Here is a 57,671-nt window from a genome sequence, read left to right on the forward strand (position 1 = left end):
GGTGCTGAGGGATCCCCATAAATCAGCGCTAATAAACCAACACCATATTTCGGTAGGTTTTGGCGAGGTGATTAAGAACGGTGCTCAGCACCGTTTGCTTTAAAATTAGCGGGGAGTGTCTTAAGACATTCTCCGCTAACGTCAGATACGAGATTACACGCCGTGATTTAATGCTGTTGGCCTGATATCTTAGATGTAATCCTTTTTTTTCAGCATGATAACCAATAAGCCACAGCACTATTGTGCTCAGCGTCGCCAGCAGGCTTAGAACCAGCATTCTTCCCACTGAACGGCTGTAACTGGCACGCAGACCGAACCCGAAGCGCTCGCTTTTTTCATCCCGGAAGTTCTGCTCGATCTGCATTCGACGGCTGTACAACTTCATGATTTCACGTGGTTTGAAGTCGGCTGTGCTGCTGAAGAGCAGCCACGGTTCTGCTGCTGCGGAACGGGCATCTTTTACTTGTGATGGTCTGGTTATGCCACAACGCGAACGCTTATTTTTTCTCCCTTTTAAGGCTTTTTTGTGAAGGTAAAAATGACCGTCACACTGGGCATATTCTGAGCGGGAAAGCGTTCCATGCCCCAGATATTCGGGTTTACTGCTGGCTTGCAATTCCTGACGTCTGAACCAGTGTTCCCCTTTTCTGGTTAGACACAGTTGTTTATTGCCCCGTATCCGGCCTATAAAATCCCAGCCGAGTAATTTGATGTGCCTGAACCAGGCATTCTGGAACCCCGCATCCGTAACGATGATGACTCTGGCTTTTTGATTCACCGCTTCGGCAAGAGCACCCAGGAAATCTTTCTGTATCTGCGCATTCTGCTGTTTTTCGGAAGGAACTATCCAGCTTAATAAGGGGATTGACCGCCCGTCGCACAATAGGCTGGCCCGGAGAACGTGATATTCCTGCGATGGATAGCCGCTCCAGTCAACGGCAATAACGCAGAGGGATAACTGATTCGTCAGCATTGAGATAATACTTTTAAAAATCAGAGGAATTTCCTGATGAAGAGAATCATTACCCAGCAAGCGATCAACGCGTTTTATTTTATTTTTGACCTGAGCTGCACCGGGTAAATAACGCCCGATACTGGTCAGCGTCAGGGATGCGCCATTGATAAGTGCAATGGTGGCATCCAACAAAGCATTTTGTCGGTATTTGTGAAATGGAGCTAACGTATCACGGAAGAAATTCTGACATACTTGGCGAGCAGGCATAGAGGTGATCCCATTGAATTGGTTGCACAAATCAGTAGATCACAAAACTCTATGCCTGTCTTTTTTTACCCGCTCATTACTGGGGATTCCTCAGCGCCGCAGCGGGTTTTGTTTTTTGCAGCAATTAGTGGCTGGTATCCAGCGGCGCGAAGTTCTTCACCAGATCGTCAATCGCTTTAATCTGGGTCAGGAAGGCTTCGAGCTTCGCCAGCGGCAGCGCGGAAGGACCGTCGCAGCGCGCGTTGTCCGGGTCCGGGTGCGCTTCAATAAACAGGCCGGCCAGGCCAGTCGCCATCCCGGCACGAGCCAGTTCGGTGACCTGAGCACGACGGCCGCTGGACGCCGCGCCAAACGGGTCACGGCACTGCAGGGCGTGAGTCACGTCGAAAATCACCGGCGCACCGTTAGAAACCTGCTTCATGACGCTAAAGCCCAGCATGTCGACCACCAGGTTGTCGTAGCCGAACTGCGTGCCGCGATCGCAAAGAATAATTTTGTCGTTGCCGCCTTCCGCGAACTTATCCACGATGTTGCCCATCTGGCCAGGGCTGACGAACTGTGGCTTCTTCACGTTGATCACCGCGCCGGTTTTTGCCATCGCTTCAACCAGATCGGTCTGACGCGCCAGGAATGCAGGCAGCTGAATAACGTCAACCACCTCGGCAACCGGCTGGGCCTGGCTGGCTTCGTGAACGTCGGTGATGACTTTCACGCCGAAGGTCTGCTTCAGCTCCTGGAAAATCTTCATCCCCTCTTCCAGGCCCGGGCCACGGTAAGAGTGAATAGATGAACGGTTGGCTTTATCAAAAGAGGCTTTGAACACGTACGGGATACCCAACTTCTGGGTCACGGTGACGTAATGCTCGCAGATACGCATCGCCAGATCGCGGGATTCCAGCACGTTCATGCCGCCAAAAAGCACAAACGGCAGATCGTTTGCGACGTTGATATCGCCAATGTTAACCACTTTTTGTTTCATATGTTCGCCTTATCAGGTGTGAACTTAATGCAGGGTAATCTGCTTATGCGCAATCGAGTTGATTTGCGCCTTAATCATTTCGCTAATCGGATCTTCCGGGCACTGCTCAACAAAGTAGCTTAAATCGTTGAGCGCCACGTGTTCACAGTCCAGCTGCGCATAAATCAGGCCGCGGTCGCGGATCTCATAGGGGTCTTCCGGATTAAACTGCAGCAGCACTTCGCTGGCGCGCAGCGCCATCTCCATCTGCCGCTCTTCCATCAGCGCAGACTTGAGCGTGTCGAGCAGCTTGCGGATTACTTCCGCATTGTCGGACTCATCGAGATCTTCGTCGAAAAGCTCAGCCGTAGGGTTAATATTGCCCTTGATCCACACTTCCAGCGTGTGCTCGTCAAGCGTGTCGCCGTTAAACGGATTGATGAGCCACATTTCGCCATCCATCCAGTCCGCACGCAGAATAAGCTGCGTCGGGAATATCACCGGCATCAGCGGAATATCAAGCTGCCCGGCAACCCACAGCAATATCGCCCCAAGAGAGACGGCGCTCCCCTGACGGCTTTTTAAAACATTATCCAGCCACAGGGCATCGGACAGACGGTAAACACCCCCTGAATCCTTAAATCCCCATTCGCCGTAAAAGAGTTCAAGCAGTTTTTCTAACTGCAAATCGGGATGCGTACCCTGGCAAATTTCTTCTTTTGCCAGGCTGACTAACTCCCCGAGCTGAGCTTCAACTTCAGCGGTCGGAAAATCATCCCGGATCAGTTGCGAGACTAAAATCATGCCTTCACAGAGCGGTGCCTGATTAAATTCGAAATCGGCTAACGACCTCATACTTACCCCAATATCGGTATTTTAGTGGTGGCGAGTTTAATGATGATGTAGAGCACCACCAGCCCCAGCAGAAAAGCAAACCAACGAACCTGCTGGCTGCGCGGGCGTTTACCCAGCGCGATAAAACCTAAAGCGATATAGATGATAACGCCAAACAGCTTTTCAGTCAGCCACGTTCCCTGCGGCGTAAACGGATAGAAATGCGTGATCATCACCAGCGCAAAACCGCTGACTAACAACAGCGTATCATTAACGTGGGGCAGGATGCGCACCCAACGCTTGCCGGACATCGCAGAACCGCGATATTGCCACCAGTACCGTAATACAAACAGGCTGATTGAGATTGCGACGGTAAAAATATGCAGATATTTAAGTGAGAAATAAGCCGCCAAAATGTCTTTTCCTTAATGATTCAAAGATAGCGTCCTGACGTCAGGCGATCGTTGCCGCCATAATCTTTGCTGGTTTCAATAGCGGAAAAACCCGCTTCGCGCAGAAGCTGTTGCACAGGTTCACCCTGGGTCCAGCCGTGTTCAAGCACCAGCCAGCCGCCGGGCTCGAGAAAGCGGCGCGAATCTCTGACCAGGGTTTCTAAATCTGCCAGACCATGATTGTCCGCCACCAGCGCGCTTTTTGGCTCAAAGCGTACATCGCCTTCGCTGAGGTGCGGGTCATCTCCGTCGATGTACGGCGGGTTGCTGACAATCAGCGTAAAACGTTGGTTATCAAGCGTATCAAACCAGTGGCTTTGCATCACTCTGACGTTGGTTATGCCAAGATTTTTGGCGTTTAATTGCGCCAGCACCACGGCCTCAGGAACCACATCCAGTGCCGTCACCCTGCAGTCCGGGCGTTCGCTTGCCAGCGCCAGGGCGATTGCGCCGGTACCGGTACCCAGATCCAGTATTTCGCATGGCGTGCCCGGCAGCTTTGTTAACGCATGCTCGACAAGGCATTCGGTATCGGGGCGAGGAATAAGTGTGACCGGAGAAACACGCAGCGGCAGAGACCAGAACTCCCGCTCACCAACGAGATGCGCCACCGGCTCGCCGCGCTCGCGACGAGCCAGCAAAGTCTCAAGCTCGGCTTGCTGAGCGGTTGTCAGCTTCGTTTCACCAAAGGCAAGAATGTAGGTACGGGCTTTACCGGTGACGAACCCGAGCAGAATTTCCGCATCCCGTTTTGGGCTTTCGCTCTGCGCCAGGCGCTGCACGGCCTGGCGAAGCCATAACTGAAACTCCATTAATCCTGCTCGGACAGCGCCGCGAGCTGGTCAGCCTGGAACTCCTGGACAATTGGCTCGATCAGCGCATCGATTTTGCCTTCCATCACTTCATCCAGACGGTAAAGCGTCAGGTTGATGCGGTGGTCGGTCACACGCCCCTGCGGGAAATTATAGGTACGGTTACGGTCAGAACGATCGCCTGAACCCAACAGGTTACGGCGGGTAGAGGCTTCTTCCAGCTGACGCTTTGCCACTTCCGCAGCGCGAATACGCGCGCCCAGTACAGAAAGCGCTTTCGCTTTGTTTTTATGCTGGGAACGTTCGTCCTGGCACTCCACCACAATGCCGGTAGGCAAGTGGGTAATACGGATTGCAGAGTCGGTGGTGTTAACGTGCTGACCGCCCGCGCCCGAGGAGCGGAAGGTATCGATACGCAGATCCGACGGGTTAATATCCGGCAGTTCCGCTTCAGGAATTTCAGGCATCACCGCCACGGTACAGGCGGAGGTGTGAATACGCCCCTGGGATTCCGTGGCCGGCACGCGCTGCACGCGATGACCGCCGGACTCAAACTTCAGGCGACCATAGACGCCGTCACCGCTGATTTTGGCGATAACCTCTTTATAGCCACCGTGTTCGCCCTCGTTAGCGCTAATAATCTCAACGCGCCAGCGGCGGGCTTCCGCGTAGCGGCTATACATACGGAACAAATCACCGGCAAACAACGCCGCCTCGTCCCCGCCGGTACCGGCGCGAACTTCGACAAACGCATTGCGCTCATCATCGGGATCTTTTGGCAGCAGCAGCACCTGAAGCTGCTGCTCAAGCTCTTCACTGCTGGCTTTGGCTTCCGCAAGTTCTTCCTGCGCCATTTCGCGCATTTCGGGGTCACTGAGCATGCTTTCTGCGGTTTCAATGTCTTCCTGTACCTGGCGCCATTGCAGGAAACAGCGCGATACATCGCTTAACTGGGCATATTCGCGGGACAGGGCGCGGAAGCGATCCTGATCGGCAATGGTCGCGGCATCGCCAAGCAGGGCCTGAACTTCTTCATGGCGCTCCTGCAAGGCTTCCAGTTTGGCAACAATAGAAGGCTTCATGGGCGGTGGTTCACCTTGTAATAAGAGTTGTGTGTGCTAATCCAGCCCGAGGCTGTTACGTAAGATTTGCAGGCGTTCATCGTCCCCGTCACGGGCGGCCTGCGTGAGCGATTTGGTTGGTGCATGGATCAGGCGATTAGTCAGTTTCCAGGCCAAGTCCTGCAGAACGGATTCCGCGTCGCCACCCTGTTGTAGGGCAGCCAGCGCTTTGGCAGCGAGGTCGTCTCTGACCTGCTCTGCCTGGCTACGGTATTCGCGAATGGTCTCAGAGGCGCTTTGCGCGCGCAGCCAGGCCATGAACTCGCTGCATTCTTGCGCCACGATGGTTTCAGCCTCAACCGCCGCCGCTTTACGCTGCGCGAGGTTGCTCTGAATAATGGCCTGAAGGTCATCCACGCTATAGAGATAAGCGTTCGCAAGTTTGCCGACTTCAGGCTCGACATCGCGCGGTACGGCGATATCCACCAGCAGCATCGGCTGGTTGCGGCGCGCTTTTAGCGCACGCTCCATCATCCCTTTGCCAATAATAGGCAGCGGGCTGGCGGTCGAACTGATGATGATATCGGCATCCGCCAGGCGTTCGTCAATGTCGCTCAGGCTAATGACTTCCGCACCGACCTCGTCGGCCAGTACCTGAGCGCGTTCACGGGTACGGTTAGCGATAATCATCTTCTCAACTTTATGCTCCCGCAGATGGCGAGCAACCAGTTCAATGGTCTCCCCGGCGCCGACCAGCAGCACGGTAACCGAAGAGAGGGATTCAAAGATTTGCCGTGCAAGGGTACAGGCTGCGAAGGCGACGGAAACAGCGCTGGCGCCGATGTCGGTTTCGGTACGCACTCGCTTAGCAACGGAGAAGGACTTCTGGAACATCCGTTCCAGCTCGCTGGAACGCGAATGCCCTTTTTGGGAATCGGCAAAGGCTTTTTTGACCTGACCGAGGATCTGTGGTTCGCCGAGGACCAGCGAGTCCAGACCGCTCGCCACGCGCATTAAATGGCTGACGGCGTCGTTATCATGGTGCCAGTAGAGACTTTTACGCACTTCCTCTTCGTTGAGGTTGTGGTATTCGCACAGCCAGCGCACCAGCCGTTCGTGCAGATTTTCCTGTTGCTCAACGCTCAGATACAGCTCGGTTCTGTTACAGGTTGACAGCACCACCCCGCCCTGAACCATTGGCTGCTCCAGCAAACTGCCCAGCGCCTGGTCGAGCGTGTCCGGCGCAAACGTAACACGTTCTCGCAGCGATATTGGGGCCGTTTTGTGGTTAATTCCTAGCGCTAACAGGGTCATGGAGCGGTCTGAGTAATACCGATGTTGATAAGGATTTCTGGTCGCATCATACAGGATGAGCCGAATCAATAAAAGAGAGCTTCCCCTTGCGGAGTATGCGGATGATTTATCAATTAAGATAACTTGACCGTAGACGCCCTGCCGACTGCCCGCTAGCATGAACGGTTGACCACAAAATGAATTTAAGGATTTGCTGCCGCTATGTTGATGCCAAAAGCCCGTCTGATGCGCCTTCTGCCCCTTGCCAGCCTGGTTCTGGCCGCCTGTTCAGTCCACCAGCCGAGCGGTCCGGGCAAGAGCCCTGACTCGCCGCAGTGGTTAGAACACCAGCAACAAGTGCAAAAAATTACCCAGTATCAGACCCGTGGTGCTTTTGCTTATCTTTCCGATAGCCAAAAGGTATATGCCCGCTTTAACTGGCAGCAAACCGCGCCCGATCGCTACCGTCTGCTGCTGACTAACCCACTCGGCAGTACCGAACTTGAGCTCAATGCACAGCCGGATCAGGTGCAGCTCACCGACCGCGACGGCAAGCGTTACATCGCAAAAGACGCAGAAGAAATGATAGGTAAACTGACCGGCATGCCTATTCCGCTTAACAGTCTGCGTCAGTGGATACTTGGCCTGCCGGGTGACTCCACCGATTACAAACTCGACGACCAGTATCGCCTGCGTGAAGTGAACTACACGCAAAACGGTAAAACCTGGAAAGTGGTGTACAGCGACTACGACAGCAAAACCCAGCCCTCCCTGCCTTCCAATATGGAACTGCGCGAAGGCGACCAGCGCATCAAGCTGAAAATGGACAGCTGGACGGTGAAATAATGATCTCTCGCTGGCCTTCCCCTGCAAAACTGAATCTGTTTCTTTACATCACCGGTCGTCGCCCGGACGGCTATCACAACCTGCAGACGCTGTTTCAGTTTCTGAACTACGGCGACACGATAACAATAGAACCTCGCGAAGACGGCATAGTTCGGCTGGTGACGCCCATTGACGGCGTACCTGATGAAGAGAACCTTATCGTTCGTGCCGCTCGCCTGTTGGTGGAGTATGCCTCAGGTAAAGGCACCCTGCCCATCGGTGCAGGCGCTGACCTGGGGGTTGAGAAAACGCTGCCGATGGGCGGTGGCCTGGGCGGTGGTTCCTCCAACGCGGCCACCATACTGGTTGCACTCAACCATCTCTGGGATACCCGCTGCAGCGAAGATGAACTGGCTGCGCTTGGCATTCGCCTTGGCGCCGACGTACCGGTGTTTGTCAGGGGTCATGCGGCCTTTGCTGAAGGGGTCGGTGAAATCCTCACGCCGGTTGAACCTGATGAAAAATGGTACCTGGTTGCTCATCCGGGCGTCAGTATTCCGACGCCGATCATTTTTGGCGATCCTGAGCTGCCGCGCGAAACCCCGGTCAGGTCAATTACGACGTTGCTAAAATGTGAATTTGGCAACGATTGTGAGGTTATCGCAAGAAAACGTTTTCGCGAGGTTGATGCGGCGCTTTCCTGGCTGTTAGAATACTCGCCGTCGCGCCTGACCGGCACCGGCGCTTGTGTGTTTGCTGAATTTAACACCGAGCAGGCCGCCCGGCAGGTGCTTGAGCAAGCCCCGGAATGGCTGCATGGGTTTGTTGCGCGAGGCGTTAATAGATCTCCGCTGCATCAGGCCATATCCGGGCAAGCTGGGCATTGGTGACAACGTCACCTCGTTTCAGACGTTGCATCGTGCTCTTTAATACACCGCCTGGATGGGGGCTACCCTGCCCGCACATATTGCGGTAGCAACCATCCGCCACTGGACGCATGCCTGAGGTTCTTCTCGTGCCTGATATGAAGCTTTTTGCTGGTAACGCCACCCCGGAACTAGCACAACGTATTGCCAACCGCCTGTACACCTCCCTTGGTGACGCCGCCGTCGGTCGCTTTAGCGACGGTGAAGTAAGCGTACAAATCAACGAAAATGTACGCGGTGGTGATATTTTCATCATCCAGTCCACCTGTGCCCCAACGAACGACAACCTGATGGAATTGGTTGTTATGGTCGATGCCCTGCGCCGCGCTTCTGCAGGCCGTATCACCGCTGTTATCCCTTACTTTGGTTACGCTCGTCAGGACCGCCGCGTGCGCTCCGCTCGTGTGCCAATCACTGCGAAAGTCGTTGCTGACTTCCTCTCAAGCGTAGGGGTTGACCGTGTTCTCACCGTGGACCTGCACGCTGAACAAATCCAGGGCTTCTTTGATGTCCCGGTAGATAACGTCTTCGGTAGCCCAATCCTGCTGGAAGATATGCTGCAAATCGGCCTGGAAAACCCAATCGTGGTTTCCCCGGACATCGGCGGCGTAGTACGTGCCCGTGCTATCGCTAAGCTGCTGAACGATACCGATATGGCTATTATCGACAAGCGTCGCCCGCGCGCTAACGTTTCCCAGGTTATGCATATCATCGGTGACGTGTCCGGCCGTGATTGCGTCCTGGTTGACGACATGATCGATACCGGCGGTACGCTGTGTAAAGCAGCAGAAGCGCTGAAAGAACGCGGCGCGAAACGCGTATTCGCCTACGCGACTCACCCAATCTTCTCCGGCAACGCGGTTCACAACCTGCGCAACTCGGTGATCGACGAAGTGATTGTTTGCGATACCATCCCGCTGTCCGACGAAATCAAAGCCCTGCCAAACGTCCGTACCCTGACCCTGTCCGGTATGCTGGCAGAAGCCATTCGTCGTATCAGCAATGAAGAATCTATCTCTGCAATGTTCGAGCACTGATCGACGTAGCTTTTAAAACCCGCTGCGGCGGGTTTTTTCGTTTTTGCACTACTCTTTTTCAATGCCTCCTTCACCTGCCTGAATGACAGATGATGCGCTCACGGATGGAATCAAAAGTGAAAACCGTATCCTCTACTCACGTAATGCCTTTCCGCGCCCTGATTGACGCCTGCTGGCGCGAAAAGTACACCCTGTCCCGTCTTAGCCGCGACGCTATCGCCGGCGTGACCGTCGGAATTATTGCCATTCCTCTGGCTATGGCGCTGGCCATCGGCAGCGGCGTTGCGCCGCAATATGGCCTGTATACGGCCGCCGTCGCCGGGATCGTTATTGCCCTTAGCGGCGGCTCGCGCTTCAGCGTGTCTGGCCCTACCGCCGCCTTCGTGGTGATCCTCTACCCTGTAGCGCAGCAGTTTGGGCTGGCGGGACTGCTGGTCGCCACCCTGATGTCCGGGGTCTTCCTGATCCTGTTTGGGCTGGCGCGCTTTGGGCGACTTATCGAGTACATTCCACTGTCGGTGACGCTGGGCTTTACCTCCGGGATAGGCATTACCATCGCAACGATGCAGGTGAAGGACTTCTTCGGCCTGACGCTCGAGCACGTGCCGGAACACTATCTGAATAAAGTTGCGGCGCTGGCGATGGCGATGCCCACGGTGAATATGGGGGATGCCGCTATCGGCATCGTGACCCTCGCAGTGCTGATTTTCTGGCCTCGCCTGGGGATCCGTCTGCCGGGCCATCTGCCTGCGCTGCTCGCGGGCTGCGCCGTGATGGCTATCGTTACTTCGCTGGACGGTGAAGTGGCCACCATTGGCTCACGCTTCCACTATATTCTCGCCGACGGTAGTCAGGGCAACGGTATTCCACAGCTGTTGCCTCAGCTAATGCTGCCGTGGAACATGCCAAATTCAGACTTTACGCTGAGCTGGGACTCGCTGAGCGCCCTGCTGCCAGCCGCATTCTCTATGGCCATGCTTGGCGCAATCGAGTCGTTGCTGTGCGCGGTGGTGCTCGACGGAATGACCGGAACAAAACACAACGCCAACAGCGAATTGGTGGGCCAGGGACTGGGAAATATTATTGCTCCGTTCTTTGGCGGTATTACCGCCACCGCGGCCATTGCGCGCTCCGCCGCTAACGTGCGTGCCGGTGCGACCTCACCGGTTGCCGCCATCATTCACTCCCTGCTGGTGATCCTGGCGCTGCTGGCGCTCGCCCCTCTGCTTTCCTGGCTTCCGCTTTCGGCGATGGCCGCCCTGCTGCTGATGGTGGCCTGGAACATGAGCGAGGCGCATAAAGTCGTCAACCTGCTGCGCCGCGCGCCGAAAGACGACATCATCGTGATGCTGATTTGTATGTCGCTTACCGTACTGTTTGACATGGTGATTGCCATCAGCGTGGGTATTGTGCTGGCGTCGCTGCTGTTTATGCGCCGCATTGCCCGAATGACCCGCCTCGCGCCGCTCAGTAATGTTAATGCGCCTGAGGATGTCCTTGCGCTGCGCGTGACGGGGCCGCTGTTCTTCGCCGCCGCCGAAGGGCTTTTCACTCAGCTAGCCCTGCAGGTGCCGGGCCATCGCGTGGTCATTTTGCAGTGGGATGCGGTGCCGGTACTCGACGCAGGTGGCCTTGATGCTTTCCAGCGCTTTGTGGCGAAAATGCCTGAAGGCTGTGAGCTGCGGGTGACGAACCTTGAATTCCAGCCGCTGCGCACCCTCGCCCGGGCTGGCGTGCAGCCGATCCCTGGCCGCCTCGCGTTCTTCCCGGACGTTCAGGCTGCGCTGGCCGCTAGCTAATTAGCGGCCAGTTTCACAATGACTGAGCGGCCTCGCGCCGCTACCTCTCTTTGCGGGTCAGGAGCCCGATTGGTTTCTTGGTCCGGCGGCCTGGAACATAGCGCCAATCGCCTGCTGCAGCCAGGCCAGAACCTCCGGCGTCATCCATGTTCCTCTGGAGAGTTCAGGCTCCTGAGCCATTGCGGTGCGGAATTTTTGCTGGGTCTGTGGCGAGGTGCCTGCAAACGACTGAAACAGTTCAAGCCAGCGGCGAGCAAGCTGCTGCGCCTGGTCTGAATCAGGCCTCACGCCCTGTGCGTTTGCTTTCCTTACCGCGGCCACCAGCGGCGGCCACTCCTGCATCCGATCAAAGTAGTGGGCGCGGGTGAAAGCAAACTCCTCATCGTTCAGGTAGCGGCGGTAGATATCCAGCTTGCCCTGGCCAAATGCGCGGGTCACATAGTCGATCATCTCCGGGGAGATCCCTGTCTGTCGGGCCATCTCCGGCTCGGCCTGATGCATTGTATTCAGACGCACCAGAAAATCAGCTTCACCCGCCGTATCGCGCTCCAGCATTTCCATCCATTGCGTTGCCAACTGCTGAGCCCGCACATCGTCAGGCGACACACCCTGCTCATGCAGCGCCGCAACCTCTTCTACAAGCTGTTTCCACGCCTCGTCACGGCGGTTATCGGGCTGCGCAAAAGGCAGGCGCTTTAACTCTTCTTTTGAAAAATAGCGATCGTACATCGTCATTAACTCCAGCGTAGTAAGCCATTCCTTGAGGTCAGGTTCTGCGCCGCTGCGCAAAGTTTCCCGCAGCGTGACCAGACGCTGGCGCAGCTCGGCGATTTCCGCGAGCTGGCCATCCAGCATTGAGATCTGTGAATCCAGGACCTCATTCAGCGACAGAGCCTGACGCTCAAGACAGTCGCGCACCTCGCTCAGACTCATGCCCATTCGGCTTAGCGCCTGAATATGATGCAGCCTGGTGATATCCTGCCGGTTATAAAGACGATAACCGGCGGCGGTGCGGGCAGAAGGCAGCAGCAGGCCCATCGCTTCGTAGTGGTGCAGCGTGCGTACCGTAATACCGGCACGTTTTGCCAGTTCGCCTACTTTAAACAACATGTCCTGCTCCTTTTGGCTTCTGCTGATGCGGAGTTTGCAGCCTCACGTTACGTAAGGGTCAACCCGGTAAGCATAAAAAAAACGGCCCCTGAACAGGAGCCGTTTTTTTAAATATGCTAAAGATTAGCTGTGGCGATGATGCTCATCCCGACGGCAGCGCTTGTCATAGTGGCGCACCCACCAGTAACGATCGCAAACCTGCTCGCGCCCGCCGATACGCGCCCCGGCAAGCCACAGTACGGCCCCGACGAAGATGCTCAGCACGGCACCGTGCGCGAAAAACTGCGGCAGGTTTAGCTGCGGGAGCTGGTTCAGAATCGAATAGCCCACGCCGACCACCATCACAACCAGTCCCAATCCCATGAGGACATTACCGAGTAACGAAGCGTTTCTGCGTTTCATATTTCACCTCCGCAAAATTACGGGTCGGTGGGGAACATCCCCTTTCCTTGTGACTAAAGTATAGACAATGCCCTTAAAGAACATGTGCGTGAGCGATCACAATTACGAACGAAAGCTCTACAAAAGTTTACAAATAAGCGTCTGAGTTGCTTGAAATTCTAATGGTTCACTTCTTCAACTATTCGATAATGCGCCCACGCCGGGATTGCGCTTTGTCAACGCCGCCCCGGCACAGTAAACTACGCGGCTGTGAACGGTTTTCAGGAATTTAAACGTGAGCATTAAACTAATTGTCGGCCTGGCAAACCCAGGCGCTGAATATGCCGCGACCCGCCATAACGCCGGCGCCTGGTACGTGGATCTGCTGGCCGAGCGCCATAATCAGTCGCTGAAAGAAGAAGCGAAGTTTTTTGGCTACACCGCCCGCATCAACCTGGGTGGCGAAGACGTCCGGCTACTGGTCCCGACCACGTTTATGAATCTTAGCGGCAAAGCGGTCGCGGCGATGGCCACCTTCTTCCGCATCGCACCGGATGAAATTCTGGTTGCGCACGACGAGCTGGACCTGCCTCCCGGCGTGGCTAAGTTTAAGCTTGGCGGCGGACACGGCGGACACAACGGCCTGAAAGATATCATCAGCAAGCTGGGCAATAATCCGAACTTTCACCGGTTACGCGTCGGGATTGGTCATCCAGGCGATAAAAACAAAGTTGTCGGCTTCGTGCTGGGCAAACCGCCGGTCAGCGAACAGAAGCTGATTGACGACGCCGTTGACGAAGCGGCGCGCTGCACCGAGATTTGGCTGAAAGAAGGCCTGACCAAAGCCACGAATCGTCTGCACGCCTTTAAAGCACAATAATCCGTTCTTCCGCCCGACAGGAAAGGATTTCCGCGCCCGCTGACGGCGGTTTAAGTGTATAATGGGCAAAGTTATCTACATTTTTTCAATGAAAACGTAAAAAATCATTGATTATCAAGCAATTAAGGTGATTTAAACCATGGGATTCAAATGCGGTATCGTCGGCTTGCCGAACGTTGGTAAATCCACTCTGTTCAACGCGCTGACCAAAGCGGGTATTGAAGCGGCTAACTTCCCGTTCTGTACCATCGAGCCAAACACTGGCGTTGTGCCGATGCCAGACCCGCGCCTGGACAAACTGGCTGAAATCGTTAAACCGCAGCGTATTCTGCCGACCACCATGGAGTTCGTAGACATCGCCGGCCTGGTGAAAGGCGCGTCTAAAGGTGAAGGCCTGGGTAACCAGTTCCTGACCAACATCCGTGAAACCGAAGCTATCGGCCACGTGGTTCGCTGCTTTGAAAACGACAACATCATCCACGTGAACAACAAAGTGGATCCGGCTGACGATATCGACGTTATCAATACCGAGCTGGCGCTGTCTGACCTTGATACCTGTGAGCGCGCCATTCACCGCGTGCAGAAGAAAGCCAAGGGTGGCGATAAAGACGCTAAAGCTGAACTGGCCGCTCTGGAAAAATGCCTGCCGCAGCTAGAAAACGCCGGTATGCTGCGCGCGCTGAAAAACCTGACCGAAGAAGATAAAGCGGCAATCAAATACCTGAGCTTCCTGACCCTGAAGCCAACCATGTACATCGCCAACGTTAACGAAGACGGTTTTGAAAATAACCCGTACCTCGATAAAGTTCGTGAAATCGCGGCAGCTGAAGGTTCCGTCGTGGTTGCCGTGTGTGCCGCGGTAGAATCCGACATCGCCGAGCTGGACGACGCAGACCGTGACGAGTTCATGGCCGAGCTGGGTCTGGAAGAGCCAGGCCTGAACCGCGTAATTCGCGCAGGCTACGAGCTGCTGAACCTGCAAACCTACTTCACCGCTGGCGTGAAAGAAGTGCGTGCGTGGACCATTCCTGTCGGCGCTACCGCGCCTCAGGCTGCGGGCAAAATCCACACCGACTTCGAGAAAGGCTTCATCCGTGCGCAGACCATCGCCTATGAAGACTTCATCACCTACAAAGGCGAGCAAGGCGCGAAAGAAGCCGGCAAAATGCGCGCAGAAGGTAAAGACTACGTCGTGAAAGACGGCGACGTGATGAACTTCCTGTTCAACGTCTAATCCCTTTTCCTGGCATAAAAAAATCCACGCTTCGGCGTGGATTTTTTATTATCGGAATCAGATTACCTTGCTGCACTGTTCGGAAAAACCGTCGCCGCAGGCAACGCGCGTTTATCCAGCCGGCGCAGGCAGTAATAGAGAATGGCGGTACCGAACCAGCCGATGATCCACGACACGTCGTTCCCGTCGAAGAGCCAGGTCAGCGAGCCATGGAAAAGCGGGTTTTCAATAAACGGCAGCTGAATAAGCACGCCAACGATATAGACGCCAATACCAAACAGGTTCCAGCGGCCATAGCGCTTGTCAGCATCAAACAGCGCGGGAATATCGACGGCACCTGAGGAAATAAGGTAGTAGTCGGTCAGGCCAATGGCGCTCCAGGGTACAAAGAAGGCCAGTAAGAACAGCAGGAAATGGGTGAAGTGCTTCAGGAATGCGGGTTCACTAAGCAGCGCAATGACGCAGGAAGCCGCGACCATCAGCACCACAAACAGAACGCGATTTTTTGGGCTGAGGGTGAGCTGTTTGCGGAAACCGGAAACAATGGTCGTCAGCGACATAAAACTGCCGTAGGCGTTGAGCGTAGTAAAGGTGATTTTGCCGAAGCAGATGGCGAAATAGATCAGCATCGCCATGGTTTCGGTTTTGCCCAACCCTACAATATAGCCAACCTCGTGGCCGGAAAAGGCGCTCCCCGCAATTGCCGCAGTAATGACGCCCAGCGTCATAGAAGCCTGAGTCCCCAGCACGGTGCCGCTAAATACCGAGAAAAACACTTTCGGGCCTGAGACGTCTCGCGGCAAATAGCGCGAGTAGTCCGAAACATAGGGGCAAAAGGCGATTTGCCAGGAGGACGACAGCGACACCGCCAGCAAAAACATCGGCATAGAGAAATGGTTGTTTTGCAAGATGGTCGCAAGATCGGTTGTGAACAACAGCGATCCAAACAGCCAGGCAAAAGCCAGCACGCCAACGATACTTGCCACCTTTCCGAGCTTATGAATCACGCGATAGCCGAGTACGGCAATCACGATAATAATCGCGCTGAACAGAACCATTCCGCTGACGTCACTTATCGACAGAAGGCGTGCCATCGCCTGCCCCGCGAGCACCGTCCCGCTTGCGGAAAAACCGATGTACATAATGCACACCAGCACCAGCGGTATCACCGCGCCGTAAACGCCAAACTGTGCGCGGGTGATAATCATCTGCGGTAAGCCAAGCCGAGGCCCCTGCAAAGCGTGGAAAGACATGACTGACGCGCCCAGGATCTGCCCGACGAACAGCCCTATCAGCGACCAGACAACATCGCCGCCCAGAACAACGGCCAACGCCCCGGTGACGATAGCGGTGATCTGCAAATTACCGCCGAACCAGAGGGTAAACTGGCTAAAAGGATGCCCGTGACGCTCACCGTCAGGGATGTAATCGATAGAACGGGACTCGGTGAGACGCGAGCCCTTCTTTGACTGTTCTTCTGCGGATGAAAAGGAAGACATAACGACCTCGCTAAACCTGATTAAACCCCCGAATAACCACCAGACATCAAATGATCACTCATGTATATACAAGCAAAAAGGCCAATCCACACCCTGCTGATAATGAATTTGCGAACTAAGCCATAGATTTTATGTAACCAAATTGATGTGGAGGAGTGCCAATATGAAATAATGATGGCTGGAACGAGACGGATTAGCCTGTCGTGGTTTGCTGATTATAAGGCGGGGCTGCTCCCCTTCGGGTTTCTCCCTGGAGAAACGGGACGAACATAAGAGATCCACGCTGACGGTGGATGTCTTATGTCGTAGATCTTTCACTTATCTTTGGCTCGAACTTAAAGAGCCTTGCTTGTTTACAGTCCGGCTGGCCGAGGCACCTCTATATAATTGCCGTCAATATCCTTCTGATAATAGCTTCCGTTGCGTACGTAATAGCGCTTACCGTTGTAATCCAGAACATTAACGCCTGTGCCTGATGGCGTTTCAACCCGAATATATTCCGCTCCCTGACGCTGATAGTATATGCCGTTGACCACATAATAGGTCAGCCCGCCGACGATAATAGCCGTTGCCAGCCCAGGCAGCACGGTCAGGCGCGGCCCCGGATAGAAGTAATGCGGCCCGGGATAATAACGTGGCCCGGGATAGAAGCCAGGACCATGGAACCAGGGGCCGGGGCGTGCCATCGCCAGGGATGGCATAACAATCAGCGTAGACACGGCCAAAACATAAAGGTGCTTTTTCATTTAAAACTCTCCTGACCTGCGGCTGAACACACGCTTAAGCCTGCTTGATGTCGATTATAATCCCGCACCCACAGGCTTTACCGTAGGGGAAAAGTAAATCCCTGAAATCTCCACAATCTCGCTTTGGCCACCTTTATTTATCCTTAAATGTAAAAAACCCACGCTAACTCGTGGGTTTTTTAAGCAATTTCTTGCGGCGATGTTATTCGAAACAGACGTCCGGGTTGTCCGCCAGAGAAATAAAGGTCTTGCTGTTTTTATCCAGCGTGCGAATTTCACCGCTTTCGATGTCATACACCCAGCCGTGCAGGCGTAGGCCGTTGTTACGCAGACCTACCGCAACGGAAGGGTGCGTTTTAATGTTGTTCAGCTGCGCAATAACGTTCTCTTCCACCATGGCGTTGACCTTGTCGGTCTCGTTATCCCAGGTTTTCTTTTCAACAACCGCTTTTGCAGCGTCGGAATAGTGCAGCCAGTGGGCTACGGCAGGCATTGGATCCAGGCACTGGCAGGAGGCAATGGCTTTCATCGCGCCGCAGTTAGAGTGCCCGCAAATCACAATATCCGTCACGCCAAGTGCCACAACCGCGTACTCGATGGTCGCGGATACCCCGCCCGGCTCCGGGCCAAAGGAAGGAACGATGTTACCGGCATTACGAATGACAAAGAGCTGCCCCGGCTCCTGCTGGGTCACCAGCTCCGGCACCAGGCGGCTGTCGGAACAGGAAATAAAAAGCGCTTTAGGATTTTGGCTGGAGGCCAGGCTGCGAAAGAGCTCTTTGCGCTGCGGAAAAATCTCTTTCTGGAAGTTAAGGAAACCTTCGATGATATGTTGCATAGCACATTCTCTTGTTCTGTAGTGACCACGATATGATAGAGATCACATTGAGTTAGTCCAGTCCCAACCATCCAAAAGACCGTTTTTCTCTCCTTGCAGCACATTCTCAGCCGCAGCAGGTTTTAATCGCCGTGACGTTTCTTTCGAGGTTCACGGGATCGTACTCTGCCAGTTGGAAATGGAAGCCATGGTTCTTGCGTAAATCAAGGCGCTCCGGACGTACCATTCGGGTTGAAGGTTTATTCACGCTGCGTGACCGACGTTCTTGCGATGCGACTCTGCTGGCTATTTTGCGCCTGCAGACGCGGATCTGACTGTGTGGGACGGAAGCTATTAAGGATGTTCCTCATCTGAGAGTATTCCACTCGTTGGCTGTTGAGGCTGAGTGGTAACGACGAGATGCAGGTTCCCGGTGGTGGCAAAAACCCACGCCGAAGCGTGGGCTGGAGGGATTATTTCAGGCTAAGGGGCCCAGGCGATTTCAGGCGAATATTGTCCGCCAGCAGATCGACTTTCTTTGTCTCTTCCTGGTCGTACGGCGTGCGTTTCTCATTCATTAAACGCGCCGCAAGGTAGGTCTGAACATACTCGGAGCTATGGATCGCGCTGCTGGTTTCCACGCTCGCCAGTCGGCCCTTTTTGAAGTCCAGGGATGTCTGGGTCGAACTTTCCTCACTGATCATATGATAAGTGTAGTTCTGCGAAGATTTTAGCCCCGTCAGTTCCAGCTTCGCGCCGGGGATCAGCGACTCGTGATAGCTGGCCTTGAGGCTCGCCCTGCTGTTTTGAACCAGCTTGCTCAGGTCACCTTTGCTGTCGTTGCTTGCCCGGGTACTCTGGCTGAAATCGTAGGCAAAGGTATCATTTTCCTCTGGCATGTAAGGGTTAGAAGAGACGTCAGCCTGCCTGAAGGAGGCGGTGAAATCAGCCAGGCCGCTCAGGTGCGAACGCGCTTTATCCATCTCCGTCACGGAGATGGCCTGTTTTGTCGCGTTGGCTTTGGTCTCATTAGCACCATAATCGCTGTTTAGCGCATGGAAGGCGCTTTTGAACAGCGCCACCTGCGCCTTGTTCGCATGGCCGCGTGAGCTGGCGCTATCCAGCTGCTTTTCATAGGCGGAAAGCGCCTGTGCCTGCTGGCTTTTACTTCCCAGTGCGCCCGGACGGCTAAGGTCGGTGCTCAGGTCGAAGGACGCGTTGCTGTCTTTATAGCTTAACGTGCGCTGGGTGCTGTCGCTCTGGAAGCGCAGGGACTGAACAGAGCTACCCGCCTCGCTGACATCGGTGCTCAAATCCACGGACTTAAGCACCTTGCTGTCAACGTTAAGTAATCCGTTGATTTTTATGGCAGACTGCTGCTGCGACAGGCCGTCAAGGGCTGACTGGAAGCCGTCTGCAAGCCCTGAGATCGCCGTAATTTCATCGTCAGTCAGGTCGCCACCGCTGGTCTGGACTTCCGCCACCAGCCCTTCAGCCTGGCGGGATAGTGAGACGCTAACCTTAACGCCGCTTTGTGTCTCAATGTTCAGCGCCACCGCGCTGTTTTTGTCCTGAACGGCGTTGCCTTCCGCCGTGGTAGGCGCTGCCACCGCCAGCGAGAAGCCTTTCGGGTTGTCCTTGAGGGCTGCCAGCAGCGCTTTACCTAACCCCTGGAACGACACGGATGTCGGCTGAGTCAGGCTTGCCCCCATCAACATCGACAGCTGGCTACTTGCGCCCACGGCGTTGGCCCGCAGTTTTTGGGCGCTCATGGAATAGATAGCGCTGATGCTATCATTCGCGCCGCTGAGGGTAACGCGCGTTGAGGCCTGGATAACCGCAGCAGATGCTACCGTCGGTTTGACTCTTGCTGGATTGTTCGTCACCACAGAGGGAACAGAAAAACCAATGCTTCCTATCTGACCTGTCATTTAATTCATCCCATTTTGTTGGTCTGTCATTAAATATCGGCCACGCCCAGGCTAACTTGAGTAAAAAAGCACCTACCAATAAAGGCGTTAGCCCGAACGTATAAAGACGGTCAAAACATTGGCTGCCGGGGGTTATGCCGTTAACTGCTTCAGCACCCTGGCAAAATCGCCCTTAATTTCTTCATCCCTGGCATGGCGTCCGTCGCGTATGACCCATTTCCCGCCGGTCATCACTTCTTTTATTGGGTTAGAAGAGCAGGCAAAAATCCAGCGGTTCAACAGTTCATTGTCTTTCGCCGTCGCCAGGAACGGATCGTTGCCGTCCAGCACCAGCCAGTCAGCTCTTGCCCCCACGGCCAGCTCGCCAATGTTTTGCCCCAGCGCCATTCGCCCGCCGTGCAGCGCCCCCTGATAAAGCACGTTGCCGACATAAGGCTCGGCCTCGAGATGAAGCAAGTTGCGGCGGCGGTTATTGAGGCGCTGGCCATATTCAAACCAGCGCAAATCCTCGCTCACGCTAACGCTAATATGGCTGTCGGAACCGATCCCCCAGTTACCGCCCTGCTGCAGGAATGCCTGCCCTGGGAAAATGCCGTCACCCAGGTTCGCCTCGGTGGTCAGGCACAGCCCGGCTACTGCGCCAGACTCAGCAATAAGGCGGGTTTCTTGTTCGGTGATATGGGTGGCATGTATCAGGCACCAGCGCTCATCAACCCGCATATTTTGATACAGCCATTCGACAGGCCGCAGGCCGGACCAGGCCATACAGTCCTCCACCTCCTTGCGCTGCTCGGAGATATGAATATGCACCGGCTGAGGCTGCGGCTGGCTTTCCAGCACGATGCGCATTTGCTCCGGCGTGACGGCGCGCAGCGAATGGAAGCACAGCCCGGCACGCTGCATCGGTTCTGCGGCCAGCGTAGAAGCGATGTTATCGTACAATTTCAGGTAGCTATCGGTATCGTTTATAAAGCGGCGCTGCCCTGTCGAAGCGGGTTGCCCGCCGAACCCGGAGTGCGTATACAGCACCGGGAGCAGCGTCAGGCCAATGCCGACACTTTTTGCTGCCTGAGCGACGCGCAGCGCCAGCTCGGCAGGCTGCACGTAAGCCTTACCGTCAACATCGTGGTGCAAATAGTGAAACTCGGCGACCGAGGTATAGCCGGCTTTTAACATTTCGATATACAGATAGCTGGCGATAGTCTCCAGCTGTTCCGGGGTGATTTTGCCCACCAGGCGGTACATCAGGTCACGCCACGTCCAGAAGCTGTCCGCCGGGTCGCCAACCACTTCCGTCAGCCCCGCCATCGCCCGCTGAAAAGCATGTGAATGCAGGTTTGGCATGCCCGGCACGACAATCCCGTCGAGCCGGATATCGTCGGCCCCCGGCACGCTGTTGCATTCCAGGGAACAGATCACTCCCTGCGACGAAACGCCCAGTTTGACATTTTCCGCCCAGCCCTGCGGCAGAAGCGCTTTTGCCGCGAAATATACCGCCATATCAGCACCCCGGTTTGATGTTAATCAATTGTATATACATGCATGTATATATACATCCAAATAGGGGTAGAGTAAACTTTAAAGGATACCCGGGCGAGGAATGATGAATGGCACAAAACGACGTATATAAAGCAGCGGCAGAGACCGAAAATCTGGACCAGCCGGCCCCTTTTTATGAAAGAGTCAAAATCATTATTAAGACCAACATTCATAGCGGGCAGTGGCCGGTGAATTACCGCGTGCCATCGGAAAGCGAACTGGTGAATCAGTTCGGCTATAGCCGCATGACCATCAACCGCGCCCTGCGCGAGCTGACCGCCGAAGGCCTGCTGGTTCGCATGCAGGGTATCGGCACCTTCGTTGCCGAGGTTCGCGGGCAATCCGCGCTGCTGGAAATCAACAACATTGCCGACGAAATCGCCAGCCGCGGCCACCGACATCACGCTCGCGTGCTGGAACTGACCCAGGTCTATGCCGACGCGCAGCAGGCGATGGCCTTCAATTTACCTAAAGGCAGCCGCCTGTTCCATTCGCTGATTTGCCACTACGAAAACGGCGTGCCGGTGATGCTGGAAGACCGCCTGGTGAATTCGCTGATCGTCCCGGATTACTTCCAGCAGGATTTCACCCGTATCACGCCCAACGCCTATCTTTCGTCCATCGCCCCTATCGTTGAAGGTGAGCATATTATTGAGGCGGTGAACGTGCCTCGCGAAGAGTGCGCGTATCTGGAAATCGACGAACACACGCCCTGCCTACAGGTTAATCGCCGCACCTGGACCGGGCGGCAGAACAAAAAAATCGTCACCAGCGTGCGCCTGGTTTACCCCGGCTCGCGCTACCGCCTCGAAGGAAGCATGCATAAATGATCCAGCTTCTGCCGTACGAGCAATGCCCGGAAATGCTCTGGAAAAACGGCCAGGGCGTCACGCGGGAGATTTACCGCAGCCCGGCAACGGATGACTACGACTGGCGCATTTCGGTGGCGACCATCCGCCACGACGGCCCCTTCTCTCGCTTCCCCGGCTATCTGCGCAACATCAGCGTGCTGGAAGGCGAAGGCATGTATCTCACCGTCGACGGTGAGCCAAGCGCGCTTATTCCACCGTTCCAGGCAACGGATTTTAGCGGCGACAGCGAAGTCAGCTGTGCGATTGTCGGCGGACCGCTGCTGGACTTTAACGTCATCTATAAGGCAGACACCACACAAGCCACGGTAAGCTGGCTGCGGGAAGGCACCTGGACGCACCAGCAGGGCGCGCAACTCCTGTTTAATGCGGGCGAATCGCTGGAGATTGACGTCAACGGGGAACGACATGTTTTACAGCACTACGACAGCCTGCTGATTAGCGCCCCGGCCACCATCAGCGTGGTTTCCGCTGCCCCTTCCTTTTTTGCGCGCGTCACTCTTACAGCATAAAAAAACCGGCAGACTGGCTGCCGGTTTCACCTCTACTTCACCTCATCGCCCCTTAAACTCAGGCGACTGCTTATTTTTAAACGCCGCCAGCCCCGCCGACCGGTCTTCGCTGTCGGCGATTAACGCAGAGAGCGATCGTTCATAGGCCACGCCCGCACTCAGCGGCATTTCGTAGCTCGCCGCCACGGCTTTTTTAATCATCATCGCCGCCAGCGGCGCGGCTTTAGCCACCTGATTAGCCAATATTAACGCCTGCTCCTCAAGTGAATCCGTCACGCGGCTGACTAGCCCGGCACGCAGCGCTTCCTGCGCGTCAATTCGTCTGCCGCTCAATAACATGTCCATTGCCAGCGACTTGCCCACGGCTCGCACCAGCCGCTGCGTGCCGCCCGCGCCGGGGATAATACCGATGTGGCTTTCCGGCAGGCCGAAGACCGCGCTTTGATCGGCGATAATCATGTCGCACAGCAGCGCCAGCTCCAGCCCGCCGCCGAGGGCGTAGCCGGAGACGGCGGCAATCAGCGGCGTTTCGATCTCGGCGACCCTGTCCCACTTCTCGCTAAACCCACTGCGCCACAGCGTGGTTGCCGAAGCGGACGCCAGCGTGCCGGTGTCGGCCCCGGCAGAGAAGGCTTTGGGGGAGCCAAACAAAACGATCGCTCTGACGTCCGCTCGCCCGTCCAGCGCCTTTAGCGTGCTGACCAGCTCATCCAGCATTTCAGCGGTTAGCGCGTTATATTTTTGCGCCCGGTTGAGGGTGACCACGGCAACCGCGCCGTCCACGCGGGAGAGAATATCACTCATGCTTATCGCTCCCGGTCAGGTGCCTGACCGTTTCATCACGCTTGCGCATTGCGGCTGAGGCTGCCTCAGCGGTCCAGGCATAAAAGCCCTCGCCGCTTTTTACGCCGAGTTTGCCGTCGGCCACCTTCTCTTTCAGCCAGGCAGGTAATTGGCTGCTGTTATCCAGCACAGGCAGCAAGATCCCGGCGACTTTTTCCACCGTATCCAGCCCGGCAAAATCCATCAGCTTCATCGGCCCCATCGCCGCCCAGCGCGGAGCAAGGGTTCTCTGCACCGCACGGTCGACATCCTCCACGGAACCAATCCCGGCATCCACCAGATAAAGCGCCTCGCGCAGCATCGCGTACTGCAGCCGGTTGATAATAAAGCCCGGAATATCCTGATTAACGACGATCGTCTCTTTGCCCAGCTGCTGGCAAATATCCCGCACCCGCTGGCAGACCTCGTCCGTCGTGTTTTCACCGCGCACAATCTCGATCATCGGCATGGTGTCCGCCGGATTAAACCAGTGCATGCCGATCAGCCTCTGCGGCTGGCTCAGGGCCGACGCCAGCAGCGTGATGGACACGCTTGAGGTGTTGGTGGTTATCACGCAGTCAGCGCTAACCTGCTGTTCGATGTCATTCAGCACGCGCTGCTTGAGCGCCACATCTTCGGCAACGTTTTCAGAAACCAGGTCAGCGTCGGCCAGGCAAGCCTCCAGCGACGTCGTGAATGCCACGTTTTCGCTGGCAGCGAGCGAGTCCACAATGGTCCGCGCTTTGTCGAGCGTCGACTCAGAGCGCGACCACAGGCTAACGCGGTAGCCCGCCCGCGCCATCACTACGGCAATACGTGCGCCCATCGTTCCGGCCCCGACTACCGCCACTTTTTTTATTTGCACCATTTACCTTCTCCGCCGGTTAAATTACGCCCTGCGCCTTTAACTGCTTAAGCGTTGCCTCGTCGATCGCCAGTAATTCTCGCAGCACGCTTGCCGTATGTTCGCCCAGCGCAGGCGGAACCAGCGCGGGCTCTGCCGTCATGGCGCTCATTTTCACCGGCTGCGGAACAATAGAGATGTTGCCTGCCGTCGGGTGTTTCACCTGCTTCACAAGCTCGCGCTCTCGCGCATAATCACTGGTAAGGATTTGATCGAGGCGCAGAACAGCGGAGACCGGAACGCCTGCGCTGTCTAGAATGGCCTGCGCATCATTGACGGTTTTATCCGCCAGCCAGCGCTCGATTTCTACGCGAAGCGGCTGCTGGTTAGCCAGGCGCAGCGGGTCGGTGAGATAAAGCGGATCGCTTGCCAGCTCGGGCTTGTCCATCGCCGAGCAAAGCTGGCGGAACAGCTTGTCGTTGGCGACCGCAATCACGATGTGGCCATCCTGAGCCGGATAGCTGTCCATCGGCGCGCTGATAGGATGCGCGTTCCCGAGCCGCCCGGCGGGAGGCTGGCCGCCAATCCACTGGGTCAGGGATACCATTTGCATCGTCACCATGGTATCCAGCATCGAGACATCAAGATGCTGCCCCTGGCCGCCGATCCCGCGCTGCAGCAGCGCGGCAAGCACCGCCCAACTGCCGTACAGCCCGGCGACCACGTCGCCTATCGCGTCCCCGACGCGGGTTGGCTCCCCTTCCGCCCAGCCGGTGACCTGCATAATGCCGCCATAGGCCTGCACGATGTGGTCATAAGCGGCTTTGTGCGCCATCGCCCCTTGCTGCCCAAACCCGGAAATGCTGGCATAAACCAGCCGCGGATTAATCTCCTGCAGCGTCGGGTAGTCGATGCCGAGGCGTTTGGTTACGCCCGGCCGGAAGTTTTCCACCAGCACGTCGGCCTGCGCCACCAGCTGCTTGAGGATGGCTAATCCCTCCGGGGCTTTTAAATCCAGGGTGACGCTTTTTTTACCGTGGTTAAGCTGCATGAAGTAGCTGCTTTCCCCGGCAATATGGGGGGTAAAGCTGCGGGAGTCATCCCCGCTGCCCGGCATCTCAATCTTGATGACTTCAGCACCCAGATCGTTCAGTAAGGAAGCGCACCACGGGCCAGCCAGCACGCGGGATAGATCAAGCACTCTTATGCCTTTTAGCGGCTGCAAAGCTTCACTCATGTTGTGACTCCTCAATCAGGGAGAGCAGCCTTTGGCTTAGCTCGCCTTCAGCAATCAAATCCCGCACGGCATGCATGTCCGGGTACAGCGCGGTGTCCGTTTCGCGGAACGGCACAAGCTCGCGCACCATACCCAGCGTCAACTCCGCGCCGACCGAAGCACGCAGCGGGCGATGGAACTCCAGCGCCTGGCTGGCACACAGCAGCTCGATGGCAACGATATCCACCGCATTGCTAACCGCCTGTAGCGCCTTGCGAGCCGAAGAAACGCCCATGCTGATATGGTCTTCCTGCCCGGCGCAGGTGGTGACGGTATGCACGCTGGACGGCGCGGCCAGGCTGCGGTTATCCCCCGCCAGCGCGGCGGCAACGTAAGGCGGGATCATCATGCCGGAGTTTGCGCCGCTTCTGCCGACCAGGAACGCCGGCAGGCCGCTCAGGTGAACGTTGGTAATACGGTCGGATCGAGCCTGAGACGCCGTGCTGACCTGGGCAATGGCTATCGCCAGAGAATCCAATGCCAGCGCCAGCGGGGCACCGTGGCCGTTGCCGCCGGGAAGAATAACCAGCGCGTCATCTTCGATCAGGAAGACCGGATTATCGGTGACCGAATTCAGTTCGATGGTCACAATCTGGCGGCAATGGGCGAGCTGGTCGCGCACCGCGCCGTGAATTTGCGGAATGCAGCGCAGGCTCAGGGCATCCTGTACGCGATGGTCGCGGTAACGGGCAAAGATCTCGCTGCCGCTGAGCAAGCGGCGCAAAATCGCGGCGGTTTTCTGCTGCCCGTCGTGCGGACGCAGGGCATGCAGCCTTGCGTCGTAGCCACGGGTGTTGCCCTTCAGCGCCTCCAGACACATGCCGCCGGCCATATCCGCCACCGGCAGCAACCGCTCAAAATCATGCACGGCCAGGCACGCCAGGCCGGTGATTTCATAGGTGCCGCTTATCAGGGCATGACCTTCACGCGGGCCAGGGATTCGAGGGGCGATGCCCGCCTTTGCCAGGGCTTCGGCAGACGGCAAAAGCTCGCCCTGATACCAACACTGCCCTTCCCCAAACAGCGACAGCCCGATATGCGCCGTCGCAATTAAATAACCAACAGAGCCGCTGGCCGGCGACCACGGCGTAACCTGGCGATTCAACATTTCGGCCATGCGTTTCGCCAGCTCGGCACTGACGCCGCTGTAGCCTTGCAGCAGCGACTTCAGCATCACTGCCATCATCGCCCGCACTTCGCGTACGGACAAATCTGGCCCCATCCCGCAGGCGTGACTGCGCAGCATATTGAGCTGTACGCTGGCTATCTGGTCGGCGGAAAGGCGTTCCGTGACCAGGTCACCTACCCCGGTGGTCAGCCCGTAGATCACCTGCCCTTCATCTATTGCTCGTCGAATATACCCGCTGACGTGGTCCATGTTCGCCAGCGCTTCTTCGGCCAGCGCGACCGGAGCCCCGTCGGCAATGCGCACTAACTCTTCGAGAGTGGTCTGCGCTCTGCCCAGGGTCACGGCCTGATGCAGGTGAGCGGAGGAGCCAGTTTGTCTTGTCATTGTGCGCCCTTACTTGCTCAGGCCATGTTTAACCAGCCACTGATGAGCCACGTCATCAATGCTGGCGAATTCGGCAAGCTGCCCGTTCATGGCAATCAAATCTGCGGTGGTTAGCTGCGCAGACACTTTGTTCAGCGTGTTCTCAATCGTCGGGTTCAGCGTGGCGGTGGCGACAATCGGGACGATGTTTTGTGCCGCAAACAGGTTTTTCGGATCGGCAAGCGCCACCAGATGATCTTTCTGGATTTCCGGCGTGGTGGACGTCAAATCCGCCGCCTGGATTTGGTTATTTTTCAGCGCGGTCAGCGTTAGCGGGCCCGCCACGTCCAGCACTTTGAAGCTTTTGAAGTTCAGGCCATAGACTTCTTTCAGCCCCGGCACGCCTTCATGACGCGTTTTCCATTCGGCCGGGCCGCCCAGGATGAGTTCTGCCGCATGCGGCTTCAGGTCATCAATGGTTTTGAGCTGGTATTTATCCGCCGTTTTTTTGGTCACGGCGATAACATCGCTGTTTTGCGCCACGGCGGTGTTCAGCATCTTCACTTTTGCCGGCAGCTTCGCCGCCAGCGCGGTGGCCACTTCGTCAGAGCTGTGTGCTTTATTATTGGCGTCCAGGTAGCTCAGCAGCGCGCCGCTGTATTCAGGGATAACGTTAATGGAGCCGTCGAGCAGCGCCGGAATGTAGACTTCGCGGCTGCCGATATTCAGCTTCTTCTCCACCGGGATGTTTTGCGCTTCCAGGGCTCCGGCATAAATCGTCGCCAGCAGCTGGTTTTCCGGGAAATCAGCCGAGCCAATAATCACCTTCTGGCCCGAGTCCGCCGCCCACGCGGAGGAAACAACGGACAGCATCGCGGCACTCAACAGCGTCAAACAACGTTTCTTCATATTCATCGCGTTCACCTTGTGTAATTAACGGGCTCAACATCACTGGGTTTTGATACGTCGGGAAATACCGTGGGAAACCACGTACTTCACCGAAAGGGAAAAGAACACATCCACAAGCAGCGCCAGCACGGCAACCAGCACCGCGCCGGCGGTCATCTGCGCAAAATCGTTGGCCGCACGACCGTCGATAATTAATCGGCCAAGACCGCCCAGCGAGACATAGGCCGCGATGGTGGCGGTAGAGATAATCTGTAGCGTGGCGCTGCGAATGCCGGACAGAATCAACGGCGTGGCGCACGGAAGTTCAACCTGCGTCAGCACCTGGAACGGCGTCAGGCCAATGCCTTTGGCGGCATCATGCACGCTCGGGTCAACGGAGCGGATGCCCGCATGCACGCCGAGCGCTATGGGCGGCAGCGCCAGCACCACCAGCACGATGATGCACGGCAGAATAAAGGCCATATCCGACTCGAAATAGCCCGCCATCAGGATAACCAGCAGGATAATCAGGCCAAACGAAGGCAGCGAGCGCAGCGCGTTGGTGGTGCCAATCAGCAGCGCTTCGCCCTTACCGGTATGGCCGGTGTAGCAGCCCACCGGAAAAGCAATGGCAATCGCTATCGCCAGCGCCACGGCGCTGTAGCCAATGTGCTGTGCCAGCAGCGGGAGAATACCGTCATCGCCATACCAGTGGCTGAGCGTAAAGAACCAGTCAGACATACATTATCCCCTTATTGGCTGCCAGCGGCTTAAAGAGCGGGTGACGGCGACGACCACGCAGTCAAGGACGAAAGCCAGCACGATACACAGCACGATGCCGGCAATAATCGGCGTCAGAAACTGCAGTTGAAACCCCTGGGTAAACAGCGACCCCAGCTGCGGGGCACCTATCAGCGCGGCGACGGAAACAATACTGACGTTGGAAACCACGGCCACGCGCATCCCGGAACCAATGACCGGCACCGCCAGCGGGAGGTCAACCTGGAAAAACTGATGTATCGGCTTATAGCCGAGGGCAAAAGCGGACTGCCGGGTGTCGGTGGGCACCGAGTCCAGCCCGTCACACACCGTTCTGACCAGCAGCGCAAAGCTATAAATGGTCAGCGCCACCACCACGTTAATCGGGTCAAGGATTTGCGTATTGAGCAGCGGCGGCAGCAGCACAAACAGCGCCAGGGACGGAATGGTGTACAACAGCCCGAACAGGTTAAGAATGACGCCCTTTACGCGCGGCATGCTGCTCACCAGCCAGCCGGCCGGGATCGCCAGCAGCAGGCCAATCAGGATTGGCGTGACCGAGAGGTAGAGGTGCCACAGCAGTAAATGAAAGATTTTGTCGCTTTGCGCCCACAGCCAGTCAAATTTCATACCGCCTCCCGCGCCATGGATTTACACGCGTCCAGCACGTGATCCAACCCCAGCGTGCCCAGCACTTCGGCTCGGTCGTCAATCACCACGGCGCGGTGGCACGGTGAGCTGAGCGCGGAGTCCAGCATCTGGCGCAGCGTGCCGCTTTGCGGGTAAAAGGTGGCGCCCAGATTAATGTGCTCAGGGACAACGGCCTCAACCTGCTGATGCGTATCAAACCAGCCGCAGGCTTTGCCTTCGCGGGTCACCAGCAGCCAGCGCTGCACCGCAATGTTGCGCGCCATGTCAATCGGCGTGCCGACCTCGGCAGTCGGCTCCGTCTGCATCGACGCCAGCGGCCCCGAATTGTAGAAGCTCAGCTTGCGGTATCCCCGGTCGCGGCCAATGAAATCGGCCACGAAATCACTTTGTGGCGCGTTAAGCAGCTCGCCCGGCGAGGCCATCTGCCCCAGCTTCCCGCCGGGCTTCAGCACCGCCACCAGGTCGCCCAGCTTCATCGCCTCATCGATATCGTGAGTCACCATAATGATGGTTTTGCTGACTTCTTTCTGAATGCGCAGGAACTCTTCCTGCAGCTGATCGCGCACCACCGGGTCCACGGCGCTGAAGGGTTCATCCATCAGCATGAACTCCGGGTCAGCGGCCAGCGCACGGGCAACCCCCACGCGCTGCTGCTGGCCGCCCGAAAGCTGCCACGGATAGCGCTTTGCCAGCTGCGGCGCCAGGCCAACGACCTCTAGCAGTTCGCCAGCTCTTGCGCGGGCTTTGGCCTTGGCCATGCCGTTGAGGATCGCCGTGGTAGCGATGTTGTCGATAATGTTTTTGTGAGGGAACAGGCCCGCATTCTGGATAACGTAGCCAATGCGCCGACGCAGCTGCACCACGTCCATTTCTGCGGTGGACTCGCCGTTAAGCAAGATCTCGCCGGAGGACGGCTCAATCAGCCGATTAATCATCCGCAGTGACGTCGTTTTCCCGCAGCCTGAAGGGCCTACCAGCACGGTGATTTTGCCGCCGGGTGCGGTCAGGTTCAGTCCATCCACCACGACCGTTCCGTCGTCGTAAAACTTGGTCACATTGTTGAAAGTAATCATCGCTACGCCTCATGGTCATCTGGCTGCCGAAGAAATGAACGGCTGCGTAAAAAAGCTATGTATAGCATTGTATGTACAATCTGCAAAGCCTGTGCCATAACAAAAACGCAACATTGAAATAAAGACAATTTATTGTTTAAAAACAAATATATGATTGTTTTATTAAATTTTAAATGTGATCTAACCGTGATTTTTATCAGGATTAAACGGTGCCTTCCGAGCGGTTTACCAGCTATCTGAACTGCTCTTTTTGCCCTAAAAAGGATCAATCGCTTTGTAAAGAGCGCCAAAAGAGTGCATCCAGGCGAGTTTTTAGCGGGATATATGATGTAACTATTAACACAAAACACAATAACCAATTGATTTTAAATATAAATAAATTCAATGTCGCGCCTGGCATCAAATATGCTAATCATGTATATACAAGCAAGCGAAAAAATGACATGGTATTTTTCGTGAGCATTTCTCCGTTATCTCAAAACAAGGTGAACCCCCATGAAGAGTGAGTTTTCTCGTTATCGTGATGTTGAAATCAGGGCGCCACGCGGCACAACGCTGAATGCAAAAAGCTGGCTGACGGAAGCCCCGCTGCGCATGCTGATGAATAATCTCGATCCGGATGTGGCTGAGAACCCGAAAGAGCTGGTGGTCTACGGCGGCATTGGTCGGGCAGCGAGAAACTGGGAATGCTTCGATAAAATGGTGGAGGCGCTGAAAGCGCTGAATGAGGACGAAACCCTGCTGGTGCAGTCCGGCAAGCCTGTTGGCGTCTTTAAAACCCACGCCAACGCGCCGCGCGTATTGATTGCTAACTCAAACCTGGTGCCGCACTGGGCAAACTGGGAACACTTTAACGAGCTGGACGCTAAAGGTCTGGCGATGTACGGCCAGATGACCGCCGGGTCGTGGATTTACATCGGCAGCCAGGGCATCGTGCAGGGCACCTACGAAACCTTCGTCGAAGCGGGCCGCCAGCACTACAACGGCTCGCTGACCGGGCGCTGGGTGCTGACCGCAGGCCTGGGCGGCATGGGCGGCGCACAGCCTCTGGCCGCCACGCTGGCCGGTGCCTGTTCGCTGAACATTGAATGCCAGCAGTCACGCATCGACTTCCGCCTCCGCACCGGTTATGTCGACGAGCAGGCCAAAGACCTGGACGACGCCCTCGCCCGCCTCAAACGCTACACCAGCGAAGGTAAGGCCGTTTCTATCGCCCTGCACGGCAATGCGGCAGAAGTTCTGCCGGAGCTGGTAAAACGCGGCGTTCGCCCGGACATGGTGACCGACCAGACCAGCGCCCACGACCCGCTCAACGGCTACCTGCCCGTGGGCTGGAGTTGGGAAGAGTACCGCGAACGCGCCGCCGTTGAGCCTGCCGTGGTGACTCAGGCGGCGAAAGCTTCGATGGCAGAGCACGTGAAGGCGATGCTCGCCTTCCAGCAGCAGGGTATCCCAACCTTCGACTACGGCAACAACATTCGCCAGATGGCGAAAGAGATGGGCGTGAGCAACGCCTTTGATTTCCCGGGCTTTGTTCCGGCCTATATTCGCCCGCTGTTCTGCCGCGGCATCGGGCCTTTCCGCTGGGCCGCGCTTTCCGGCTCCCCGGAGGATATCTACCGCACCGACGCCAAGGTCAAAGAGCTGATCCCGGACGATAAACACCTGCACCGCTGGCTGGACATGGCCAAAGAGCGCATCAGCTTCCAGGGCCTGCCGGCGCGTATCTGCTGGGTCGGCCTGGGTCAGCGCGCCAAACTGGGGCTGGCGTTTAACGAAATGGTCAGAAGCGGCGAGCTGTCTGCGCCTATCGTCATTGGGCGCGATCATCTTGACTCCGGCTCGGTGGCAAGCCCGAACCGCGAAACCGAATCAATGCAGGATGGCTCCGATGCGGTGTCCGACTGGCCGCTGCTGAACGCCCTGCTGAACACGGCAAGCGGCGCGACCTGGGTTTCCCTGCACCACGGCGGCGGCGTCGGCATGGGCTTCTCGCAGCACTCCGGCATGGTTATCGTCTGCGACGGCACCGACGAAGCGGCGGAGCGAATCGCCCGCGTGCTGAATAACGACCCGGCAACCGGCGTCATGCGCCATGCGGATGCGGGCTATGATATTGCTATCGAGTGTGCAAAAGAGCACGGTCTGAACCTGCCAATGCTGGCGAAGTAGTTCCTCTGTGGCGCGGCACTCGCCGCGCCCTGTCCTGATGAGAGAGATCTTATGCGGATTTTATGGCGCAATTGCCACATCACCACCATGGTCAACGGCCATTACAATCTTATCGAAGACGCGGCGTTGCTGACCGAAGGCGACAAAATTGCCTGGGTTGGCCCCTGTAGCCAGCGTCCCGACCAGCCTTATGACGAAGAGCGCGACCTGCACGGCAAACTTGTTACCCCCGGCCTTATCGACTGCCACACCCATAGCGTATTCGGCGGCAACCGCAGTCAGGAATTTGAGATGCGCCTTAACGGCGCAACCTACGCTGACATTGCCGCGGCGGGTGGGGGCATCGCCAGCACGGTGAAGGCCACGCGTCAGGCGAGCGAAGCCGACCTGCTGACAAGCGCCAGCCGCCGCATTAATGCGCTGCGCAAAGACGGCGTAACCACGCTGGAAGTGAAATCAGGCTACGGCCTCAGCTTTGAAGACGAGCGCAAAATGCTGCGCGTGATCCGCCAGCTGGCGCAGAGCCTGCCGCTGACGATTTACAGCACCTGCCTGGCCGCGCACGCCCTGCCGCCGGAATACAAAGACCGCAGCGACGACTTTATCACCGAGGTGTGCGAACGCTGGTTACCCGCTTTGCATAACGAAGGGCTGGTCGACGCCGTGGATGCCTTTTGCGAACACCTGGCGTTTTCCGTCCCGCAGGTTGATCGCGTGTTCACGAAAGCGAATGAACTCGGCCTGCCGGTCAAGCTTCACGCCGAGCAGCTTTCGCTGTTGCACGGCGCGGGGCTCGCCGCACGCCATAACGCGCTTTCTGCCGACCACCTCGAATATCTCTGCGAGGAGGATATTCGCCTGATGGCAGAGCATGGCACAACCGCCGTCCTGTTGCCGGGAGCATTTTACTTCCTGCGCGAAACGCAAAAACCGCCGGTTTCGCTGCTGCGTAAACATCACGTGCCGATGGCTATTTCCAGCGATCTCAACCCCGGCACTTCGCCGGTACAGTCGCTACGGCTGATGATGAATATGGCCTGTACGCTGTTTGGCCTGACGCCAGAGGAAGCGCTGGCAGGCGTGACGATAAATGCGGCGCGTGCACTTGGCATCAGCGATCAAACCGGGTCGCTTGAAGCCGGTAAAGAAGCAAACTTTGTTGCCTGGGAGATAGAACATCCCGCCGAACTCAGCTATTGGCTGGGTGGCACGCTCTCCAAACAGGTTATCTATCACGGTAAAGAGGTGTGGAATGATTAAAGGCTTTGAGCTTCACCAGGGCAAACTGCCGCTGCTTATCAGCATGCCGCACCCCGGCACGCATTTGACGCCGGAAGTGGCCAACGGGCTGACCGAACGGGCAAAAAAACGGGAAGATACCGACTGGCACATTCCAAAACTTTACCAACCGGTACGCGAAATGGGCGCCAGCACGCTCAGCGCCAACTACTCCCGCTACGTGGTTGATTTGAATCGCCCGTCGGACGATAAGCCGCTTTACACCACCGCCACCACCGGGCTGTATCCGGATATTTTTTTCGACGGAGAGCCGCTGTTTGAGCCAGGAAAATCCCCCGACCCGCAGGCCAGAGCCGACATTCTGACCAACATCTGGCAGCCGTATCATCAGGCGCTTGCTCAGGAACTCGCCCGACTGAAAGAAACCTTCGGCTATGCGATTCTGTGGGACGCGCATTCCATCAAGTCCGTGGTACCTCGGCTGTTCGAAGGTCGCCTGCCGGACCTTAACTTCGGTACCGCAGACGGAGCCAGCTGTGACCCGGCGCTCAGCGCCGAGCTGTTGAAAACCAGCGAGCATTTCAACGGCTACAGCAAAGTGCTGAACGGGCGCTTCAAGGGCGGCTACATCACGCGCCACTACGGCGCGCCGGAGCACAACATTCATGCCGTGCAGCTGGAAGTGGCGCAGTGCTGCTATATGGATGAAGAGAGTTTTGCATGGTCAGACGATAAAGGCAGCCAATTCCAGCAGTTGCTGACTCAGCTGATTGAGACGGCGCTCGACTGGGGAAAACGACACTACGGCTAGCCCTATTGACTTAATTTGTTAAAAGCGTACTTTTCAGGACATGAAAACTATTCTGGTTATTGTCCCTGACGGCGGCATGCTGTTCGAAGCCGCCGGTATCGCCGATATTCTGATGCAGGCCAACCGCCTGCATACGGAGGCGCTCGCCGAACCTCGCTACCGCATCAGCATCGCAACCACGCAGCCTCATCACGTTGTGCACGGCATGTCCGGGCTCAACCTGCTGGCCGACCACCGGCTGGCAGACCTCGATCCCGACGAGCCTCGCGACACCATCATGATCACCGGTAAAGGCATGAGCGAGCCCGAAGGCAGCGCCGTGGTGGAGTGGATACGCCGCGCGTCGCCGCATACCGAACGCATTGCCTCCATCTGTGGCGGTGCCATGTTATTAGCCCAGGCCGGGCTGCTGAATGGCCGCAGGGCAACGACCCACTGGCGGATGCTTGAGGAAATGCAGGCCAAATGGCCGCAAATTAAAGTCGAAGGCGGCCCGCTGTACATTCAGGACGGGCCGGTATGGACTTCGGGCGGCGTGAGTTCCGGCTTCGATCTTACGCTGGCGCTGGTGGAGGCCGATTACGGTTTCACCCTCGCCCGTGACGTCGCTCAGGATTTAGTGATGTACCTGCACCGCCCCGGCGGCCAGCTGCAGTTTAGCCGCTATCATCTGCGCCAGGCCGCCAATACCGGGCCTATAGGCCAGCTTCAGGACTGGCTGCTGGATAACCTTGCGGACGATTTGTCGGTGGAAAAACTGGCGGAGCGAGTTGCCATGAGCCCACGGAATTTTACCCGCGTCTTTACCCGCGAAACCGGCGTTACCCCCGCTCGCTACGTGGAAGAGGCCAGGCTTGCCGCCGCGCGCCACCACCTTGAACAGTCAACCGACACGCTTGAGCGGGTCGCAGCGGCAGCAGGCTTTGGCAGCGCCATTAACCTCCGCCGCGTTTTTGAGCGCCAGCTCCACCTTACCCCGGGAGAATACCGCGAACGCTTCCACTGCCGTAAGTTGGCGTGAATTGATCCTTTTTTGTCATTTACGCCATTCCCCCCTGAGCATACTCTGACCCCAGACATTCAAGAGAAGGAGTGAATCATGGTTAAGGTCGGGATTAATGGTTTTGGCAGGATCGGGCGTAACGTGCTGCGTGCTGCCCTGGGTAACCCGGAGATTGAGATTGTTGCTATCAACGATCTGACGGACAGCAAAACCCTCGCACACCTGTTAAAACACGACTCGCTAATGGGCAAACTGCCCGCGCCGGTAGAGGCCTCCGAAGGCCAGCTGCACGTTGACGGCAAGCCGATTCGCGTCTTTAGCGAAAGAGATCCGGCGCAGATCCCGTGGCGCGATGTTGGCGTAGATATCGTTATCGAGGCTACCGGATTTTTCACCAGCCGTGAAAAAGCAGAGGTTCACATCACCCACGGCGGCGCAAAACGCGTGATTATTTCCGCCCCAGGTAAAGATGACGACCTGACCATCGTGCTGGGCGTGAACCACGAAAGCTATGACCCGCAGAAGCATTTTGTGGTGAGTAACGGCAGCTGCACCACCAACGGCCTTGCCCCTGCCGCTCAGGTTCTGCATCAGGCTTTTGGCATTGAACACGGGCTGATGAACACCACCCATGCCTACACCAACAGCCAGGCGCTGCACGACCAGCCGGAAAAAGACCTGCGCGGCGCGCGTGCGGCAGCGTTGTCGATAGTTCCCTACTCCAGCGGCGCGGCAAAAGCCCTCGGTAAAGTTATCCCTGAACTGGACGGCCGCCTGACCGGCTACTCACTGCGCGTGCCGGTGCCGGTGGTATCTATCGTCGATTTAACCGTGACGCTTAAACGCGATGTGACCGCAGAGGAAGTGAACACGGCGTTCCGTAAAGCCGCAGAATCAGGCCCGCTGAAAAACATTCTGGGCTATAGCGATGAACCGTTGGTGTCCAGCGATTATCAGGGCGACCCACGCTCTTCGATTATTGACGGGCTGTCTACGCTGGTGATTGGCGGTAACCTGGTCAAAATTCTGGCCTGGTACGACAACGAATGGGGCTTCTCGAATCGCCTTGTTGACCTTGCCTTACTGATGGATAAACGCGGCCTGTAAGACCTAAAAAAAGTAAAAAGCCAGCCTTTCGGCTGGCTTTCCTGTTACTTCAGCGAATTCGCGATGGCGTTAAACATCAGGGACGCCTCCAGCGGCTGGGCGCTGAAAGACGGCTCCGCCTTCGGCCAGGTCGACCACTGGACAATCACCAGCTTCTCTTTCTGGTTCACCATGATCATCTGCCCAAAAATCCCCAGCGCCCACATGGAGTCTTTGCTTTCCAGACCGTGTTTCGGCCCTACATCGCTCGCATTCGCCGGAACGCTGTTGTTCCACCATTCAAAACCGTAGCTGCCGTCCGGATGCGCGGCGGTGACGGATTTTTGCGCTTTATTCCAGTCACGAGCCTGTGACACCCAGCCATCAGGCAGCATTTTCTTGCCGTCCGGCAGCACGCCGTTGTTCATGATAAACAGGCCAAATTTACCCCAGTCTTCGAGCGTGGCGTTGAAGCCGTGCGCGCCGACATCATGCTTCCCTTTCTGATAGCTGTGCCACACGCCGTCGTGCGTCATGCCGTATGGCTGCCAGATGGCCTCCTGAAGGTTTTGTGCCAGAGATTTGCCGGTCGCTTTCTCCAGCGTATCGCCCAACAGCCAGGCGCCGCCGGAGGAGTAAGACCAGGCCTCACCCGGCTTCGCGTAGGCTTTACGCTGCGGATCTTTCACCAGCTTGTTCACGCAATCATAGGTATCGCTGTTCGCTTCGCACTGCGTCAGCCTGGCAAAGTCGGACTTCGGATTGGTGTAATCCTCCCCCCAGCTAACGCCCGAGGTGTGCTGCAGCAGCTGGCGTACCGTGACGTGCTCCCAGGCGGTGCCTTTTACGTCCGGGTTATATTTCACAATCTCGTCGTCCAGCGAGGTGATTTTCCCCTCTTTTACCGCCACGCCCACCAGCGTGGAGACCACAGATTTCCCAACAGAGCGGGATGTCCAGAGCGTAGTCGGCGTGTTGCCTTCCCCGTAGTAATCCCAGACGATTTTGCCGTCCTTAATGACCATCATGCCGGTCACGCTGTTTCGCTTGAGGTATTCCCCCAGCTTAAAATCGTGTCCGTCGTACTGATAGCTTACGCCCGAGAGATCTTTTGCTGCGCGTGGGACAGGCACAGACTGCCCGGCTTTGAAAACATCGCTCTCATAGGAACTGTAATCATTACGAAAGCCCACGACGCGCTGCTGCTGATTCCAGGTCAGCATATCTTTTACGTCAGGCAGTTTCGTGTCCGTGGGAGCGGGACAAGTTGCGAGCTGGAGCGTCTGGCAATCCGCAGTCGCAGGAGCGGCGTTTGCCTGCAGGGCGGCACCAAGGCAAAGGGTAAGCAGGCAAATTCCGGTATTCAGTTTAGTCATCGTGTTTTCCTTGAAAGTGGCGTTATCGCCTGTCAACACGCGGACTGTAGGGCAGATCGCTCAATAAGAGATATCGGTTAGCGGGGGAATATCCCCCATTAGATAAGAAGGCGGCATTTAATACGCAAAAAAAAAGCCCCTGCGCTGGCAGAGGCTTTCTTACTTATTTAACGCGTGAAGCTTACAGCGCCATATCGTGCTGTGGAGAGGCTTCAGCTTTGCTTTCAGCAGGCTTAGCGACCGGTGTAGCGCTCTGATCGTTCATTTGAATGACCGGCGGTTTGGTCAGCTGCAGCGTGGCCGCGGTGTCATCCCAAACTTTCTGAGTCAGCGCCGCATTGCCGTTCATCTCCTGACCGTAGCTTGGCACCACGGCACGGATCTTGTTCTGCCATTCCGGAGAGTTGAACTGCTGCGGGAACATCTGCTTAAGCACGTTCAGCGTGATTGGCGCAGCGGTAGAAGCCCCAGGCGATGCGCCCAGCAGCGCAGAGATGGTTTTCTGCTGGTCAACAACAACTTCGGTACCCAGTTTCAACACGCCGCCTTTGTTCTCATCTTTCTTGATGATCTGTACACGCTGGCCGGCCTGAATCAGCTTCCAGTCCTCTTTACGCGCCTGCGGATAGTACTCTTTCAGCGCTTCGAAGCGGTCTTCATCACTCAGCATAACCTGACCAATCAGGTATTTAACCAGGTCGAAGTTATCCAGGCCTACGTCGGTCATCGGCATAAAGTTGCTGGTCGTGGTGGTGCTCAGCAGATCGAAGAAGGAACCGTTTTTCAGGAACTTGGTAGAGAAGGTCGCGAACGGCCCGAACAGCACCACGCGCTTACCGTCGATAAAGCGAGCATCAATGTGCGGCACGGACATCGGCGGTGCCCCTACGGAAGCCTGGCCGTACACTTTTTCAAGATGCTGGCTGGTTACCGCCGGGTTTTCGGTCATCAGGAACGAACCACCCACGGGGAAACCGGCGTAGTTTTTCGCTTCCGGGATACCGGTTTCCTGCAGCAGTTTCAGCGCACCGCCGCCGGCACCAATGAAGACATATTTGGCATCGATAGCCTGCTCTTTGCCGCTATTCACGTCTTTAATGGTAACGTGCCAGGAATTATCGCCGTTGCGTTTGAAGTCGGTGACTTCAGAAGAAGTTTGCAGGGAGAAGTTCGGGCTCTTTTTCAGGCTGCCGATCAGCTGACGGGTAATTTCACCGTAGTTAACGTCGGTACCAACCGGCGTCCAGGTTGCCGCCACTTTCTGGTTCGCATCGCGCCCTGCCATGACCAGCGGAGCCCACTGCTTAATTTGCTCATGGCTGGTAGAGAATTTCATGCCCTGGAACAGCGTCGTTTTCTGCAGCGCGTCATAACGCTTGGTCAGATACTCAACGTTTTTATCGCCCCAGACAAAACTCATGTGCGGCGTGGAATTAATAAACGAGTGTGGGTCATTCAAAATACCGCGCTGAATTTGCGCAGACCAGAACTGACGAGAAATCATAAACTGTTCATTAATTTCCAGCGCTTTACTGACATCAATAGAACCGTCCGGGCGCTCCGGCGTATAGTTCAGTTCCATATTTGCAGAGTGCCCGGTACCGGCGTTATTCCAGCCGTTAGAGGACTCAAGCGCCACGCCGTCGAGCTTCTCAACCATGACCTGTTTCCAGTCCGGCTGCAGCTCCTGGAGCCACGTCCCGAGAGAGGCGCTCATGATACCGCCGCCAATCAGCAGGAAGTCGGTTTTTTGCGTGGAATCCGCGTTAGCGTAGCTAGCAGAGCTTACGAATAACGCCAGTGTCGTCAGAGAAATAATTGTCTTTTTCATTGCAGGCATAATAATTATATTGCATCGCAGGTGAATGAAGTATCTCTATGTTAACCCACTTTCACGATATTTTAAAATCTCATTCACATCTTCATTAATCCATACAATTAATGCCAGTGTTTTTTTTAATTAAAAAAATCAAATAACAACGAAATCTATGAATTAATCATTCTGGATAATTTCAACGGCAATGGTTAATTATTTTAGAGAGTTACGGCCACCGGTGAGCATTATTCGCAGCAAAATCACCTTAAAAGCGATCCTGCTGCGGTTTATTTCTGCCTGAATATCAGTCAAAACGAGCGGCACAAAAAGACTAATTTGTCTGCTCCTGCAGCAGATGATTTGATCTGAACGTACTTACTCCCTTACGTCGGATTGCGTCGATCCATAAATCTGCCGCCCATGCCCCCACGCCAAAACACTGAATGGCAGTTTCACGTATTACCCTATGTTCATTCGCGATCGTCGTCGGCATCAGCGCGCAATCATCCGTATTGATGCAAACGGCCAGCGGGCCTGAACGCAAACCATAGCGGTTAAACTTCTCTCCGGGTTTGAGCCACTCTTGCTGCGGCGGGTTCCAGCGAAACAGCGGGTGCTCATGGTATTTTTCAAAACGTCCAATATAAATATTGGATGTGGGGCAGGCTTCGACGATCAGTCCTTTTCGACTATATTTCTCCATCAAGAAATCCTGAATGGCTTCATACAGACGTTGTTCTCCCTGGGATAATACATCTTCATTGTCGTGAATGTCAGGCGCGAAAAGCGCCCCTGCTTCAGGCTGGCAATTCACTGAAATAATACGATTAAAAGGGTTGTTATCTTCTAAGCCACTGTTCAAATAACGCTCCCAAAACTGCGTGGCTTTTTGCAGCACTTCATCCTTATCATCTTTGCGCAGCCACTCATGATCGGGCGCCCATTCGGTAACATTGCTGATGTCGGACTGCATCTCTTCAAAATCAGGCCAGTTGCGCCTGAGCAGCCACGCACGATAAAGCAGATCGGGCGTGCAAATCTCGTTATAAAGCCGTTGAGACCAGCGATGAATTTTATCCCTTAGCTCGTGCATCACGGGAATATGCTCAGTGGTGTGTTGAGATAGCTGAACAGCCTGGTGATAAGCCCAGACTAAATTATCCAGATGCTGACCCGCGGTGAGCCAGGCCCGGCGCTGCCGATTTGCCCACTGGCCGACATCCACGCCCAGAGCCAGCCCGTGCCCGAGCCGGTCCCCTTCCCTGAGTTGGCAAAACTCTACGGCTTCGTCCATCGCGCGCAAACCGCTTAACAAATGGCTGTAGTCTTCGCCGCAGTGCACGGTAATAAAAGGCCGCTGCAATCGCGTCGACATCGGCATGCCGCCGGGATGTTTTGCTGCCCGAAGAACCCTGAGCACCGGAGCAAATATTTCAATCGGCAAATCATTTTCATTTCCTGCCACATCATATCCGCGCACCAGGCGGCGTAAATCCACAGGCTGTGGCTCAGCATCTATGCTGCTGACATGCTCACCATTTTTCAGCGTGACGGAGGCGTTGAAATCCTCAAGCCCTCTGACCTGCTGCAACAGTTCATCGCGACGCTTCTGGACCCTTCGGTCATGAGGCTTCTCCTGGTCCGGCAACTCACGGGTAAAATGGATGACCAGATGGGCCTGTTCAGGTAACGCCTGTTGGTGATGATTGGCGTAGAAGTCACTAAGATCGTGATGGTAAATATTCGGCCTGTCTTTTTCTCCCAATATAAAGTTGGGGGACACACGATATTCTCGGGAAGTATGCTTCCCAAGGTCATAACGCACCGCCTCACGCCGGAATAAATCCTTATCCGCCCGACGAGCGCCAAAGCTGAAATATTCCACAAACTGGCCGAGACCCACCGCAGAGACCACCATATAGTTGCGTAATATGTTACTCACGCGGATGAGGTTTCCGAGACAGTGTTCATATCCGGCAGAGTGCTCTCCCAGCATCAATCCACAGCAAAAAAGCATCCAGCGTTTATGCCCCTGCTCGTCGGACTGGATTGCAATCTGTAAAATACGTTGCTGCTGTGTAACGGGTTCGTGGAGGCTGGTCCTGTCCAGAAGTCCCCACCGCTCATCGACGGACGTTGACACAGCAGTCGCATTATTGAGCTTTGTAAAATCAATATCTTTGTTTGAACCTGTTCCTGACGGCGCGGCATCGTTATAAATAACAGGCAATAAACAGGCAACATAGGTTGAAAGCCAGTGAGGGAGATTATTCTTATCGAGGTGCTCACTTTCAAAAAGCGTATATTCTTCCCGGTGCGGCCAGTTGATTCCTTTTTGAAGTTCAAAATCCCCGTCAATAAAACTCAACATAGATAAAGAGGAATAGCCGTGGCCGTTAAAATGCACATGGTTATCGGCATATTCAGCATCATTGCGTTCACCGGGAAAAGCGAAAGCACATTGCCGCCCGATAACGGCGGCAATAAACTCATGCTCAGATAAAATATTCTCTTTCAGCAGCCGAACATAAGCGCTGGCAATGATCCAGGCGGGATCGACGATAGAACAAAGCATGACCCAGGACTCAAGCTTTTCACGCCGAACCTCAAAGCAATCTCCCTGCCAGAGAAGAAAGTGGTCAACGTATTTCTCAAGTAATTTATGAATGCCCAACTCTGCGGAGGGAAGACGCCAGAGTTCTGCATTATTTTTAATGTCTTCTTTTCTCAGGCGACCACCAAAATAAAACTGATAGTCCTGGGCGGCCAGCAGCAAGGCATCGCGTTCGCCTTTCCTCTCATCCTCCTGGAAAAGTACACCGCCGACATGCTGCTGCAGGCAGCGATTAAAAATCCTGTCGGAAGCCAGATAAGCGCTGGGTATTAGCCAATAAGGGTCCTGGTTGTACATGGGCTGCCCTTATTCTTCTTTGCCTAAGCCACGGGCCAGGCCTTTATACATCCATTCAACCTGGCCACCAGAATATATATCAAGACTTATATATTCATCATTCTTTATTTTTTCATATAACAAACGAGCCGCATCCATATTTGAAGCAGCCCATATTGCTACTTCCCTAACCCTGATGGTTTTATGACCCGACCTGGAATAATAATAATCTCTAACACCACTAAAGTTTAGACCATTTATTTCAACCCTCAACGCCTCCATATTCAAATCGTTTTCTGCACGGCTATTACCAATGAGATACTGCTCATTTTCACCCCAGAAAAAAACAGGATTTTGAGACATTGCAACGATTAACTTAACATTATCACTTTCATTTTCTATCAATACTTTCCTATTATCACTCTCGATAATCCCCAGCATATGACCAAGGTTTCTTGAAACTGTTCTGTCATACTTATTGAATTCATCAAAACTCCTAACCGAGTTAGATCTTGCTCCAGTCGCCACATTGGTATTGATGACAATTCCATCACGCAAAAATGACGTCAAGGCATTAATAAAAATGTATTCAAATCTATTTGACAAATCAGAAAGATGTTCATCGCTAAACTTTTTTCTATCTGTAACAATATTTTTTCTCAAAACACTAAGCTGAGAAAATGTTTTGTTAAACACAACGGACAATAACGGAATTAAGTTCTTCCCCCTAAGTGATGAAATTTCATAATCACACCACCAGTCATATATTTCATCACCAATTTTATCAATCTCGGCGGCATATGAAATTGAACCATCAAAATCCAATGCGTCTTCTCCATCTTCATCGATGATTCTTGTCGGATTTAAAGCAAATATTGAATAAAACGGCGCTCTCATGAACATATTTTTAATTTGTTCTTTGAACACGTTTTTATCATCAAATGTCGATGAAAGATTACCAGTAACAGCCAGTAGTGACCATGCCAAAACCTCAAAGGCGCGGCTAAAGAAAATATGATATCGCCTATTGTGCTGACGACTATAATAGTTATTATAAGTGTATATAGCCAATAACCTCTCATTCCGCCCTTCTTTATTTTCAGCAATTTCCTTACTGAGAAATAGTGGCTCCATTATTAATTCAAGCGGTGGTAAACTGCGTAACGTATAATCTCGACTGTCTAAGATACTGTCACTCCGCTGAGAAAATACTGTATCCAATATTCCTTTATTAGTTTTATGTGCTTTTAAATCTGCGATGTTATTGGCTTGCTGATCGTAAAAATCCTTTTTAGCCCAGTTATAACGATTTTTCTGCAGCAGCGGGTTAAAAGCAATCAGCGAGTTCAAATCCAGCGCCTCAGACGGTTGCATCGTGCTCACCTTAAGAAATGACTCGGCGTTAGTCAGTGCAATGCCGTCCTGCTTTTCTTCTGCCCAGATTAAAAATCTCCGCCACAACTCGTCTGCGGTTTTGTCTTCATCAAGCTGTGAAGGTGTTAACAAACGGACCAGCTGCGTCACTTCGCGGGCGCTGTCAGGCTTTGGCCAGTCGGTGCTGCGCTCCTGCCCGTTACATAACGGATAGAACACACGCTTGATTTTATTCTCATATTCAGAAAATGTGTAGGGACCTTTTTGCGCCTGGCTTTGAATTTTGAGTTTGGAAAGAAGCTGGCTGATGGGCACCAGAGGTAAACGAGTATGGTTAGGGAAAACCTTGGTCAAATATGCCTTTGACAGACGCTCTGCCATAATCTTGCCTTCGTTAAAATTACCGGCATGGTTGCTTTTCGCCAGTGAACTTTCAAACTGCATGGTTGTAATATGCCGATAAAGGTCGTCATCTCCACTGGCAAGGGGCAGGATCAGTGGACAAGAAAGGATGCAGCGAATATCGTCCAGCACGCCAAAGGCATTGTCGATCTTCATATCGACGTCATCAATTGGCAACACTAAGGCATCACAGCCGAGGAGATCGACGCTGGCGATAAGAAACTGGTGGAAATATTTTTCAAGGTGAATGCCGGAGCGGTATTTTTGCAACCGATCGATACCTCTGTACTCATCAAACTCTGATGCAACCCCTAAAGCCCCTGACAGAGTTTTCAACGCGCCGTAGAAAGTGTCTTTTTTTGATTGTTCGATATTAGGGAGTTTCAGTTTCTTTTCGACGGCTGCATAAACGGAAGCAATAATCACTTCTGAAAAACGATCGTGTATATTAAGCAAGGTCGGATCTATTGCATCGATAAAATAAAGATCTGGCAAATCGCTTACATTTTCAACATGCCGTTTTTTGTTAGTCTCCCAGACTGCCTGGATATTCCGTAAGAAAACCGTCTTACCTGTGCCCCGTGCACCGCTGATAAAAATCGCATGGTGATAACTACTTAATTTGGTAGCTTGATTTTTGCATTGATTGACATTCTTTTTATAATCTTTTGCCGCCCTACCCATTTTATCCAGATGGCTGACCAGCGTTTTGTTAGCCTCTTGCTGCCAAAGTCCATTTGGCTCCCCGCCGTCTTTCGAAGAAAGAAAATCATCTTGATATTCGGGCAAATCAAGATTCAGAATAATTTCGCCAGCCATAATTCCCTCAGAGATACGTAAAATTGGATGTTTAGCTCAGGCAGGACCCTTCTGAGCAACAGTATAAATAGTGATGAATTTCACATTAAAGCGGATACGAATAATTAACACCGATGTAATAACGGATGGCAATTAATTCAAATATCATCTGGGAGCTGATATTACCACGCCACGTTATTTTGATCCCAGCCTTAACCGGGGGACTATTTATGCCTGAGGAATTATTTGCGGATTATTTAAACAATTAAAGGTGGGCCAATAACACGGGTGGCCTATGATATGGGCTATCAAAGCGCCAGCAGTTTTACCACTGCCTTTACCCGCATTATCGGTACGCCACCGGGGCGTTATCTCAAGGGCACCTTCTCACCGGACAAAAGCTGACGCCGGGTGACTGCCGCCGCCGCAAGCGCCAGCATCATCACGATCTCCGCCGCAAGGAAGCCCATCATCGCCAGTGAGTAATCGCCACTTTGGCGCTGCAAATGCAGGAACAATGCCCCCAGCACGGCAGGACCAAGCCCCAGGGCCGATTGCTGCAAGGTGCTCAGTATGGCGCTTGCCGCTCCGGCATCGTTCAGATCGATATCGCGCATCCCGATACGGTAGAAGCTGTTCACAATCAGCGCCTGCCCGTAGCCGGTCACCAGCGTGGCAGGCGCGATAGCCAGCGGGCTGGCGTGGGTGCCAAAATGGTAGAGCGTAAATATCAGCCCCAGCAGGCCCACAACCTGAATCGCAATCCCGCTCAGCAGAATTGTGCTGAGCGAATGGCGCACGATAAGCCTCGGCGCAAACCACGCTGAAACAAAATAAGAAATGCCCATCGCAATAAAGCTGTTCCCGGACTGCCACGGCGCCATGCCCATGCCCGACTGCAGCGTCAGCGCCATGCAGAACATAAAGCCCGACCAGCAGGTAAAGAACAGCAGCGCGATCAGCAGGCCAAAACGTATGCTGCCCAGCTTCAGCAGCCTCGGCGGCAGCAGCGGCTGTAGGCCGCGCTGTTGCTGGCCCAGCGCTCCGACGCGCATCAGGTAACCGAGCGGCAACGTCGCCACCAGCATCAGCTGCATCGGCCACGGCCAGTGCAGTTCGGGGCCGAGCGCCATCGGGAACAGCAGGCAGCACAGCATCAGCGCAAGCGTGACGGTGCCCTGCCAGTCGATACGCGAGTGGCTTTCACTACGCGTCTCTGGAATATAAAAGCGGCTCATAGCCAGCACTAACAGGCAAATAGGCACGTTGATAAAGAACGCATTACGCCAGCCCAGGCCGGCAATATCTGCCGATACCAGCCAGCCGCCGCCCATTTGACCGATAATAAAAGCAATCCCGCCAATGCCACCGTACAGGCTGATGGCGCGGGCATGAGCCGTACCTTTCAGCGTGACGTGCAGCGTGGCGAGGATTTGCGGCACGATGAGCGCCGCGCCAACACCCTGCAGGGTCCGCGCTGCCAACAGTTCGCTAACTGAGCCGGCAATACCACAAAGGAATGAGGCGATGCCGAAAAGCACCACGCCCCACATCAGGATCCGGCGGCGGCCATGGTTATCCCCCAGCTTGCTGCCCACTGCAAGGCTGACGGCAAAGGCAACGCCGTACAGCGCAACGATAAGCTCCAGCTGGGTGGGCGTCGTGCCAAGTGACTGCGTTATTGAGTCCAGCGCGACGTTGGTGATAGATGTGTCGATTAACGGCAGCATCTGGCCCGTTAACAACAGCACCAGGCCAGCACGACCGGGTGAAACAGGCGAATTATTCATCAGGGACTCCATTGCATAGTTCAGGATACCGACGTAGCATTCCTGATAATTTAACCGGGTACCAGTTCCTGCTTATACGGGTATTGGCACTACTATACTGGAGTAGTTGTGATGCTCATCACTCAGTCTGAACTGCGAACCGGCCCGCTGGATGACAGCCGTAAAATGCTGGCGCTTTTTTTACGTACCCGACGTGAAAGCCTTGACCCTCAGCGTCTTGGCCTGCCCCGCAGCGGACGGCGCCGCACGCCTGGCCTGCGCCGTGAAGAGGTGGCGTTACTCGCCGACATTGGCGTGACCTGGTATACCTGGCTCGAACAAGGGCGAGAGGTGAATCCCTCAGCGACGGCAATGACGGCGATTGCCAGCGCGCTGCAGTGTTCCCCAGCGGAGACTCGTCATCTGTTTATCCTGGCCGGCCTTCCGCCTTCCGAGGCCCCGGCTGCTGCTCAGTGTGAGGGGCTAAGTCCCGCCGCGCGCCGCATGCTCGATGCATTAATGCCGAATCCGGCCAGTATTCAGAAGCCCAACTTCGACATCCTTGGCTACAACTCGCATTTTTGTCAGCTGATGGGCGTTGATCTTGATAACGAGCCGCCAGAACACCGCAACTGCATCTATCAGTACCTGACGAATGAAACCTGGCGCAGCCGGGTAGACTGTAACGAAGACGTATTACCCAAGTTTGTTGGCTGGTTCCGCGCGGGGATCACGGAGCATCGCGGTGACCCACGCTGGGAAGCTTTACTTGAATCGTTTTTCGCCGCCTCTCCGACTTTTAAAACGCTCTGGGAGCAGCGCTACGAAATTCGCAATATAGAGAACCATATTAAGCAGTATACCCACCCGCAAATTGGTACCTTCGGCATGCAGCAGGTCAACTGGTATTCCGCGCCGCGAGATGGTTCCCGACTGCTGGTTTATTTACCCATTGATGAAACCGGAGAACGCGCGCTGAGGCTGTTTTCACAACAAAGTGGGAACTGATGTCATCGCATGCGGCCCGGCAGCTTATGGACAAGCTGCACTATTTTTCTTTGATTTAAGAATTTCCTCAAAAAAAACCTGTGCGGCTTAAGTATTGACCGGGCAATGAAAATAAGACTTCGTCGAAAATGCTGAATTTTTCAAATAAATTCAAAAAATTAGACATATCTTCCTATTTTTCAGCACCGCCGACCGCCGCGCAGGTTACTTTTGCATCAGGCAAATTTTCGCCGGCGCAAAGCCGCCATCAAACATACATGCGTGTTATCGGTTATTCAGGTGTTATATCGCCATTGAATTGTTAACCAGGCTATGTAAAATCACGCTACTATACTGAAACCACGCGAATTCCTTTGTCGCGGTGAGCCTGGCAGGCCACCGTACTGTTTTGCGTGGGCGTATCTCACGTCGTGGACCATTTTCCTGTGCGGCGCTCCTCGCATTCCGCGGCGGTTGGGTTTTAACCTTTTTCTCAGGGAACGTCTCAATGAAATTGCGAAGCCTGTTAGTCCTTCTTGTTGTCACCACGGTTGTCGGTTGTAAAGCGCCACCGCCGAAGATGACTGACGACACCATTGTGACCAGCACGGTAAACGGCGTCACCCTGACCCACCGCTATGCTGTTGAGGCACCACAAGAATTTACGCCTGTGGATGCCAGCTACCGGGCACTTTATCCTGGCTCAATTATGAGTAAACCTGATTTTGGCGGCAAAGTGATAGCCCAGTTGGAGAATGGTCAGAGCTATACGGTGCTTGGTGAGGTAGAAAATCACTGGCTTGCTATTGCTGAGCAGGATAAGCAAGAGCTACTGGGCTATGCCCCGTTAAGAGCGCTGGTGAAGAGTGAACTTTATAATCAGGCGCTGAAAAAAGACCGCCCTCGCCCTCGTCGTGCGGCTAAAAAATCCACCTGCGTTGCGGTAGATAATAAAAGCAAAGCTTGCCAGAACGCTGATAACGGAACGTGGATCATTAACTAAACTTTCCGATAGGGAAGTTTATAACAAGTTATTACCGTGAGAGCATGGCAACGGTCGGCCCGGCAACCTGTGCAGGAGTTGATTTTAGCCCTCCACTTTACACACAGGCTAACAAGGATTTTTATGAAACTCTGGCTTTCGGGTATGGCGTTGCTGCTGGCATCAACTACCGTCTGGGCAGGGAACTACCGCATCGTTCAGTCGCCTTCCCAGAAGCTGGATGTGTGGATAGACAATATTAAAAGTAACGCCCCGCAAAACTGGTGTGCTGCCGAGCTACCGGTGCGTATTGTGGCGAACGGTGATAAAAACCCGCTCATTCTCAAAACCTTCATGCCCCGCCTCGGTGCACTCCTGGAAAACCAGTGCGGCGAAATTGAGCGTGTAAACTGGCAGCTTGAAGATACCGCGGGTGCTTCGCTTGCTCGTGGCTCAGCTACTAAGGCCAGCGACTGGGACGTTGCTATTGAATCTCCGCTGTCATCCGTTGCGACCCGTAACGAACGCCCGGAAGACCTTTCCACACCGCTCGATCGTACCCCATGGCTGGAATTTACCTTACAGGACGGCTGCCATCTGCGAACGTTCTGGCAGGGCGACGCCAACAGCACCGCGCTGTTTATTCCCAGTAAACAAAACGGCAAATGCGAAAAAGGTGGCTGGCTGAACGGCAGTAGCGAAGTGATTCAGCGCGGCACGGGTGGCGAGAAACGCATCACGATGTCTTTCGTGCACGGTTTCCCGGTCAGCGGGCTGAACCCTGCTGCCGACGCCGATACGCTGCTTATCACCAGCGTGAATAACGAGCGTATGGTCGTCAGCAATGAACAGGCGCCACAAAGCTGGTTAATTTTACCTTATCACCCGGAAATAAACGGCTGGAAAGCCAGCGGCACAATCGCCGTTGAGGTGCCACGCGACATGGCGCTTGATGAGCCGCGTCTTCAGGCACGGCTAAACGAGGTGCGCAAACTCTGGTCCGGTTGGCTGACGCCGAATACGGCTATTACGTTGCTGTTGATCGAGTCACTGCACCCGCAGTTGCGCGATCCTGCTGCCGGTGCGTGGCGCGCCCAAAAATAAATATTTCGCATGTTGCACGATTTCGCGCAGAGAACATCATGACAGATAACGATTTTATTCCGAGAGTGCCCAACGCTCTGCCGCCTGGCTACCGCTTTGATGAATTCGAGATTCAGGAAGCTATTGATGCCAGCACGACCAGCATCGTTTATCGGGCCTGGGATCACCAGCTCGAACGCCTGGTGGCTATTCGTGAATATATGCCTAAAGCCTACGCCATGCGTAATGACGTTATGGAGTTGGTGCTGCACAGTGAACGCGATCATCTGGTGTACACCACCGGCCTGAACGGTTTTATACAAGAAGCGCGTCAGCTGGCTCATTTCAACCACCCCAACTTACCTCAGGTGCTGCGCGTCTGGAGCGACAACAATACCGCCTACGTTGTCACGCTATTCTATAGCGGCATTACGCTTGATGAGCTGCAAAAGCAGCAGCCGTCGCTTATTGATGAAGCCTGGATCCGCCGCATGCTGCCGATGCTCTGCGGGGCGCTGGCAACGCTGCATGCGGCAGAACATCTCCACCGTAACCTGTCGCTGAGAAGCATCCAGATTCAGGACAACGGCCTGCCTATCCTGCTCAATACCGGTGCCGCACGTCGCAGCCAGGGGTCGCTTGATGAAGGCAACACCCTGCTCCATCCGGGCTTTGCTCCGCTCGAGCAGTACACTGGTGACCTGGCAAGCCAGCTTGGGCCGTGGACCGATATCTACGCGCTGGGTGCCGTGCTGTATACGCTAATTACCGGAAATGCGCCGCCGGCAAGCGTCGCGCGCAGCATTCAGGACAGCTGTATTACGCTTGCGGAAAGCCAGCCTGAAGGCTATTCCCTCAACCTGCTGCAGGCGGTAGATAAGGCGCTCTCCCTTAAGCCAGAGGACCGGCCACAATCCGTTGATGACTTCGCCGAGCGGCTTAATATCCCCGTAGGGGATGTACGGGAGCTGGTCAGCAACAAAAAGACCGGAACCGCGCTGGTGCCGGTGGAAGAGCCTGAAGACACCGCGACTCTCCCGCTCTGGAAGCGCTGTCAATCCGCCCTGCAAATTGCCGCTGGCGCCCTGGCTGGCCTGATTGTCGGCGCGCTGCTGTTTGGCCGGGGAAGCTCGTCGGCACCCACTCCAGAGACTGGCGCCGAGCCGGTTGTCGCCAGCAAAAGCACTCCTCAGGTGGGCGGAGCGCCCGCAGCGGCCAGTACCGACAGCGCCCTTGCTCGCGTCTACATCCGCATGAACGAAGGCGAGCAGCTGACGGTCAATGGCAAAGCGCAAAAGGTAACGCCGGCAGCCAACGGATTTGCGTCGCTCCAGCTTCCTGCAGGAAAATATCTGCTAACGCTAAGCGGTGGCGAGCAGTCCCGCAAACAAACCATTGTGGTGGCGAACCCAGGCACGTGGCTGGTGAATCCGCAGGGGTAAGGACGTACAAGCAGGACCAGAATGTCGACTTTGACAGCAATTCTCCAGCCTCATTATTTCAGCCCCGGCACGCGGGGCTTTTTTACGCCGGTAAATTGTCTGGTTTTTCCATTTTTATTATCAACCGCACACGAAATTCGGAAAATTCAACTAAGGTTTTCAGGGAGTTGATCGCAACGTAGCGTGTTGCGTCCAGTCAAAGGAGAATAAATGATGATAAAACCCGTTTTGCACCGGCCTCATGCACTCTGTCTTGCGGTCCAGATAGCCGTTACCGGTGTCGTTTTTGGCTTCGCGCCGCTTGCTTCATTTGCAGCCCAGGAAACCGTTCGCCCTCCCCAGCCTCAATCACCTGATGAGCTTTTTGGACCATTGTTTATTGATGTTCAAACGGCAAAGCTTTTCCCCGATCAGAAAACTTTTGCTGATGCGGTGCCCAAAGGCGACCCGCTGATGATCCTCGCCGATTATCGTATGCAGCGCAGGCTCTCAGGGTTCGATTTGCGCCACTTTGTTGACGTGAACTTTATTCTGCCCAGGGACGAGGATAAATATGTGCCGCAGGAAGGAGAAAGCCTACGCGAGCATATCAACGGGCTGTGGCCTGTACTGACACGCACCACCACCGACAGCACAAGTAAATGGGACTCGTTGCTTCCGCTTCCGAAGCCTTACGTTGTGCCCGGCGGCCGCTTTCGGGAAGTCTATTATTGGGACAGCTATTTCACGATGCTCGGTCTGGCTGAAAGTGGCCACTGGGATAATGTGCAGGACATGGTGGACAACTTCGCCGATGAGATAGACACCTGGGGCTACGTTCCAAACGGCAACCGCAGCTACTACCTTGGCCGTTCGCAGCCGCCGTTCTTCGCCATGATGGTCGAATTGCTGGCGCAGAACAAAGGGGATGACGTCTACAAAACCTATTTGCCGCAGCTAAAACAAGAGTATGCCTGGTGGATGGACGGTAGCGATGCACTGAAGACAGGCGATGCCCACAAACGCGTGGTTAAGCTAAAAAACGGCGCTCTGCTCAATCGCTACTGGGATGACAAAGACACGCCTCGCACGGAGTCATACCTGGACGATGTGGCCACCGCGAAAAGCACACCGGCCCGTGCGGCAACCGATATTTATCGCGATCTGCGAGCCGCAGCCGCGTCCGGCTGGGACTTTAGCTCACGCTGGATGGACAACCCGGCGCAGCTCGGCACCATTCGAACCACAAGTATTGTACCGATCGACCTCAATGCCCTGCTTTATCAGCTAGAAAAAACGCTTTCTCACGCCAGCAAGCTTAGCGGAGATGACGCAGCGGCAGAGCGCTATAAGCAAGCCGCTAATGATCGCCAAAAAGCGATTGAGCAAAATCTGTGGAATGCAAAAGAAGGCTGGTACGCGGACTACGATCTTAAAAGTAATGCAGTTCGTAACCCGCTGACCGCTGCGGCTTTATTCCCGCTTTATGTTCATGCCGCCTCGCAGGACCACGCGGATAAAATGGCAAAAGCAACACGCCAGCATCTGCTCAACGCGGGTGGACTCGCCACCACCAGTGTGAAAACCAGCCAGCAATGGGATGCGCCAAACGGCTGGGCGCCGCTGCAGTGGGTGGCAACCGAAGGCCTGCAAAATTACGGGCACAAAGACCTTGCGCTGGAGGTCAGCTTCCGTTTCCTGAACAACGTGCAGCACATCTACAACAAAGAGCAGAAGCTGGTCGAGAAATACGATGTCACCACCACCGGGGCGAGCGGCGGTGGCGAATATCCGCTCCAGGATGGCTTCGGCTGGACGAATGGCGTCACGCTCAAAATGCTGGACCTGCTCTGCGATAAAGAAAAACCCTGCGACAATGCGCCGGATAAACTGCCTTCTGCAACCCCCGGCCCCGTGACCGACACGGTTAAACCGGCGGCAGCGAAAACAGCCCCACCGCCTGCTGACAATAAATCAGCTGAATAATATCTTAGCGGCTACGGCCGCTTTTTTATTTCCTGACCAGCCTGCACAAACGCCATTACCGGCGAAGCCATATAATCCAGAAATAAAACATCACTCACCCATTCCTTAAATGAATACATTCAATAGAGATCCGGCTCTACTCTTTAGAGGTAAATAGCACGTTAAACGTCTATAAATTGACCCCAGACAATTAAATAGACGATATATATGTGAGTATATAACGAACTTTATTCAGGATTTTATTGGAAAGAATAAATGTCGCTGACAAGAAGGATGTTTTTACAGGCGCTGGCCACCGGCGCACTGTTACCCACAACTTCACTGTTTGCCTCTGCGCCACTGAAGCAGACAATCAATACGCTTCCCGCGCCGGGGGCGATTCGGCGCGTCGTGAGTGCGGGGTCACCGGCCGATGTTTTAATGATTGCCGCTGCGCCAGAGAAACTCCTCGGCCTTTCTTCTTTCGACTTCAGCCGTAAAGCGAACGGTCTGTTGCCAGAAACTATTCGTCAACTGCCTAAATATGGCAGACTTGTCGGCGGTGGAAGCACGCTCCCGCTGGAAACACTATTATCACTTAAACCCGACGTTATTATCGATTGTGGCAGTGCGGATGAAACATGGCTCTCTCAGGCAAAACGCATTAGCGACCAGACGCAAATCCCCTGGGTTTTAATTAACGGAGAATTAATTCATTCCGCACGGCAATTAACTACCGTGGGTGAAATTCTCGGCGTTGAAGAACGAACGCATAATCAAGCTGAACTGGCACAGCACTTTATTTCTGATGCATTAACCTTCTCGCGCAGCGCTGCCGCTAATCTTCGTTTTTATGCTGCGAGGGGGCCGCGTGGGCTGGAAACTGGCCTGCAAGGCTCATTGCACACCGAAGCAGCAGAACTATTAGGATTAGAAAACGTGGCACGTATTGCAGGCCGCAGCGGGCTGACTCAGGTTTCGATAGAGAACCTGCTGCTCTGGCAGCCGGATATTATCCTGGTTCAGGATAAAACTACGCTGACGAGCCTGCTGAACGACCCGGCGTGGCGGGGCGTTTCCGCTGTCGCCCACCACCGCATATTGCTGCTCCAGGGCCTGCCCTTTGGCTGGCTGGATGCGCCACCGGGTATTAATCGCCTGCTCGGCATGCGCAGACTGCAGGCCTGGATTGATCCAACCATTCGCCCTCAGTTCCAGAGCGACATGCAGCTTTACAGTCGGCTTTTTTGGCATAACGAGCTTAGCGAACAGCGATATAAAACGCTCGTGGATGCACGATGAATCGTTTCCCGCTCCCTGCTTTTCTTTGCCTGAGCCTTCTTGGGGCTATCGTGGTTGCCACACTTTCGGGTCCCTGGCATCTCAGTCTGCCGCAAATTGCGGAACTGATTTCTCCGTTTGGCGAAACCAGCGTTTCACCACAGGCACAAATAGTCTTCTGGCAAATTCGCCTGCCGCGCATGATGACCGGATTACTGATTGGCGCTGCGCTGTCTGCCGCGGGTACCGCTTACCAGGGCATCTTCCGTAACCCATTAGTCTCACCGGACATTCTTGGCGTTTCCGCCGGTGCAGGGTTAGGCGCAAGCGTGGCCATCTGGTGCGGTATGCCGATGTGGATAGTTCAGTTTTTTGCATTCAGCGGCGGGTTATTAGTTGTAGGCGGCGTATTGCTTGTCACCCGAGCCAGCACACGTCACGATCCGGTATTGACCCTGGTACTTGTTGGTATCGCGCTTGGCACGGTAGCCGGTGCCGGGATCTCACTGATTAAAATCATCGCCGACCCTTATACCCAGCTGCCGTCAATAACCTTCTGGCTGCTTGGCGGCCTTTCTACGGTTACCCCTGCTGATTTACTGCTCTGCGCACCGCTCATCATTTTGGCAACGCTGCCACTCCTGCTGCTGCGCTGGAAGATGAACCTGCTGACGCTGTCTGATGATGAGGCTACGTCTCTCGGCGTCAACGTAAAACAACTGCGGCTAATGCTTATCATCTGCGCCACGCTGATCACGGCCAGCGCCGTTTCCGTCGCGGGGATTATCGGCTGGATTGGTCTGGTGGTTCCCCATATTGGCCGCCTGATGGTCGGCAGTAACCACCAACGCCTGCTGCCGGTGTCCATGTGCCTTGGGGCCACATTGCTGCTGACAACCGACACGCTCGCCCGAACGCTTGCCGGTACGGAAATTCCGTTAGGTATTCTCACCGCTTTTATCGGTGCCCCCTTCTTTTTGAGCTTGCTGCTAAGGCGGCATAAATGACGCTGCTTAACGTGAAGCAGGCGACGCTGGGCTATGCCGGCAGGCCTGTGCTGCGCCACCTCTCTTTTTCGCTCAATGCCGGTACATTTTGCTGCCTGCTGGGTAGCAACGGCTGTGGAAAAACCACCCTGCTGCGCAGCATTCTCGGCGTGCTTCCCCTTCAGTCCGGCGAGATAAGCATTAAGGGTGTCGCGCTCGCCGGCCTTTCAACCCGCGAAAAAGCGAGGCTCGTTGCCTGGGTGCCTCAGGCCCATGAAGGCGCATTTGCTTTCAGCGTCATTGAAATGGTGATGATGGGGCTGAATCCACAGATGAATACCTTCTCCACTCCCGGTGCAAACGAACACCAGTTGGCAATGAAGCAGCTAGAAACCATGGGCATTGCGCATCTCGCCCTACGCCACTGGACAGCGCTTAGCGGTGGAGAGCGTCAGCTGGTACTGATTGCCCGCGCCCTGGTACAGCAGCCTCGCCTGCTGCTTCTCGATGAACCGGCCTCCAGCCTCGACTTTGGCAATCAAATCAGGCTACTGGATACCCTGATACAGCTAAAAGAAGCAGGTACCACGCTGCTGATGGCGACCCATCACCCCCTTCACGCCAGGGCGATAGCCGATAGCGTGATACGTATCGAGCCGGATGGATGCCTTACCCATGGCTCGCCTGAAACTCAACTCGGCGCCGACAGTCTCGCAGATCTTTACGGCCTGACTACCGGGCAAATACGCAGCCACCTCGGACATGTTCTGCCATAAGGACGCATTATGCTTATCGACGAAATTGATTTCTCAGCACTCTATCAACAGCAGCTACGGCTCGCACATCGCTCGGAGAAAAAGCCCGAGCACTGGGATGCCAAAGCAGAAAAAATGGCGGCTAATTGCACTTCGCCCACCGACAGCTATCTTCAGCAACTGCTGCAAAAAATCGACCTGCGGGGCGCTGAAACGCTGTTCGATATGGGCTGCGGCCCGGGAACAGTGGCGCTGGCGCTCGCTAACCGCTTGAGCCACGTTTATGGCATAGACTATAGCCAGGGCATGCTTGACGTCTCCGCCCGCCGTGCGGATGAACTTGGCACCATAAATGCCACCTGGGTAAAGCGAGCCTGGGAGGATGCCTGGGACGATTTGCCACAATGTGATATCGCCGTAGCGTCCCGCTCAACGCTTGTCGCCGACATGCATCAGGCCATGAGCAAGCTAAACCGCCAGGCAAAGCGGCGCGTTTATACCACTCACCTGGTCAATCCAACCTTTATGTCCCCCGTTATTCAACGGGTAATGGGCCGGGAAGTGGTTGAACTTCCGACCTATATTTATGCGCTGAATGTACTTTACCAGCTGGGTATACGTGCACGTGTAGATTTTATTAACGGGCATAGCCAGCGCCACGATAACAGTACCTTCGCATTATTCCTCGATAACGTAATCTGGACTCACGGCGAACTCACGGAAGACGAACGTCTATGCCTTCGTGACTGGTACCAGCAGCAAGATCCGAGCGCCATTGCCTCACCGTCCCGCGACTGGGCGTTGCTCTACTGGGACACTGTGCCCCCAGGAGAGCGGGGATGATCTTTATCCCGCAGGCACAAACTGACGCCTGGCTGCTTGAGGATATCGCTCAGGGTGACCTGACTACCCGGGCGCTGGGTATTGGCTTAC

General features: G+C 55.0%; 51 protein-coding genes (1 of these 51 running past the window's edge). 24 read left to right on the top strand and 27 right to left on the bottom strand.

The window, feature by feature from the left end; translation table 11 throughout:
* Window positions 1-28: 28 nt before the first annotated feature.
* From VGM55_RS16535 to hemA, 7 genes are all read right to left on the bottom strand, one after another.
* Complete coding sequence (locus VGM55_RS16535; RefSeq protein WP_331636062.1) at window positions 29-1,222, bottom strand: IS4 family transposase; 1,194 nt, start codon at window positions 1,220-1,222, stop codon at window positions 29-31.
* A gap of 124 nt (window positions 1,223-1,346) precedes the next feature.
* On the bottom strand, window positions 1,347-2,201 hold the full coding sequence (gene kdsA, locus VGM55_RS16540) for a 3-deoxy-8-phosphooctulonate synthase (protein WP_154186829.1): 855 nt from the start codon (window positions 2,199-2,201) through the stop codon (window positions 1,347-1,349).
* A gap of 24 nt (window positions 2,202-2,225) precedes the next feature.
* Window positions 2,226-3,035, bottom strand: coding sequence for an invasion regulator SirB1 (sirB1, locus tag VGM55_RS16545; protein ID WP_154186828.1), 810 nt, complete (start codon window positions 3,033-3,035; stop codon window positions 2,226-2,228).
* Window positions 3,036-3,037: 2 nt separating this feature from the next.
* A complete protein-coding gene (locus VGM55_RS16550; RefSeq protein WP_154186827.1) occupies window positions 3,038-3,427 on the bottom strand; it encodes a SirB2 family protein in 390 nt (129 codons plus the stop codon).
* 20 nt (window positions 3,428-3,447) lie between these two features.
* Entirely contained in the window at window positions 3,448-4,278 is an 831-nt protein-coding gene (gene prmC, locus VGM55_RS16555) for a peptide chain release factor N(5)-glutamine methyltransferase (RefSeq protein WP_154186826.1), read from the bottom strand.
* On the bottom strand, window positions 4,278-5,360 hold the full coding sequence (gene prfA, locus VGM55_RS16560) for a peptide chain release factor 1 (RefSeq protein WP_154186825.1): 1,083 nt from the start codon (window positions 5,358-5,360) through the stop codon (window positions 4,278-4,280). Before prfA ends, prmC begins: the two co-directional genes overlap by 1 nt.
* 36 nt (window positions 5,361-5,396) lie before the next feature.
* On the bottom strand, window positions 5,397-6,653 hold the full coding sequence (gene hemA / locus VGM55_RS16565; RefSeq protein ID WP_154186824.1) for a glutamyl-tRNA reductase: 1,257 nt from the start codon (window positions 6,651-6,653) through the stop codon (window positions 5,397-5,399).
* Window positions 6,654-6,854: 201 nt separating this feature from the next.
* On the opposite strand from hemA, the gene lolB reads away from it, so the two are divergent.
* The 4 genes from lolB (at window position 6,855) to dauA (ending at window position 11,219) form a co-directional block, all read left to right on the top strand.
* Complete coding sequence (lolB, locus tag VGM55_RS16570) at window positions 6,855-7,478, top strand: lipoprotein insertase outer membrane protein LolB (protein ID WP_154186823.1); 624 nt, start codon at window positions 6,855-6,857, stop codon at window positions 7,476-7,478.
* Window positions 7,478-8,347, top strand: coding sequence for a 4-(cytidine 5'-diphospho)-2-C-methyl-D-erythritol kinase (gene ispE / locus VGM55_RS16575; protein ID WP_331636063.1), 870 nt, complete (start codon window positions 7,478-7,480; stop codon window positions 8,345-8,347). Before lolB ends, ispE begins: the two co-directional genes overlap by 1 nt.
* Before the next feature lie 125 nt (window positions 8,348-8,472).
* Complete coding sequence (gene prs, locus VGM55_RS16580; RefSeq protein ID WP_008454180.1) at window positions 8,473-9,420, top strand: ribose-phosphate diphosphokinase; 948 nt, start codon at window positions 8,473-8,475, stop codon at window positions 9,418-9,420.
* A gap of 104 nt (window positions 9,421-9,524) precedes the next feature.
* The gene (gene dauA / locus VGM55_RS16585) at window positions 9,525-11,219 is read left to right on the top strand and encodes a C4-dicarboxylic acid transporter DauA (RefSeq protein WP_154186932.1); all 1,695 of its coding nucleotides are present in this window, start codon (window positions 9,525-9,527) and stop codon (window positions 11,217-11,219) included.
* A gap of 57 nt (window positions 11,220-11,276) precedes the next feature.
* On the opposite strand, the gene VGM55_RS16590 is transcribed toward dauA, so the two are convergent.
* Both VGM55_RS16590 and ychH read right to left on the bottom strand, forming a co-directional pair.
* A complete protein-coding gene (locus VGM55_RS16590) occupies window positions 11,277-12,329 on the bottom strand; it encodes a MerR family transcriptional regulator (RefSeq protein WP_331636065.1) in 1,053 nt (350 codons plus the stop codon).
* A 123-nt stretch (window positions 12,330-12,452) separates the two neighbouring features.
* Window positions 12,453-12,731 (bottom strand): stress-induced protein YchH, encoded by a 279-nt coding sequence (ychH, locus tag VGM55_RS16595; RefSeq protein WP_008454166.1) that lies wholly within the window; start codon window positions 12,729-12,731, stop codon window positions 12,453-12,455.
* A gap of 274 nt (window positions 12,732-13,005) precedes the next feature.
* On the opposite strand from ychH, the gene pth reads away from it, so the two are divergent.
* Window positions 13,006-13,590: an aminoacyl-tRNA hydrolase gene (pth, locus tag VGM55_RS16600; RefSeq protein ID WP_331636066.1), complete on the top strand. Its 585-nt coding sequence runs from the start codon at window positions 13,006-13,008 to the stop codon at window positions 13,588-13,590.
* A 139-nt stretch (window positions 13,591-13,729) separates the two neighbouring features.
* Window positions 13,730-14,824 carry a redox-regulated ATPase YchF gene (ychF, locus tag VGM55_RS16605; RefSeq protein WP_154186818.1) on the top strand — a complete coding sequence of 365 codons (1,095 nt, stop codon included), beginning with the start codon at window positions 13,730-13,732 and terminating at the stop codon, window positions 14,822-14,824.
* Between the two features lie 62 nt (window positions 14,825-14,886).
* Here the strand turns inward: ychF and VGM55_RS16610 are convergent, their stop codons facing one another.
* The 5 genes from VGM55_RS16610 to VGM55_RS16630 all read right to left on the bottom strand — a co-directional run bounded on the left by VGM55_RS16610 (window position 14,887) and on the right by VGM55_RS16630 (window position 21,317).
* Entirely contained in the window at window positions 14,887-16,323 is a 1,437-nt protein-coding gene (locus VGM55_RS16610) for a purine-cytosine permease family protein (RefSeq protein WP_154186816.1), read from the bottom strand.
* A gap of 353 nt (window positions 16,324-16,676) precedes the next feature.
* Entirely contained in the window at window positions 16,677-17,069 is a 393-nt protein-coding gene (locus VGM55_RS16615; protein ID WP_154186814.1) for a DUF6515 family protein, read from the bottom strand.
* Window positions 17,070-17,271: 202 nt separating this feature from the next.
* Window positions 17,272-17,907 carry a carbonic anhydrase gene (locus VGM55_RS16620; protein WP_061272386.1) on the bottom strand — a complete coding sequence of 212 codons (636 nt, stop codon included), beginning with the start codon at window positions 17,905-17,907 and terminating at the stop codon, window positions 17,272-17,274.
* Between the two features lie 452 nt (window positions 17,908-18,359).
* On the bottom strand, window positions 18,360-19,817 hold the full coding sequence (locus VGM55_RS16625; protein ID WP_331636067.1) for a hypothetical protein: 1,458 nt from the start codon (window positions 19,815-19,817) through the stop codon (window positions 18,360-18,362).
* Window positions 19,818-19,949: 132 nt separating this feature from the next.
* A complete protein-coding gene (locus VGM55_RS16630) occupies window positions 19,950-21,317 on the bottom strand; it encodes a formimidoylglutamate deiminase (protein ID WP_154186810.1) in 1,368 nt (455 codons plus the stop codon).
* A gap of 107 nt (window positions 21,318-21,424) precedes the next feature.
* Between VGM55_RS16630 and hutC the strand changes: the two genes are divergently transcribed.
* The gene (gene hutC / locus VGM55_RS16635) at window positions 21,425-22,186 is read left to right on the top strand and encodes a histidine utilization repressor (RefSeq protein ID WP_154186808.1); all 762 of its coding nucleotides are present in this window, start codon (window positions 21,425-21,427) and stop codon (window positions 22,184-22,186) included.
* Window positions 22,183-22,737 (top strand): HutD family protein, encoded by a 555-nt coding sequence (locus VGM55_RS16640; protein ID WP_154186806.1) that lies wholly within the window; start codon window positions 22,183-22,185, stop codon window positions 22,735-22,737. The genes hutC and VGM55_RS16640 overlap by 4 nt, the downstream gene beginning before the upstream one ends.
* Window positions 22,738-22,779: 42 nt before the next feature.
* On the opposite strand, the gene VGM55_RS16645 is transcribed toward VGM55_RS16640, so the two are convergent.
* From VGM55_RS16645 to VGM55_RS16680, 8 genes are read right to left on the bottom strand one after another with little or no spacing between them, the layout of a single operon-like run.
* Window positions 22,780-23,541 (bottom strand): enoyl-CoA hydratase-related protein, encoded by a 762-nt coding sequence (locus VGM55_RS16645; RefSeq protein WP_154186804.1) that lies wholly within the window; start codon window positions 23,539-23,541, stop codon window positions 22,780-22,782.
* Window positions 23,534-24,427, bottom strand: coding sequence for a 3-hydroxyacyl-CoA dehydrogenase family protein (locus VGM55_RS16650; RefSeq protein ID WP_154186802.1), 894 nt, complete (start codon window positions 24,425-24,427; stop codon window positions 23,534-23,536). The genes VGM55_RS16645 and VGM55_RS16650 overlap by 8 nt, the downstream gene beginning before the upstream one ends.
* 16 nt (window positions 24,428-24,443) lie before the next feature.
* Window positions 24,444-25,640 (bottom strand): CoA transferase, encoded by a 1,197-nt coding sequence (locus VGM55_RS16655; RefSeq protein WP_331636068.1) that lies wholly within the window; start codon window positions 25,638-25,640, stop codon window positions 24,444-24,446.
* Window positions 25,633-27,192 carry an aromatic amino acid ammonia-lyase gene (locus VGM55_RS16660; protein ID WP_331636069.1) on the bottom strand — a complete coding sequence of 520 codons (1,560 nt, stop codon included), beginning with the start codon at window positions 27,190-27,192 and terminating at the stop codon, window positions 25,633-25,635. The genes VGM55_RS16655 and VGM55_RS16660 overlap by 8 nt, the downstream gene beginning before the upstream one ends.
* 9 nt (window positions 27,193-27,201) lie before the next feature.
* Window positions 27,202-28,086 (bottom strand): ABC transporter substrate-binding protein, encoded by an 885-nt coding sequence (locus VGM55_RS16665; RefSeq protein WP_154186796.1) that lies wholly within the window; start codon window positions 28,084-28,086, stop codon window positions 27,202-27,204.
* 33 nt (window positions 28,087-28,119) lie between these two features.
* Entirely contained in the window at window positions 28,120-28,800 is a 681-nt protein-coding gene (locus tag VGM55_RS16670; protein ID WP_038482225.1) for an ABC transporter permease, read from the bottom strand.
* Between the two features lie 3 nt (window positions 28,801-28,803).
* A complete protein-coding gene (locus VGM55_RS16675; RefSeq protein WP_331636070.1) occupies window positions 28,804-29,448 on the bottom strand; it encodes an ABC transporter permease in 645 nt (214 codons plus the stop codon).
* Window positions 29,445-30,542, bottom strand: a complete 1,098-nt coding sequence (locus VGM55_RS16680) for an ABC transporter ATP-binding protein (RefSeq protein ID WP_154186792.1) — start codon at window positions 30,540-30,542, stop codon at window positions 29,445-29,447. Before VGM55_RS16680 ends, VGM55_RS16675 begins: the two co-directional genes overlap by 4 nt.
* A gap of 495 nt (window positions 30,543-31,037) precedes the next feature.
* On the opposite strand from VGM55_RS16680, the gene hutU reads away from it, so the two are divergent.
* The 5 genes from hutU (at window position 31,038) to gap (ending at window position 36,874) form a co-directional block, all read left to right on the top strand.
* Complete coding sequence (gene hutU, locus VGM55_RS16685; RefSeq protein WP_154186790.1) at window positions 31,038-32,714, top strand: urocanate hydratase; 1,677 nt, start codon at window positions 31,038-31,040, stop codon at window positions 32,712-32,714.
* 51 nt (window positions 32,715-32,765) lie between these two features.
* Window positions 32,766-33,974, top strand: a complete 1,209-nt coding sequence (hutI, locus tag VGM55_RS16690) for an imidazolonepropionase (protein ID WP_331636072.1) — start codon at window positions 32,766-32,768, stop codon at window positions 33,972-33,974.
* Complete coding sequence (gene hutG / locus VGM55_RS16695) at window positions 33,967-34,764, top strand: N-formylglutamate deformylase (RefSeq protein ID WP_154186787.1); 798 nt, start codon at window positions 33,967-33,969, stop codon at window positions 34,762-34,764. Before hutI ends, hutG begins: the two co-directional genes overlap by 8 nt.
* Before the next feature lie 40 nt (window positions 34,765-34,804).
* Complete coding sequence (locus VGM55_RS16700; protein ID WP_331636073.1) at window positions 34,805-35,785, top strand: GlxA family transcriptional regulator; 981 nt, start codon at window positions 34,805-34,807, stop codon at window positions 35,783-35,785.
* 78 nt (window positions 35,786-35,863) lie between these two features.
* Window positions 35,864-36,874, top strand: a complete 1,011-nt coding sequence (gene gap, locus VGM55_RS16705; RefSeq protein ID WP_331636075.1) for a type I glyceraldehyde-3-phosphate dehydrogenase — start codon at window positions 35,864-35,866, stop codon at window positions 36,872-36,874.
* A gap of 44 nt (window positions 36,875-36,918) precedes the next feature.
* Here gap and VGM55_RS16710 read toward each other — a convergent pair whose 3' ends face one another.
* The 4 genes from VGM55_RS16710 to rdrA form a co-directional block, all read right to left on the bottom strand.
* Window positions 36,919-38,229: a serine hydrolase gene (locus tag VGM55_RS16710; protein ID WP_331636076.1), complete on the bottom strand. Its 1,311-nt coding sequence runs from the start codon at window positions 38,227-38,229 to the stop codon at window positions 36,919-36,921.
* A gap of 181 nt (window positions 38,230-38,410) precedes the next feature.
* Window positions 38,411-40,069 carry a malate dehydrogenase (quinone) gene (mqo, locus tag VGM55_RS16715; protein ID WP_331636077.1) on the bottom strand — a complete coding sequence of 553 codons (1,659 nt, stop codon included), beginning with the start codon at window positions 40,067-40,069 and terminating at the stop codon, window positions 38,411-38,413.
* 307 nt (window positions 40,070-40,376) lie between these two features.
* On the bottom strand, window positions 40,377-42,956 hold the full coding sequence (gene rdrB / locus VGM55_RS16720; protein WP_331636078.1) for an antiviral RADAR system adenosine deaminase RdrB: 2,580 nt from the start codon (window positions 42,954-42,956) through the stop codon (window positions 40,377-40,379).
* Window positions 42,957-42,965: 9 nt separating this feature from the next.
* A complete protein-coding gene (gene rdrA, locus VGM55_RS16725; protein WP_331636079.1) occupies window positions 42,966-45,530 on the bottom strand; it encodes an antiviral RADAR system adenosine triphosphatase RdrA in 2,565 nt (854 codons plus the stop codon).
* 279 nt (window positions 45,531-45,809) lie between these two features.
* Here rdrA and VGM55_RS16730 point away from each other — a divergent pair, with 279 nt between their 5' ends.
* Window positions 45,810-45,914, top strand: coding sequence for a hypothetical protein (locus VGM55_RS16730; protein ID WP_331636080.1), 105 nt, complete (start codon window positions 45,810-45,812; stop codon window positions 45,912-45,914).
* Here the strand turns inward: VGM55_RS16730 and VGM55_RS16735 are convergent.
* Window positions 45,878-47,299 carry an MFS transporter gene (locus VGM55_RS16735; protein ID WP_331636081.1) on the bottom strand — a complete coding sequence of 474 codons (1,422 nt, stop codon included), beginning with the start codon at window positions 47,297-47,299 and terminating at the stop codon, window positions 45,878-45,880. The genes VGM55_RS16730 and VGM55_RS16735 overlap by 37 nt on opposite strands.
* Before the next feature lie 111 nt (window positions 47,300-47,410).
* Between VGM55_RS16735 and VGM55_RS16740 the strand changes: the two genes are divergently transcribed.
* The 10 genes from VGM55_RS16740 to modD form a co-directional block, all read left to right on the top strand.
* Window positions 47,411-48,286: a helix-turn-helix transcriptional regulator gene (locus tag VGM55_RS16740; RefSeq protein WP_154186930.1), complete on the top strand. Its 876-nt coding sequence runs from the start codon at window positions 47,411-47,413 to the stop codon at window positions 48,284-48,286.
* Between the two features lie 487 nt (window positions 48,287-48,773).
* The gene (locus VGM55_RS16745; protein WP_154186771.1) at window positions 48,774-49,268 is read left to right on the top strand and encodes an SH3 domain-containing protein; all 495 of its coding nucleotides are present in this window, start codon (window positions 48,774-48,776) and stop codon (window positions 49,266-49,268) included.
* A 123-nt stretch (window positions 49,269-49,391) separates the two neighbouring features.
* Entirely contained in the window at window positions 49,392-50,351 is a 960-nt protein-coding gene (locus tag VGM55_RS16750; RefSeq protein ID WP_154186769.1) for a hypothetical protein, read from the top strand.
* Between the two features lie 38 nt (window positions 50,352-50,389).
* Window positions 50,390-51,772 (top strand): serine/threonine-protein kinase, encoded by a 1,383-nt coding sequence (locus VGM55_RS16755; RefSeq protein WP_331636082.1) that lies wholly within the window; start codon window positions 50,390-50,392, stop codon window positions 51,770-51,772.
* 213 nt (window positions 51,773-51,985) lie between these two features.
* Entirely contained in the window at window positions 51,986-53,737 is a 1,752-nt protein-coding gene (gene treA, locus VGM55_RS16760) for an alpha,alpha-trehalase TreA (protein ID WP_331636092.1), read from the top strand.
* Between the two features lie 255 nt (window positions 53,738-53,992).
* Entirely contained in the window at window positions 53,993-55,018 is a 1,026-nt protein-coding gene (locus tag VGM55_RS16765) for an ABC transporter substrate-binding protein (protein ID WP_331636083.1), read from the top strand.
* Window positions 55,015-56,004, top strand: coding sequence for a FecCD family ABC transporter permease (locus VGM55_RS16770; RefSeq protein WP_154186928.1), 990 nt, complete (start codon window positions 55,015-55,017; stop codon window positions 56,002-56,004). The genes VGM55_RS16765 and VGM55_RS16770 overlap by 4 nt, the downstream gene beginning before the upstream one ends.
* A complete protein-coding gene (locus tag VGM55_RS16775) occupies window positions 56,001-56,759 on the top strand; it encodes an ABC transporter ATP-binding protein (protein WP_331636085.1) in 759 nt (252 codons plus the stop codon). Before VGM55_RS16770 ends, VGM55_RS16775 begins: the two co-directional genes overlap by 4 nt.
* 9 nt (window positions 56,760-56,768) lie before the next feature.
* Entirely contained in the window at window positions 56,769-57,581 is an 813-nt protein-coding gene (locus VGM55_RS16780; RefSeq protein ID WP_154186761.1) for a class I SAM-dependent methyltransferase, read from the top strand.
* Window positions 57,578-57,671, top strand: partial view of a ModD protein gene (modD, locus tag VGM55_RS16785; RefSeq protein ID WP_331636086.1) — the start only. Its footprint extends 761 nt past the window's final position; the window shows 94 of its 855 coding nt (coding positions 1-94); the start codon lies at window positions 57,578-57,580; the stop codon falls past the right edge of the window. Before VGM55_RS16780 ends, modD begins: the two co-directional genes overlap by 4 nt.

It is taken from the genome of Cedecea sp. (genome assembly GCF_036500665.1).
In the GTDB taxonomy this organism is placed as follows: Bacteria; Pseudomonadota; Gammaproteobacteria; order Enterobacterales; family Enterobacteriaceae; genus Cedecea.

Coding starts and splice junctions, on each gene's coding strand:
- ychH (WP_008454166.1), bottom strand. CDS start 12,731: ATGAAACGCAGAAACGCTTCGTTACTCGGTAATGTCCTCATGGGATTG.
- hutI (WP_331636072.1), top strand. CDS start 32,766: ATGCGGATTTTATGGCGCAATTGCCACATCACCACCATGGTCAACGGC.
- VGM55_RS16655 (WP_331636068.1), bottom strand. CDS start 25,640: ATGAGTGAAGCTTTGCAGCCGCTAAAAGGCATAAGAGTGCTTGATCTA.
- dauA (WP_154186932.1), top strand. CDS start 9,525: ATGGAATCAAAAGTGAAAACCGTATCCTCTACTCACGTAATGCCTTTC.
- kdsA (WP_154186829.1), bottom strand. CDS start 2,201: ATGAAACAAAAAGTGGTTAACATTGGCGATATCAACGTCGCAAACGAT.
- rdrB (WP_331636078.1), bottom strand. CDS start 42,956: ATGTACAACCAGGACCCTTATTGGCTAATACCCAGCGCTTATCTGGCT.
- VGM55_RS16680 (WP_154186792.1), bottom strand. CDS start 30,542: ATGATTACTTTCAACAATGTGACCAAGTTTTACGACGACGGAACGGTC.
- VGM55_RS16770 (WP_154186928.1), top strand. CDS start 55,015: ATGAATCGTTTCCCGCTCCCTGCTTTTCTTTGCCTGAGCCTTCTTGGG.
- VGM55_RS16620 (WP_061272386.1), bottom strand. CDS start 17,907: ATGCAACATATCATCGAAGGTTTCCTTAACTTCCAGAAAGAGATTTTT.
- VGM55_RS16750 (WP_154186769.1), top strand. CDS start 49,392: ATGAAACTCTGGCTTTCGGGTATGGCGTTGCTGCTGGCATCAACTACC.
- VGM55_RS16765 (WP_331636083.1), top strand. CDS start 53,993: ATGTCGCTGACAAGAAGGATGTTTTTACAGGCGCTGGCCACCGGCGCA.
- VGM55_RS16745 (WP_154186771.1), top strand. CDS start 48,774: ATGAAATTGCGAAGCCTGTTAGTCCTTCTTGTTGTCACCACGGTTGTC.
- VGM55_RS16665 (WP_154186796.1), bottom strand. CDS start 28,086: ATGAATATGAAGAAACGTTGTTTGACGCTGTTGAGTGCCGCGATGCTG.
- hutG (WP_154186787.1), top strand. CDS start 33,967: ATGATTAAAGGCTTTGAGCTTCACCAGGGCAAACTGCCGCTGCTTATC.
- VGM55_RS16660 (WP_331636069.1), bottom strand. CDS start 27,192: ATGACAAGACAAACTGGCTCCTCCGCTCACCTGCATCAGGCCGTGACC.
- VGM55_RS16670 (WP_038482225.1), bottom strand. CDS start 28,800: ATGTCTGACTGGTTCTTTACGCTCAGCCACTGGTATGGCGATGACGGT.
- mqo (WP_331636077.1), bottom strand. CDS start 40,069: ATGCCTGCAATGAAAAAGACAATTATTTCTCTGACGACACTGGCGTTA.
- VGM55_RS16675 (WP_331636070.1), bottom strand. CDS start 29,448: ATGAAATTTGACTGGCTGTGGGCGCAAAGCGACAAAATCTTTCATTTA.
- ychF (WP_154186818.1), top strand. CDS start 13,730: ATGGGATTCAAATGCGGTATCGTCGGCTTGCCGAACGTTGGTAAATCC.
- VGM55_RS16780 (WP_154186761.1), top strand. CDS start 56,769: ATGCTTATCGACGAAATTGATTTCTCAGCACTCTATCAACAGCAGCTA.
- rdrA (WP_331636079.1), bottom strand. CDS start 45,530: ATGGCTGGCGAAATTATTCTGAATCTTGATTTGCCCGAATATCAAGAT.
- VGM55_RS16755 (WP_331636082.1), top strand. CDS start 50,390: ATGACAGATAACGATTTTATTCCGAGAGTGCCCAACGCTCTGCCGCCT.
- hutC (WP_154186808.1), top strand. CDS start 21,425: ATGGCACAAAACGACGTATATAAAGCAGCGGCAGAGACCGAAAATCTG.
- gap (WP_331636075.1), top strand. CDS start 35,864: ATGGTTAAGGTCGGGATTAATGGTTTTGGCAGGATCGGGCGTAACGTG.
- prfA (WP_154186825.1), bottom strand. CDS start 5,360: ATGAAGCCTTCTATTGTTGCCAAACTGGAAGCCTTGCAGGAGCGCCAT.
- ispE (WP_331636063.1), top strand. CDS start 7,478: ATGATCTCTCGCTGGCCTTCCCCTGCAAAACTGAATCTGTTTCTTTAC.
- VGM55_RS16650 (WP_154186802.1), bottom strand. CDS start 24,427: ATGGTGCAAATAAAAAAAGTGGCGGTAGTCGGGGCCGGAACGATGGGC.
- VGM55_RS16775 (WP_331636085.1), top strand. CDS start 56,001: ATGACGCTGCTTAACGTGAAGCAGGCGACGCTGGGCTATGCCGGCAGG.
- treA (WP_331636092.1), top strand. CDS start 51,986: ATGATAAAACCCGTTTTGCACCGGCCTCATGCACTCTGTCTTGCGGTC.
- VGM55_RS16735 (WP_331636081.1), bottom strand. CDS start 47,299: ATGAATAATTCGCCTGTTTCACCCGGTCGTGCTGGCCTGGTGCTGTTG.
- VGM55_RS16740 (WP_154186930.1), top strand. CDS start 47,411: ATGCTCATCACTCAGTCTGAACTGCGAACCGGCCCGCTGGATGACAGC.
- VGM55_RS16535 (WP_331636062.1), bottom strand. CDS start 1,222: ATGCCTGCTCGCCAAGTATGTCAGAATTTCTTCCGTGATACGTTAGCT.
- VGM55_RS16625 (WP_331636067.1), bottom strand. CDS start 19,817: ATGACAGGTCAGATAGGAAGCATTGGTTTTTCTGTTCCCTCTGTGGTG.
- VGM55_RS16615 (WP_154186814.1), bottom strand. CDS start 17,069: ATGAAAAAGCACCTTTATGTTTTGGCCGTGTCTACGCTGATTGTTATG.
- VGM55_RS16630 (WP_154186810.1), bottom strand. CDS start 21,317: ATGGCGGTATATTTCGCGGCAAAAGCGCTTCTGCCGCAGGGCTGGGCG.
- VGM55_RS16730 (WP_331636080.1), top strand. CDS start 45,810: ATGGGCTATCAAAGCGCCAGCAGTTTTACCACTGCCTTTACCCGCATT.
- hutU (WP_154186790.1), top strand. CDS start 31,038: ATGAAGAGTGAGTTTTCTCGTTATCGTGATGTTGAAATCAGGGCGCCA.
- sirB1 (WP_154186828.1), bottom strand. CDS start 3,035: ATGAGGTCGTTAGCCGATTTCGAATTTAATCAGGCACCGCTCTGTGAA.
- lolB (WP_154186823.1), top strand. CDS start 6,855: ATGTTGATGCCAAAAGCCCGTCTGATGCGCCTTCTGCCCCTTGCCAGC.
- VGM55_RS16710 (WP_331636076.1), bottom strand. CDS start 38,229: ATGACTAAACTGAATACCGGAATTTGCCTGCTTACCCTTTGCCTTGGT.
- VGM55_RS16610 (WP_154186816.1), bottom strand. CDS start 16,323: ATGTCTTCCTTTTCATCCGCAGAAGAACAGTCAAAGAAGGGCTCGCGT.
- VGM55_RS16700 (WP_331636073.1), top strand. CDS start 34,805: ATGAAAACTATTCTGGTTATTGTCCCTGACGGCGGCATGCTGTTCGAA.
- prmC (WP_154186826.1), bottom strand. CDS start 4,278: ATGGAGTTTCAGTTATGGCTTCGCCAGGCCGTGCAGCGCCTGGCGCAG.
- VGM55_RS16590 (WP_331636065.1), bottom strand. CDS start 12,329: ATGTTGTTTAAAGTAGGCGAACTGGCAAAACGTGCCGGTATTACGGTA.
- VGM55_RS16640 (WP_154186806.1), top strand. CDS start 22,183: ATGATCCAGCTTCTGCCGTACGAGCAATGCCCGGAAATGCTCTGGAAA.
- VGM55_RS16645 (WP_154186804.1), bottom strand. CDS start 23,541: ATGAGTGATATTCTCTCCCGCGTGGACGGCGCGGTTGCCGTGGTCACC.
- hemA (WP_154186824.1), bottom strand. CDS start 6,653: ATGACCCTGTTAGCGCTAGGAATTAACCACAAAACGGCCCCAATATCG.